We start from the raw sequence: 56109 nt of genomic DNA, 5'->3' as shown, positions 1-56109 counted from the left end.
CATCTTGCGGAACAGCTTGCGGATCTGCGCTCGCCCCTCCTCGCCGGTGATCCCGACGGGGAACGCGTCCACGATCACGGCTCCCACCATGCGGTCCGGGTGACGGTCGGCCCAATGCCAGGCCAGGATGCCGCCGTAGGACCAGCCGACCAGCAGCGGCCGGTCGACGCCCCGGGCGGTCAGGACGGCGTCCAGGTCCCGGACGGCTCCTTCGAAGGAGTAGTCCGCCGATCGCTTGGACTTGCCGCGGGCGCGCTCGTCGTACGCGATGTGCCGGTAGCCGTCGCCGAGGCCGGCGATGACGCGGCGCCAGTGCGACTGATCGGCGTACGCGCCGTTGAGGTAGACGATCGGCCGGCCGGGTCCGCCGGTGTCGGTCACGTGGAGGGCGGTGTCGTCGACCGGCACCAAGCCGGTGAAAGTGTTCTGGGACATGGCTTTCCCTTCCGGCGATCACTGGGGACGGCGGGGGATGTCCGGGAGCGTGCCTTCGGCGCGCAGCTTCTCGCGATGGGCGCGCCAGTCCGCTTCCAGTTGCGGCAGCCGCGTCACGAGGAAGTCTGCGAAGGCCTGCCACTCCAGCAGCGCCGCCTTGCGTTCGATGGGGGCGTTTTCGAGCAGCGCCAGTCCTTCGCGCGCCAGCGCCGCCTGCTCGTGGAACTCGGTCACGTCGAAACCGGTCGACCGGGGAGCGTCCAAATCGAGGCGGACACGGTCCATTCGCTCGCCCGCGGCTCGCGAGCGGTGGATGAGGCCGAGGGTCTCCAGCGTGCTGACCGCGCCGGTGATCGCGCTGCGACTGGCCAGTAGCGCGTCGGCCAGCTCCGCGATGCTCGGCTCGCTCGGATGCCGGATCACCAGGTAACCGAGCAGCCGGCCGACCATCGGCGCCATGCCGTAGCGGCGGGCGTAGAAGCGGCCGATGTGGTCGGCGAAGGTGATCTCAGCGTCGGTCGCCATACGATCGAAATTACAGTCACATCTGAGATAACACAAATTTATGTCATCTCAGCTGCCTACTGGGGGAAGCGCTCGACGAAGCGGCGCTGCCACGGCGTCTCGACCGCCCTTGGCGAGTAACGCTCGCGGACGAACGCGACGGCTTCCTTCCCGGGTACGCCGTCCAGCACGGCCAGGCAGGCCAAGGCGGTGCCGGTGCGACCGACGCCGCCACCGCAGGCGAGCTCGACGCGTTCGGTGGCGCTGCGGATCCAGGCTTCTCGCAGGGCTTCGCGAGCGTGGTCGCGATCGGAGGGGAGCCGGAAATCCGGCCAGCGGATCCATCGCTGGTGCCACGAGGTCGGCGGCGGCTCATGGCCGAGCAGGTAGAGCGCGAAGTCCGGCGGCGGCCCCGGCGGGAGTGGGCGGCGCAGCCCACGGCCGCGGATCAGCCTTCCCGAAGGCAGGCGCAGTACGCCGCCGGAGCTGGGCTCCCAGGTGTCGAGCACGCGGGCAGCGTACCGTTCGCAAAATATGCGGGTCACGCATCTTTGCGGGGGGCGCACTTTTGTGTACGCTGTTCGCATGGGCCTCCGCGAGCAGAAGAAGCAAGCGACCAGAGCCGCACTCAGCTGGGCGGCGATTCAGCTTGCGGTCAAGCGGGGCTTCGACAACGTCCTCGTGGAGGACATCGCCTCCGCGGCCGGGGTGTCCCCTCGTACCTTCAACAACTACTTCTCCAGCAAGGCCGAAGCGGTCGCCGCCCGGCATCTCGACCGCTCGGCGAAGATGGCCGACGAACTGCGCGAGCGACCCGCCGGCGAACCCTTGTGGACATCCATCCGACACGCGTTGCTGGCGCAGCTCGAACCCGGCCCGGAGGTCGTCGAGCATCCGGTCGGCGATCGTGACCGATGGGCGGCAGGCGTCACCGCGTTGATGACGACGCCGTCGATGCAGGCCGAGATTCTGCGCGCGGGAGCGCTCGCCGAGGCCGAGATCGCTGCCGCCATCGCCCAACGCACCGGCACCGTCGTCGGCCGTGACCTTTATCCGAGTCTTGTCGCGGCGGTCGTCAACGCCGCGAACAACGCGTGTCAGCAGCACTACATCCGCAACGACGCCAAGGTCGACGTCAAGCGCGTGATGATCGAGGCCCTCGACCTGGTCGAGGCAGGACTGCCCGACCCCAGCGCCTGATCGTCGCGCCCCACTAGGCATCACCCACCACCCGTCGCCGCGTCGACGGGCGATCCCTCCTACCCATGAACGGGAGATTTGTCATGGAAGATGTCATTATCGTGGGCGCCGGGCCCAACGGGCTCATGCTGGCCTGCGAGCTGGCCCTGGCCGGCGTACGCCCGGTCGTGGTGGAGAAGCTGACCGAGCAGCGCACCGAGCAGCGCGCCAACGGCATGGTCGGCCAGATCGTGCGCATGATGGACCGGCGCGGGCTCTTCGAGCGCCTGGCCGGCACCCCTGGACCGCCCCGCCCCGCGCCGCACTTCATGTTCGCCGCGTACCCGATGCCGTTCGGGGAGCTGCCCGACAGTCCGGTCTACGTCCAGCTGGTGCCGCAGGCCAAGGTCGAGCAGGTGCTCGCCGAGCGGGCCACCGAGCTGGGCGTCGAGATCCGCCGAGGGCTCGACCTGGTCGGACTGTCGCCATCGGACGATGCGGTGACGGCCCGGTTCGACGGTCCGGCCGGGCCGGTCGAGCTGACCGGGCGATATCTGGTCGGCGCGGACGGCGGTCACAGCGCGACCCGCAAACTCGCCGGCATCGGCTTCCCCGGGATCACCAACGACCGGACGGTCAGCCGGACCGCGCACGTCGGCGTACCGGCGGAGTTCCGCGACCCGGGCGGCGGGCTGAGGGTGCCGGGCTACGGGGTGATCCCGGCGTTCCTGCACACCCGGACCGAGCACGGCATGGTCTCGTTCGCGGCGTTCCCGGACGGCCGGGTGATGCTCAGCGTCTCCGAGCAGGCCGACGTCGACGAGTCCCGCCCGATGAGCTTCGCCGAGCTGACGGCCGCGTTCCACCGGGTGGTGGGCGCGGACGCGCCGGTCGAGGAACTGCCCGCGCCGGGCATGATGCGCCGGGTCGTCGGCGGCAACACCCGGCTCGCCGAGCGGTACCGGCAGGGGCGGGTGTTCCTGGTCGGCGACGCCGCGCACGTGCACTCCGCGATCGGCGGCAACGGGCTCAACCTCGGTCTGCAGGACTCGATCAACCTGGCCTGGAAACTGGCCGGCGAGCTGCACGGCTGGGCTCCGGCCGGGCTGCTGGACACCTACGAGTCCGAGCGTCGCCCGGCGGCGGAGAAGGTGACCACCCAGACCACCGCGCAGGGCGTACTCGTGAGCCCGGGACCGGAGATCACCGCGCTGCGTACGGTGTTCGGCGAGCTGTTGCGGGAGCCGAGTGTGCTGCAGCGCATCGCCGACCTCATCTCCGGCGCGGACATCCGGTACGCCGACATGGGCGCCTGGGCGCCGGACCTCACGGTCGACGGCCGCTGCCTGGCCGAGCTGACGCGGCAGGGCCGGCCGCTGCTGCTCGACCTGACCGCCGACGGCCACCTGGCCGCGGTCGCCGTACCGTGGCGCGACCGAGTCGACGTCGTCACCGGGACGAGCACCGACACCAAGGCGACCGGAGTGCTGCTCCGGCCGGACTGCTACGTGGCTTGGGAGTCGAGCGACGCTCAGCCGGATGTCGCGGCGTTGCAGGCCGCGTTGGCCCGGTGGTTCGGCCCCGGCGCCTGAGCCGTCCATGATCAGCGGAGTTCGAAGTGCCGTGCGCCCCGAACTCCGCTGGCCAGGAACCCGTGCCGGCGGATCTGTAACCAAGATCACGAATTGGCGGATGGGCTAGGGTGGCCGGACAGATCCACTGAAATGGGGAGTCACTCGTGCACGACCACAGCACCGCGTCCTTCCACTTCGTGCCCGGCGACGGCGAGGAGCTCGATCGAGTGCTGGCCCTGTCGTCGAACGAGCCGGTATGGCGGCTGCCCGCCGACCGCTACCGGGCCGAGGCCGCCGAACGCCAATACCGTCCGGAGTGGACCTGGGTGGCCGAGGACGGCGACGGCCGGCTGCTGGCGCGGGCGCTCTGGTGGGGGCAAGGCGACAGCGCCCAGCCACTGGCGCTGGACTGCCTGTCGGTCGCCGACGAAGTCCCGGCCGCCGAGCGCGCGACCCTCGCGGCTGCCCTGCTCAGCGCCGGGCACCAGGCGTTCCGGGACGCCGGGGCGGCGGCCCCGCCGCTGTACAACCTCATGCAACTGCCCGGCGGCTGGCGCGCCGACGACGCGTACGCGGCCGCGGTCGCCTGGCGGCGGGCGGCCGCACAGCTGGCCGGACTGACGGTCGAGGTGGAACGGCTCCAGTTCGAGTGGACGCCGGACGCCGGCCTGCCCGACGCGCCCGAACGACTGGAGTTCCGGCCGGAGCCGGACGACGAGGTGTTCCTGGCCGCGATGCTGCGCGTCGCCGAGGGCACGCTCGACGCGCATACCCTCGAAAGCGAGCAGTCTCAGGGCGCGGAATCCACCGCCCGGGAATCGCTCGCCTTCTATCTCGATCGGCCCGGCCTGCGGGAATGGTGGCGGCTCGCATACACCCCGGACGGCGCGCTGGCCGGGCTCGCCATCCCGTCGGCGACGCCCTACCACCGCAACGTCGGGTACCTGGGTGTCGTCCCGGAACTGCGCGGCCGCGGCTACGTCACGGAGATCCTGGCGGCGATCACCCGGTTCCACGCCGCCGCCGGAGCCGAGCGCGTCACCGCGACGACCGATCTGGCCAACCGCCCGATGGCCGCCGCGTTCGAGCGGGCGGGCTACCGCAACACCGAGGTACGCCTGATCTTCTCCGCCCCGATCGCCTGAGCCTCCGGCGCTCGGCTGCTGATTAGGAACTCGTTTGGGCCGCTTCGGCGAGGTCGACCAGCCGGCGGGTCGCCGTGACAGCGGCGGCCAGCTTTGGATCGGTCACCGAGGCGGCCATGGCGTGCAACCGCTCGGCCATCTCATCGAGCCGCAGTCCCGCGGTCTCGGGGATCTTCGCCGCCAGCTTCGTGGCGGCGGACCGCGCCAGGTATTTGGCCGCGACCGCCACGCGCAGCAGCACGGCCGCGTCCCCGGAAGCGCCGGGCGCGGTCGGGTCGCTGTGGGCGGTGATGAGCGGAATGAACTCCACCGGGCTGGCCGGTAGTCGCAGGTCGTCGTAGAGCGCCGTGGCATCGGTGGGGATCGCCGCCGTCTCGATCGGCCAGCGATACCAGTCCAGCCACAGCACGCCGTCGGCGATCTGCAGGCATACGCCGGCGTAGGAGCCGCCGATCGGAGCCTCGCGCGGGGCGTCGACGGTCGCCAGGACCTGGTCGCCGAACACGACGGCGAGGTCGAGCGTGGCTTCGGGGTCGCCGACCGCGATCAGGTCCAGGTCGGACCAGGCGTCACCGCCGCCCCGGCCCAGTGAGCCGATCAGCAGCAGCGCGCCCAGGTTCGCCCGCCGGGCTGCCGCGACGGTCTTGTCCAGTGCGGTCTGGCGGTCCTGGGTCATCCGCGACAGTCGCTCGGCGAGTTCGGGTGTCGGCATGCCCCTATCCTTCCCGGTCGCGATCATCGGAAGGTCCGAGGGCGGCCGGTGGCGTGGGTAGGGTGAGGGGCAGGTCGCGAGGAAGGGGCTTTGACGGTGACGGAGACGACGGTGGCCGAGGTGCTGGCCGACCTGGCCGCGCTGGAGGACCCCAAGGCCCGCGCGGTCAACGAGAAGCACGGCGACGATCACGGGGTCAACCTCAGCAAGCTGCGCGCGCTTGCGAAGGAGCTGAAGACCCAGCAGGACCTCGCTCGGCAGCTCTGGGCCACCGGGGACACCGCGGCGCGACTGGTGGCGCTGCTGATCTGCCGCCCGAAGGCGTTCGAGCGAGATGAGCTGGACACCATGCTGCGCGAGGCGCGTACGCCGAAAGTGCACGACTGGCTCGTGAACTACGTGGTGAAGAAGAGCCCGTACGCCGAGGAGCTGCGCCAGGCGTGGTTCGCCGACCCGGACCCGGTGGTGGCCAGCGCCGGCTGGGCGTTGACCACCGAACGGGTGGCCAAGCAGCCCGACGGACTCGACCTGCCCGGGCTGCTCGACACGATCGAGGCGCAGATGAAGGACGCGCCGGACCGGTTGCAGTGGGCGATGAACCACAGCCTGGCCCAGATCGGGATCGACCATCCGGCGTACCGGGCGCGGGCGATCGGCATCGGCGAACGCCTGGAAGTGCTCAAGGACTATCCGACCCCGCCGAACTGCACCTCCCCATACGCGCCGATCTGGATCGCGGAGATGGTGCGCCGCAACGGATAGCGGCGGGCGCGATGCACGCACCCGCCGCTGCCCGCGCCGATCAGCCGACCGGAACCGGCTCGGCGGCCTCGGCAGGCTCCACCGCCGGCGGCGTACGCCGGGCCTGACGGCGTTCCCGGCGACCCTCGACCATGGTGTAGAGGACGGGGATCAGGATCAGCGTCAGGACCGTCGAAGTGACCAGGCCGCCGATGACCACCACCGCCAGCGGCGTGGAGATGAAGCCGCCCTCGCCGGTGATGCCCAACGCCATCGGCAGCAGGGCGAAGATGGTCGCCAACGCCGTCATCAGGATGGGCCGCAACCGCCGCCGGCCGCCCTCGACGACGGCGTCCGCCACGCTCAGACCGCGCTCACGGTACTGGTTGACCAGATCCATGAGGACGATCGCGTTGGTGACGACGATGCCGATGAGCATCAGGATGCCGATCAGCGCGGCCACGCCGAGCGGCGTACCGGTGATCAGCAGGAGCGCGAACGCGCCGATGAACGCGAACGGGATGGACACCAGCAGGATCAGCGTCTGGCGGATGCTGCGGAACACCGCCACGAGCACCAGGAACACCAGCGCCACGGCGGCGACCATGGCCAGGATCAGCTGCGAGAACGCCTCGTTCTGGTCGGCGGTGACGCCGCCGATCTCGTAGCTCGCCCCGGCGGGCAGGGTCAGCGTGGCGAGCTTGTCGGTCACCGCCTGGCTGGCCGCCCCGGTGTTGTCCCCGACGGGGGTCGCGGAGACGGTGTTGGTGCGCTCGCCGTCGATGTGCGTACGCTGCACCGGCCCGTCCACCTGACGGACGGCGGCCACCTGCTCCAGGCGTACAAGTCCGGAGGAGGTGGGCAGGGTGAGTGCCTTGACCTCGGCCAGGCTGTCGGGCGCGGCCGCGGTGGTCTGCAGGACCACGTCGTGGGCGGCGCCGTCGAGGGTGACCTGAGTGACGGTCGTGCCGCTGACCGCCTGGCGTAGGGCCGACACGATGGTCATGGTGTTCAGCCCGTAGCGGGCCGCCGCCTCGCCGTCCGGCACGATGCTGATCTGCGGCGTGCTTTCACTCAGGTCGCTCTGCACGTCGGTGACCTGCGATACGCCGCTCAGCGCCTGCTGGACCTGCTGGGTGGCGTCGGTGAGGGTCTGGTCGTCGTCGCCGCGGACCGTCACCGAGATGGCGCTGCTGCCGGTGACGCCGCCGCTTTCGCCGACCTTCAGCTCGCCGGCGTCGGTGATCGTCGCGAGCTTGGCGCGGACGTCGTCGCTGACCGCCGCGCTGTCGGCGTCGTCGGCCAGCACCAGCGTGTAGGAGACGTTGTTGGCCGACTGCGAGCCGAAGAAGCCGCCGGTCGAGCCGAGTACTACCTGGTACGAGGCGATTCCGTCCACATCGGACAGAGCCTGTTCGACCTTCTGGGCGGCGGAGTCGGTGGTGGCCAGGTCGGTCCCGGCCGGCAGGGACTGCGTGACGCGGATGGAGTCCTGACCGGAGTCGCCGATGAACGTCGTCTTCAGCCCGCCGGCCATCGCGAAGGTGGCGATGAGCAGCACCACGGCACCGGCCAGGATGGTCTTACGGTGACCGACGGCCCACTTGATGATCGGCAGGTAGAGGCGGGGGAGCAGACCGTGCCGCTCGCGCTCCTCCACCCGGGCGCGATACACCTCGGCCGGTACGCCGACGGCGTCCTTGGGCGTCTTGAGGAACCAGTACGCCAGCACCGGCACCACGGTCAGCGACACCAGCAGCGAGGCGAGCATCGCGACGGAGACCGTGATGGCGAAGGAGCCGAACAGCTCCCCGACGAACCCGCTGACCAACGCGATCGGCAGGAACACGGCGACCGTGGTCAGCGTGGAAGAGGTGACCGCCGTGGCGACCTCGCGGACGGCGGTCAGCACCGCCGCGCGCCGGTCCTCGCCGTAGCCGAGATGGCGTTTGATGTTCTCCAGCACCACGATCGAGTCGTCGACGACCCGGCCGACGGCGATGGTCAGCCCGCCGAGGGTCAGGATGTTCAGCGAGTAGCCCTGCTGCCAGACCGCGATCAGCGCGATGAGCAGCGACAACGGGATGGACACGGCGGTCACGACGGTGGCGCGGGCGGACCGCAGGAACAGCACGATGACCAGGATCGCCATCGCCAAGCCGAGCGCGCCTTCCTCGACGAGGCCGTTGACGGAGCTCTTGACGCCGGGGCCGGAGTCCGACACGACGACGAGCTTCGCGCCGCCGCCCAGGGCTTCCTGGAGTTCGGGCAGCTGATCGCGTACGGCGTCGGAGATGGCCGGGCTGCTGCCGTTGCGGTCCATCGTGATGGACAGGCCGAGGCTCGGCTTGCCGTCGGTACGCGTGATCGAGGTGACCGCAGCGTCGGTCAGCGCCACGGTGGCGACGTTCTTGAGCTGCACAGGCTTTGTCTTGCCTGCGCCGTCGGTGCCGGTGCCACTGTCGGTGCCCGTCGGGCTGGTCGCTGAGGCGGCGCCGGGGGACAGCCAGAGGTTTTGAATCTGCTGCAACGAGGTGACCGGCTGCCCGACGGCGAGGCTGAGGTTGTGGCCGTCGGAGGTGATCTGCCCGGCCGACGAGGTCCCGCCCAGGGAGCTGAGCGCGCTGGTGATGGACTGCGTGGACAGCCCGGCCTTGGCCAGCGCCGCCGGGTTCGGGGCGATCGTCACCACCTGATCGCGTACGCCGGAGACGGAGACCTCGTTGACGCCGTCGACGGCCCGCAGCTCCGGGACGACCTTGTCCTGCAACGCGGCGGCGAAGGCCCGCTGATCGCCGTCGGAGGTGGCGGCCAGCACCATCGTCGGCATGTCGCCGGTGCTACCCGTGAGCACCTGCGATTGGACGCCCTGCGGCAGGGCGGCGGAGATCTTGGAGACCGCCTGCTCCACGTCGGCGGACGCCTCGTCGATGTCGGTGTCGAAGGAGAACGACACCATGACCTGCACCGAGCCCTGCTGGGAGGTCGACGTGGTGCTCTCCACCCCGTCGAGGCCCTCGACGGCCTTCTCGATCGGGGCGGTGACCTGCTCCTCGACGACTTCCGGCGCGGCGCCGGGATAGGTCGCCACCACGGTCACGGCGGGGAAGGACAGGTCGGGGAGCAGTTGTTGTCTCAGCGAGAGCGTCGCGTACACGCCGAAGGCGACGACGAGCGTGGTGAGCAGCGCCACCAGCTTGCGGTTCGCGAGACTGACCCGGGCCAGGAAAGACACCTGTGACCTCGTTTTCGTTTTCGAACTGGGCGATCTAGGGGCGCACTGGGCGCCATCTCGAGTCTCGGCAACGAAGGGCCTGGTTGACGTCGTCCCGAGGTGGTCGGACGACTACCGCGGATGTGGTACGCCGCGTACCGCGTACGTGGTCGCGGCCCCTACGGGTTCCGGTGGATGCCTGCTCACCACGCATGGCAAGATCGGCCGGATGAAGATCGGGCTGCTGGGGCCGTTCGAGGTACGCGGAGACGACGGAGTCGTCGCCGACGTGCCCGGCGCTCGCCTGCGCGGCCTGCTCACCGCCCTGGCGCTCGACCCCGGCCGGGTGCTGCCGAAGGCGACCCTCGTCGACTGGATCTGGGGCGAGAATCCGCCGGCCGACGCGACGAACGCCTTGCACCGCTTGGTTTCCCGGCTGCGGAAGGTGCTGCCGGAGGGTTCGATCGAGGGGCAGAGCGACGGCTATCGGCTGACGGTGGACCCCGACGCCGTCGACGCGGCCCGGTTCGAGCGTCTACTCGCGGCCGCCCGTCTTGGTCCCGCTCGTATTGGTCCCGGCGACTCCGCCGGCCGGCTCAGCCCCGCTCTTCTTGGTTTCGGCGACTCCGCCGGCCGGCTCAGCCCCGACGTCGGCCGGAACAGTGCCGACGATCCGCGTCGGGTGCGCCTGCTGCGGGAGGCGGTCGGGCTGTGGCGGGGTGCGGCGTTGCAGGACGTCGATCTGCCGGACAGCGCGGCCTTCGAGGCGGCGGTCACCCGGCTGGAACGGTTGCGCCTGACGGCTTTGGAGGACCGGTACGACGCGGAGGTCGAACTCGGCCACGGGGCGGACCTGGTGACCGAGTTGTCCGACTTGGTGGCCGCCCATCCGGTCCGGGAACGGCTGGCCGGAGCCCTGATGCGGGCGCTGGTCGCGTCCGGTCGCGACAGCGAGGCGCTGCTGGCGTACGAGCGGACGCGGGAGGCGCTGGCCGATTCGCTCGGCGTGGACCCGTCACCGGAACTGGCGGCGTTGCACGTCTCACTGTTGCGGGGCGAGGTCGGCCGGCAGCCGGAACGGCGCACGAATCTGCGGGCCGAGCTGACCAGCTTCGTCGGCCGGGACGAGGACGTCGCCGCGGTCCGTGGGCTGGTCGGCGACCACCGGCTCACCACTCTGATCGGGCCTGGCGGCTCGGGCAAGACCCGGCTGGCCATGGAGACCGCGCAGACGCTGCTCGGTGACCTGCCCGACGGTGCGTGGGTAGTGGAACTGGCGACCATCGGCACGGACGGCGACGTGGCGCAGGCGACCGTGGCAGCGCTGGGCCTGCGCGACGCGCTGTTCGGGCAGACACCGGGCGCGGAAGCCACCGATCGTGCCGTCGCCGCCCTGCGGGACCGGGCGATGCTGCTGATCCTGGACAACTGCGAGCACGTCATCGAGCCGGTGGCCGCCTTCGCCCATCGGGTCCTCGGCGACTGCCGGCGACTGCGGATCCTGGCCACCAGCCGGGAGCCGCTGGGCATCACCGGGGAGTCGTTGTGGCCGGTCACGCCGTTGATCCTGCCCGCGGTGGACGCCGATCCCGGCGAGATCGAGTCCGCTCCGGCCGTCCGGCTGTTGCGGGATCGGGCCGGCGCGGTCCGCCAGGATCTCGCGGCCGACCCGGCCCGCTCGGATCCGGCCACGTCGCAGACGATGGCGCGGGTCTGCCGGGCCTTGGACGGGATGCCGCTGGCGATCGAACTCGCGGCGGCCCGGCTGCGCTCGATGTCCCTCGACCAGCTCGCCCATCGGCTCGACGACCGGTTCCGGCTGCTGACCGGTGGCAGCCGGACCGCGCTGCCCCGGCACCGGACGTTGCGGGCGGTCATCGACTGGAGCTGGGGACTGCTCAGCGACGCCGAACGCGTGGTGCTGCACCGGCTGTCGGTGTTCGCCGGTGGGGCGAGCCTGGAGGCGGCCGAGCATGTCTGCGCCGCCGACGGGGTCGAGGCGTGGCAGGTCTTCGACCTGTTGACCGCGCTGACCGAGAAGTCGCTGGTGATCGTCGAGGGCGAGCAGGCGCCGCGCTACCGGATGCTGGGCACCATCAAGGAGTACGCCGGCCAGCGGCTGGCCGAGGCGGGGGAGGCGGAAGCGGCCCGCCAGGCGCATCTGGCGTACTTCACCGAAATGGTCGAGGCGGCGGAGCCGCATCTGTACCGCGCCGAGCAGCTGGAATGGCTGGCAACACTGGAGGCCGAGCACGACAACATCGGCGCGGCGATGCGGGGTGCGATCGCCGCTGCCGACGCCGCCGGGGCGATGCGGATGGCGGCCGCGGCCGGCTGGTACTGGTGGCTGGGCGGGCACAAGGCCGAGGGGAACGAGCTGATCACGGCGGCCACCGCGCTGCCAGGCGAGGTCGCCGACGCCAGCCGGGCCGTGGTGTACGCACGCGCCGTGCACGCGGGTGTGCACGCCGGCCGGTCGGTGCGGGATCTGGCGACCTGGGGACCGGGCGACCAACGGCAGGCCGACGAGTGGGTACGCAAGGCGTTGGAGATCAGTCAGCGGGTTCCCCGAGACCACCGGGCGCTGCGCTTCGTCGCCGCGCTGGAACGTCTACTGCACGCGCCGGCCGAGGCCGCGCCCGCGTTCGAGCAACTGCTCGGTGACCCCGATCCGTGGCTGCGGGCGTTGTCGCGACTGCACCTGGGCCGGCTGCGGATCATGCTCGGCGACGACGGCCCGGACGCCGAGGCGTACCTGGAGACCGCGCTGGCCGAGTTCCGCACGCTCGGCGACCGATGGGGGATCTCGTTCGCCTCGACCGAGCTGGCGAACCGGATCGCGATGCGGGGCGACTTCGCCGCCGCCTGCGCCTACTACGAGCAGGCGATCACGGTCGTGCTGGAGGTCGGCGCCGGTGAGGACGTGGTGCCCTTGCGGTCGCGGCAGGCGCAGCTGTACTGGCTGTCGGGTGACACCGAGGCGAGCGCGGCAGCCATGGCCGAGGCGCAGCGGTACGCCCAACGCGTGTCGTGGCCGAACGCGCTGGCGGAGTTGGCGCTGGCCAAGGCGGAACTCGCCCGGTGGAGCGGCGACGCGGAGCAGGCGTACCGGCAGCTGGAGATCGCGACCACGATGCTCGGTGACGACGCGAAGCGGGCGTTCGTCGGCTCGGTCGCCCATGACCTGCTCGGATATCTGGCGCCCGAGCTCGATTCGGCCCGGGAACATCGGATCGCGGCGTTCCGGACGGCGACCGAGACCGGGCATGCGCCGCTGATCGCGCAGGTGCTCGTCGGAGTGGCGGATCTGGCGCTGCGCGCGGATCAGCCGGAGCAGGCGGCTCGCCTGATCGGGGCGAGCATCGGCGTACGCGGGCTGCCGGACCGGTCGCAGCCCGACGCCACGCGGATCGAGCAGACGGCACGAAACCGCCTCGGCGAAACGATGTTCGCCGAGGCGGTTCGGGAGGGTTCCCGGACGAGCTGGAGTCAGCTCGCCGCGGTCACCCTCGCTTCGTAGCCGGTCACGCCGGTCGCTGTGACGGTCAGGCTCGCTTGGTGAAGGTCGACCGCGCCCACAGGTAGCCGATGAGGGCGATGACGACGCACCAGGCCAGGGCGGGGATGACGTCGCCGGCGGCCGGTGCGCCGTTGATCAGCCCGCGCAGGGTCTCGATGATCGGGGTGAAGGGCTGGTACTCGGCGAACTGGCGCAGGCCGGGACCCATCTTCTCGGCCGGCACGATCGCGCTGCTGAAGAACGGCAGCATCACCAGCGGCACCGCGGCCATGCCGGCCGTCTCCGGGGACTTGGCCGACAGGCCCAGCGCGACGGTGAACCAGCCGGCCGCGAAGGCGAGCAGGACGACCACGCCGACCACGCCGAACCACTGGGCGACGCTCGCGTGGGGGTCGAAGCCCAGCAGGAACGCCACTCCGACCAGCGCCGCGATGGCTACCAGGTTCGTCAGCACACTGGACACGACGTGGCCGGTCAGCACCGCGCCCCGGGAGACGTCCATGACCTTGAACCGGTTGATGACGCCCTTGGTCATGTCGGCGTTCACCGAGGTCGCGGTGGCGCCGAGGCCGTAGCAGACGGCCAGCAGCATCAGCCCGGGCGTCGCGTAGTCGATATAGTCCACTCCGACGTCGAACGCGTCTCCGAACATGTAGACGAACATCAACATGATGACGATCGGCATCAGGACCGCGTTGAACACCGAGGTCGGGTTCCGGGTGATGTGCTTGGTGTTGCGGCGGAGCATGACCAGCGAGTGGGACTTGGCGCTCATTTGGCGGCCTCCGTGGTGTGGCCCGTCAGGGCGAGGAAAACGTCGTCGAGGTCGGGGGTGTGCACCGAGCATTCCTCGGCGCTGAGGGAGTACTCGTCGAGCCGGTCCAGCAGGGCGCGCAGCGACTTGGTGCCGCCGTCGCTGGGCACGCGCAGGGCCAGGGCTTCCGGGTCCCGGGTGGCGTCGGTGAGGACCCTGGCGGCGGCGTCGAGTTCGGCGGCGGAGGTGAACCGCAGGCGGATGTGCGTGCCGGGGATCTGCCGCTTCAGCTCGTCGGGGGTGCCGTTGGCGACCAGGCGCCCGCCGTCGAGCACCGCGACGCGGTCGGCGAGCTGGTCGGCCTCCTCCAGGTACTGGGTGGTGAGGAAGATGGTCACGCCGTCGGCGACCAGGTCGCGGATGATCGCCCACATGGTGTGCCGGCTGCGCGGGTCCAGGCCGGTCGTCGGCTCGTCGAGGAAGATGATCCGGGGGTTGCCGACGAGCGTCATCGCCAGGTCGAGCTTGCGGCGCATGCCGCCGGAGTAGGTCGACGCGGGCTTGGCCGCCGACTCCGTCAGCTCGAACCGCTCCAGCAGCTCGGTGACCACGCGCTTGCCGTCCTTGGCGGGCACCCGGCTCAGGTCCACCATCAGCTGCAGGTTCTCCTGGCCGGTGAGCAGCTCGTCCACCGCTGCGAACTGGCCGGTGACGCCGATCGCCGCGCGTACCGCCTTGGCCTCGGTCGCGATGTCGTGACCGGCGACGCGGACGGTGCCGCCGTCGGCCTTCATCAACGTCGTCAGCACGTTCACCGTGGTGGTCTTGCCCGCGCCGTTCGGGCCGAGCAACGAGAACACCGATCCGGCCCGGACCTCGAAGTCGATGCCGTCGAGGACGACCTTGTCCTTGTACGCCTTTCGCAGTCCGGAGACCGTGATCGCAGAAGTTGTCATGCGGCAACTATGGGAACCGGGACTGTCACCCTCCTGTCACGGCTCTGACACGGCCGCTGACACCGTGACTGCGGTGATCTCAGCCGGTGTCGCCGGGCCGCACCAGCCCGGTCTGGTACGCGATGACCACCAGCTGAGCCCGGTCGCGTACGCCGAGTTTGGTCATCGCGCGGTTGACGTGTGTCTTGGCTGTCGACGGCGCCAGGAACAGCCGGGTGGCGATCTCCTCGTTCGACAGCCCCAGCGCCACCAGCGCGAGGACTTCGCGTTCGCGGTCGGTCAGCACGTCCAGCACGGTGGCGTTCGGCTGCGGCCCCGGGTCGGCGCTGGTGAGGAACCGGGCGATGAGCGTCTGCGTGGCCCGCGCCGACAGCAGCGCGTCGCCGTCGGCGACGGTGCGGATGCCCTCGATCAGCTCGGCCGGGGTGGCGCCCTTGCCGAGGAACCCGCTGGCCCCGGCCCGCAACGCCAGCAGCACGTACTCGTCCAGCTCGAACGTGGTCAGAATGAGCACGCGTACGCCGGCGAGGTCGTCGTCGGCGGTGATGAGCCGGGTGGCCTGCAGCCCGTCGAGGTCGGGCATGCGGATGTCCATCAGCACCACGTCGGCCCGCGCCGACCGGGCCAGCTGGACGGCTTCGCGGCCGGTGCCGGCCTCCCCGACGACCTCCAGGTCCGGCGCGGTTTCGATGATGCCCCGCAGCCCGGTGCGGATCAGCGCCTGATCGTCGGCGAGCAGTACGCGAATGGTCACGGCACCGCCTCGGGCCGGGCCGGGCTGGGCAGCACGGCGTGCACCTGGAACCGGCCGGTGCCGGTCGGTCCGGCGCTGAAGGAACCGCCGACGGCGACGGCGCGTTCGCGCATCCCGGTCAGACCGTGCCCCACATCCGCTATCGCTGACTCGGCTGACATCGTGTCGGCGGATGCCGGATCGGTGGCGGCTGGATTGGCGACGTCGACGACGACCGCGTCTCGCCGATATTCCACGGACAGCGTCGCGGCCCGCCCGCTGCCGTGCTTGTGGGCGTTGGTGAGCGCCTCCTGCACGATCCGGTACGCCGCCTGGTCGACCGCGGCGGGCAACGGCCGTACCGAGCCGAGCTGCCGATGCTCGACCCGTAAACCTGCCGCCGCAACCGAGGTCAGCAGCTCGTCGAGCTGGGCCAGGCCGCGTACGGGTTCGGTCGGCGCGGTGGCGTCGCCGTTCTGGCGCAACACCGCCAGGATCGTGGCCAGCTCCTCCAGCACCGTCTGCGCCGCCTGGCGTACGTGGCGCAGCGAGGTCTCGGCCTGCTCGGGCCGGGTGCGCACGCTGTGCTCGGCCAGCCCGGCGTGCACGTTGACGACCGCGATGTGATGGGCGACGACGTCGTGCAGATCCCGCGCGATGCGTACCCGTTCCTCGGCCACTCGGCGGCGGGCCTCCTCGTCGCGGTTCTGCTCCGCGCGGCGTGCCCGTTCCTCGACCGCCGCGACATACGCCCGGCGGCTGCGGGTCGCGTCGCCGACGGCGGTGGCCATGCCGATCCAGGCCATCACGCCCAGCGGCGGCCCCAGCCAACCTTGGTCGGTGAAGGTGCCGACGGCCGCGTACACGACGACGGCGGAGATTCCGCCCGCCAGCCAGGCCGTGCGCCGGTTGGTGTGCGTACCCACCGTGTATGCGGCGATGACCGTGGTCGCGACGAACGCCGCCGGTTCCTTCGCCGCCGCGACGGTCACGACGGCCGACGCCGTGGACAGCACCAGCACCGGCAACGGCCAGCGGCGGCGTACCAGGATCAGCCCGACGGCGACCAGCGCGCCGAGCCAGTCCAGCCAGGTCAGCGCGCGGCCATCGGTCGTGCCGGGCCGTCCGAAGGCCACCATGACGAGGACGGTCGCGACGACCGCGGCGGCAAGGGCCACGTCGAGCACGATCGGGGGCACGCGCCACCAAGGCCGCGGGCGAGTGCCCGGTTCGTCCATGAAGATCACTTTACCCGGCTGGTACGCCCACCGGCGTCTACCAGGCGTGGTACTCCCGCGTACCACAACCGTGGTAGCCGCCGCCCCTTCATCCCAACGTGAAGATGTCCTCCAGCCGGGTGGCGGTGAGCGCGACCTGATCGAACGTGGCCGGGCAGCCCGCCCCGACGGGGGACTGGACGCCGATGCCGACCCGGACCGGGGTGTCGCCGAGGTCGAACTGGCGGGCCAGCGACCACGTCGTGCCGTCCACGCCGGCGTGGAAGTAGAACGCGCCGTCGCGGCGGCTGACGCGCAGCCAGCCCAGCCTCAGCCGGTGGGCCGGCCGAACCACCGGGCGAGGTGGTCGTCGAGCGCCCGCTGATCGTCGCCGATCCAGGCGATGTGGCCGTCGGGGCGGAGCAGGAGGCCCGGAACGTCCAGTTCCGCAGTGGGATCCGCGAGGTGATCGACGCGGTCCGACCAGCCGCCGGCGGTCAACCGTCCGGTGCGGTCCAGGAGCAGGCCACGGCCGTGACGCAGCAGGTCGTAGAGGCGACCCTGGCGTACGCCGATGTCCCGCAGACGGCGGCCGACCAGGTCGGGGCCCTCGCCGAAGTCGTAGCGGATGTCGATCGCGGTGATCTTCTCGATCAGGTGGCGGTTCACCTCGTCGATGTCCATCAGGTCGGTGAGCAGCCGCCGGACGGCCTGCGCGCCCGGTTCTGCGGAGTGCAGCTCCATCTGGGCGCGGGTGTTGTCGAGCACGTCCGCGGCGACCGGATGCCGTTCGGCCTGATAGGTGTCCAGCAGCGGGTCCGGCGCCCAGCCGTGAATCTGCGCGGCCAGTTTCCAGCCGAGGTTCACGGCATCCTGTACGCCCAGGTTGAGGCCCTGCCCGCCGGTGGGCGGATGGATGTGCGCCGCGTCGCCGGCCAGCAGTACGCGTCCGACGCGATACCGTTCGGCCAGCCGCGTGGCGTCGCCGAAGCGGGACAACCAGCGCGGCGAGTGCACGCCGAAGTCGGTTCCGGCGATGGTGCGCAACTGTCGCTGGAAGTCCTCAAGGGTGGGCGGTTCTGCGCGGTCGCTGACGGTCGCGGCGGGGATCACGATGCGGTGGACCCCTTCGCCGAAGGCCTGGACGCTGAACCGCTTGTCGGTCCGGCGGATGTCGGCCGTCCTGGCGGCGATCTCCTCCGGCGGTACGCCGACCTCCATCTCGCCCATCAGCGTCTCGGTGCGGGCGGGCTCGCCGGGGAAGCCGACGCCGAGCAGTTTGCGTACCGTGCTGCGCCCGCCGTCACAGCCGACGAGATAGCGCGTACGCAGCTGCTGCCCGTCGGCCAGCTCGACGGTCACGGCATCGTCGTCCTGTTCGAAACCGGCCAGTGCGCAACCGCGCCGGATCTGCGCGCCGAGGCCGATCGCGTGCTCTTCGAGCAGGCGCACGACGACCGGCTGCGGGATGCCCAGCAGGTACGCGTGCGCGGAGTCCAGGGTGGGCGCGGGCTTGTCGATGGCGGCGAAGAAGCCGGCGGCCGGACGCCGTCGCCCGTGTTCGAGGAGGCGGTCCAGCAGGCCGCGCATCGCCATCAGCTCGAGGCTGCGCACGTGCAGGCCGACGATGCGGACGTACGACACGGGTTCGATGTCCTTTTCCAGGACGAGTACCCGCACATCGAGCAGCCGCAGTTCGGCGGCCAGCATCGCACCGGTCGGCCCGCAGCCGGCGATGACCACGTCGAACTGGGGAATCTGAGAGGGCATGGATGTTGCCTTTCGGGAGTGCCTTGTCGGCGCGGCGCTCCCGGCGACACCTACCTCAATCGCCCAGCCGTGGCACGAAGGGGAGCACCCACATCGAAACGTCGTTCATGGGTCTCACCTCCTCGGGCAGCGTCACGGCCAGAGAAAAGCTACCGCCCGGAGCATCCGCGCGTCCAGTTCTCTCCCGGCTGGGCGATCGCGACGACACCGATGCCTGTGCGGCACTCTTGCGACGCAGCATAGCAATCTGGCAAAGAATTATCGATATCTTGCGTTGATGTATCGACAAGGCTACCTTTCTCCCGACACGCCTGCCCGCGTCGCCGATCCCTTGGCCTCCCACCCAAAGGAGCCGCGAGATGTCCCCATCCCTTCGTACGCGCAACCGCAGAGCCGCGGTTCTCTCCGCAGGGGCGCTGGTCGCCGCCTGCTTCGTCGTGCTGTCCGCCGAACCGGCGGCGGCCGCCGCCACCGGCGGGGTCGGCGCGACGCTGCCCTATGTCGAGGTCCAGGCGGAGAACGCCACCACCAACGGGACCGTGATCGGCCCGAGCACGGCCTACGGCACGTTGCCCGCCGAGGCCTCCTATCGCAAAGCCGTGACGCTGCAAGGCACCGGCAAGTACGTCGAGTTCACGACGCCGGTCACGACGAACTCGATCGTGTTCCGGTACAGCATCCCCGACACCGGCAACGGGTCGGTCTACTCCACCCAGCTGTCGTTGTACGTCAACGGGACCAAGCAGACCAACTTCACCCTGACCAACGCGTACAGCTGGTACTACGGCGGATACCCGTTCACCAACACGCCTGGTAGCAACCCGCATCACTTCTACGACGAGGCGCACCGCCTGTTCACCACGACGTACGCCGCGGGCACCAAGTTCCGGCTGCAGGTCGACTCGGAGGACACCGCCGGGTCGTACACGATCGACTTCGCCGACTTCGAGAACGTCGCCGCAGCGCTGGCCCAGCCGTCCGGTTCTGTCTCGGTGACCAGCCACGGCGCCGACCCGACCGGCGTCAACGACTCGACCGCCGCCTTCAACGCGGCGATCTCCGCGGCCGGGGCCGGCGGCACCGTGTGGATTCCCGAAGGCACCTTCCGGATCCCGGGAAGCACCAGCGGCTGCGGGATGTCGTGCAGCCACCTCATTTTGAACAACGTCACCGTCAAGGGCGCCGGCATGTGGCGCTCGACGATCGTCGGCAACGCGCCCGGCTTCTACGGCGGCTGGGCGCCCAACGGCGGCAGCGGCGTCCACCTCGCGGACTTCGCGATCTTCGGCAACGTCCAGGAGCGCAACGACGGCGATCAGGTCAACGGCATCGGCGGCGCACTGAGCAATTCGACCGCGGACCGGCTGTGGATCGAGCACCTCAAGGTCGGCGCGTGGATGGACGGGCCGATGACCAACCTGGTCCTGTCCGGCATGCGCATCCGCAACGTGACCGCCGACGGCGTCAACTTCCACAACGGCGTCACGAATTCCAAGGTCACCAACAGCGACCTGCGCAACCTCGGTGACGACGGCCTGGCGACCTGGTCGGACACCAACGCCGACGCCAACGACTCGTTCGACCACAACACCGTGCAGTACCCGATCCTGGCCAACGGCATCGCGATCTACGGCGGGCACGACAACTTCGTCACCGACAACCGGGTCGTCGACGCCGGCCTGGCCCAGGGCGGCGGCATCCACGTCGCGCAACGGTTCGCCTCGACCCCGCTCGGCCGTACCGACGTGCTGCGTAACACGATCATCCGGTCCGGCAGCCTCGACCCGAACTGGAACTTCGGCGTCGGCGCGTTGTGGTTCGACGCCCGCGACGCGGCCATGTCCGGACTGACCAACGTGGACAACATCCTGATCCAGCAGAGCCCGTTCGAGGCGATCCAGTTCGTCTCCGGATCGAGCATCACCAACGTGAAGATCAACAACGCGACCATCCAGAACACCGGCACCTGGGTCGTGCAGGAACAGGTCGGCGGCTCGGCCACCATCACGAACAGCACGGCCACCGGCACCCAGGCTCCAGCAGCCGTCTACAACTGCGGAGTCGGGTTCACCCTCACCGACGGCGGCGGCAACTCCGGCATCTTCGGCTCCTCCGCCTGCCAGAACATCACCACCCCGGCGTTCCCGCCGTACCTGCCGGACAACGGGTCGCAGATCTCCGTCAGCCCGACCGCGCTCGGCTACGGCTCGGTGGCGACCGGCTCGTCCAGCGCCCCGCAGACGGTGACCGTCACCAACAGCGGGACCGCAGCCGCCCCGGTCAGTGCGATCACGACCGCCGGCGACTTCAGCCAGACCAACACCTGCGGCTCCTCGATCGCAGCCGGCGGCTCCTGCACCGTCAGCGTCGTTTTCGCCCCCACCGCATCCGGTACGCGTACCGGGACGTTGTCGATCACCGCGTCGGGCGTCGCGAACACCGTTCCCCTGTCGGGCACCGGGGTCGCACCTGGGCCGATTCTCAGCCTCAACCCGACCTCGCTGACCTTCGCCGGAACCATCGTCGGCAGCCCGGCCACCACCCAGACGGTCACCGTCACCAACACCGGCACCACCACGGCGACCGTCTCCGGCGTCACCGCCTCCGGCGACTTCAGCCAGACCAACAACTGCGCGACGCTGGCCGTCAACGCCTCGTGCACGGTGACCGTCGGGTTCACCCCGACCGCCGCCGGTACGCGTACCGGGACGGTGACGTTGTCCAGCAACGCCAACAACAACCCGGCCACGGTCGCGGTGAGCGGATCCGGCATCGGCACGACCACCAACCTCGCCCTGCAGAAGGCGGCCACCGCCAGCAGCCAGGCCAACGGGTCGCTGACCCCGGCGCTGGCGGTCGACGGCGACGCCAACTCCTACTGGGAGAGCGCCAACAACGCGTTCCCGCAATGGCTGCAGGTCGACCTCGGCAGCACCTACTCCGTCGGCAAGGTCACGCTGAAGCTGCCGCCCAGCAGCGCCTGGGGTACGCGTACGCAGACCTTGTCCGTCCAGACCAGCACCAACGGCTCCACGTTCACGACCGCCGTAGCGTCGGCCACCTACACCTTCACCTCACCTGCCAACGTCGTCAACATCACCGTCCCGGCGACCAATGCCCGCTACGTCCGGGTGAACGTCACCGCCAACAGCGGCTGGCCCGCGGGGCAGGTCTCGGAGTTCGAGGTCTACCCGACCGGCGGCGGCAGCAGCTCGCCGATGCTCAGCGCCGCCCCGGGCTCGCTCACCTTCGCCAGCCAGGCGCTCAACACGACCAGCACGGCGCAGGCCGTCACGGTCACCAACACCGGCACCGCCGCGGCGACCGTGTCCGGCGTGGCCACCACCGGCGACTACAGCCAGACCAACAACTGCACGTCGCTGGCGGTCGGTGCGTCCTGCACGGTCAACGTCAGCTTCCGCCCGACCGTCGCTGGTACGCGTACCGGCACGCTCACGGTCACCAGCAACGCGACCAACAGCCCGACGACGGTCTCGCTGACCGGGACCGGAGCCGGTGGCAGCACCGAACTGGCGACCGGCAAGCCGACCAGCGAATCCAGCCACAACGACGTCTACCCGGCGTCGAACGTGACGGACGGCAACCAGAACACCTACTGGGAGAGCGCCAACAACGCCTTCCCGCAATGGGTCCAGGTCGACCTCGGCTCGGCCCAGAGCGCCGGGCGCATCGTCCTGCAACTGCCCGCGACCTGGGGTGCGCGTACGCAGACCCTGTCGGTCCTGGGCAGCACCGACGGCACCACGTTCACCACGGTGAAGGCGTCGGCGGCGTACGCGTTCGACCCGGCGAGCAGCAATACCGTGACGATCACGTTCACCGCCACCAGCCAGCGCTACTGGCGGCTGACCTTCACCGCCAACTCCGGCTGGCCCGCCGGGCAGTGCTCCACGGTCCAAATCTGGACCAGCTGATCCGCACGCCGGATGATCGAACGCCGGCTCCCCTCAGTCGAATCCGAGGGGAGCCGGCGAGCCCATTGCATTGACCGAAAGCGATCAGTTGTTCTAGGGTGGGCGACTGGTCCGTCTTGGCTACGGGACATCGAGGTCCCATCCGGGTGATGCCGAGGTCCGACTTCTCGGTTCCGCATCCCTTCACCCGGGAGCCGCCATGTACAAACCGCTCATCGCTGCCCTGGCCAGCGTCGCCGCCGGTGCGGCCGGGGTCGCCGTCGCGATCCTCGGCCCCGTGCCGACCGCGTACGCCGCCGCCGCGTTCACCTCGACCGCCGCCAACGCCAACGGCGGCAACTGCATGGACGTGCCCAACGGCTCGACGGCCAACGGCACCCAGCTCATCCAGTGGAGCTGCAACAACGGCACGAACCAGACGTTCACCTTCACCCCGGTCAGTGGCACCGCCGACCAGTACACGATCGGCACCGCGGCCGCCGGCAAGTGCGTCGACGTCTACGGTGTGTCCACGGCGGACAACGCCACGATCATCCAATGGAGCTGCGGCACCGGCGCGAACCAGAAGTTCCAGCTCGTGCCGATCACCGTCAGCGGCCTGGACAAGACCTTCACCCTCAAAGCAATGCACTCGGGCAAGTGCGTCGTCCCGGCCGGCGGGTCGTCGGCGTCCAACACCGGACTGGTGCAGTTGGCCTGCAGCACCGCGACCTCCCGCGCCTGGCGACTGGCCGGCTACCCGGGCGGCGGCAGCAGCCCCAGCCCGACCAGCCCCACCCCGACCGCCACCAGCGGGCCGCCGCCGACCGGAACCGTGCGCGTCTTCTGGCTGCGGCCCTCCGACGTGGCCTACGACCAGCGCTACCCCGACGGGATCGCCGCCGTCATGCGCGAGGCCCAGCGGTACTACCAGCAGGAACTCGGCAAGACGTTCCGGCTCAACACCGTTGTCGTCGAAGTCGTCACCGGCGACCACGTGCGCAGCTGGTACGAGAACACCCCCAACGGCGGCGACAAGTACTGGTGGTCGGTCACCAACATGCAGAACGAACTCGCGCGCAAGTTCAGCCTGAACAACCCCGACAGCCGGTGGCTGTGCGTCGGCGAGATCAGCGCCGAAGGCGACGGCGCGGGCGGCGGGGCCAGCCCCGGCTGGGTGGTGCTCAGCGGCCACGACGCCGACGGCGCGGCCGGGGTCAGCGGCGAGTCGATGAACCGCTGGTACGGCGGCATGGTCCACGAACTCGGCCACGCCTTCGGGCTGCCGGACTCGTCGTCCACCGACGGCACCCCGATGTCCGCGTCCTTCTACAGCTACCCGAACACCCACTTCAGCCAGGACCAGAAGAACAAGATCCTCGCGGGCCCCTACGGCTCGTTCCTTTACTAGCACCAACGTGTACGCGGTCCCGCCGTCATCGGGCGGGACCGCGTCCGGTCAGCCGACGCTGGTCAGCCGAGCGCGGTCAGCCGACGCTCGGGATGGCGGTGCTGGGGTCGACGCCCTTGCCGTAGAGGCTGACCACGAATCCGGCGGCCTCCTCCAGCTGCCGGGCGCGGTCCAGCCCGCCGACCGCGACCGGCGTACCGCCGAGGTCGGTGACCAGCTGCCCGACGACGTCCAGTGCGGCCTCGTCGTCGCCGCAGATCGCGACGACGCGTGGCCGCTCCTGCGAGGTCAGCCACATCTGGCCGGCGTACATGTGGAGGGCTTTGACGACGGATGCCCCGGGCGCCTGCGCGGCGATCGTCTCCGCCGCCGAACCGGCCGCCAGCCGATGCGCGCCGGTGGCGAAGTCGACGGGGTTCGTGCAGTCGAGCACCGGCACGCCCCGCAATGCCCCGCGCGAGCCGCCCGCCAGTTCGATCATGTCCGGTACGCCGTCCCACAACACGGCCACCACGACCGCGTCCGCGCCCGCCGCCGCCTCACTCGGCGCCGCGGCGTACGCCCCGAGCCGCCCGGCCAGCTCAGCAGCCTTGTCCGCCGAGCGTCCCGCGATCGTGACGGTATGCCCAGCGCCGATCCAGGCCTGTGCCAGAGCCGCCGCCATGTTTCCCGTTCCCAAGATGGAGATCTTCATGTCGTCGACGCTAGGCAGCCGGTTCCTACCGATCGGTGGGAACCGGCCTGGCAGGATCGAGGCATGGGGCGCGACGACTGCTACAACTTCGTCTCCGACTGCCGGATCCGGCTCGTCACCGATCTGCTGTCGCACAGCTGGGATCCGATCGTGCTCGTCGCGCTGCGGATCGGTCCGCAGCGTCGCAGCGCGCTGATCATCGCGATCGGTGATGTCAGCGACAAGGCGCTCACCGAATCGCTGCGGCGGCTGACCGCGCGCGGGCTCGTGACGCGTACCAGTGAGTCGACCGTGCGCAACGTCGAATATGCCCTCACGGCCGTGGGCGCGTCACTGGTGCACGGACCGCTCGCGAGCCTCGGGCAGTGGGCGCTGGACCACGGCGACGAGCTGATGGAGCCCGTCGCCGTGTAGCCGCTGTCAGGCGGCCATCCGCAGCGTGGTGTCCAGGAGTCGGTTGGCGAAGCCGGTCTCGTTGTCGTACCAGCCGTAGATCTTGGCCTGGGTGCCGCCGACGACCTTGGTGAGGCTGGCGTCGAAGACGCACGAGGCCGGGCTGCCGACGATGTCGCTGGAGACGATCGGCTCCTCGGTGTATTCCAGGATGCCGCGGAGCGGGCCGTCGGCGGCCGCCCGGAACGCGGCGTTGATCTCGTCCGGCGTCGTTTCGCGGCCGAGTTCGGCGGTCAGATCGGTGAGCGAGCCGACGGGCACCGGCACGCGGATCGAGTAGCCGTCCAGCTTGCCGCTCAGGCGCGGCAGGACCAGGCCGATCGCCTTCGCGGCGCCCGTCGTGGTCGGGATCAGGTTCACCGCCGCCGCGCGCGCTCGCCGCGGGTCGCGATGCGGTCCGTCCTGCAGATTCTGATCCTGCGTGTACGCGTGAATGGTGGTCATCGCGCCGCGTTCGATGCCGAAGGAGTCGTCGAGGACCTTCGCCATCGGGGCGAGACAGTTCGTCGTGCAGGACGCGTTCGAGACGATCGTGTGGCGCTCGGGATCGTACAGATCGTCGTTGATGCCGATCGCGAGCGTCAGGTCCTCGTTCTTGGCGGGTGCGGAGATCAGCACCCGCTTCGCGCCCGCGTCGAGGTGCGCGCGGGCCTGGTGCGCGTCGGTGAACCGGCCGGTCGACTCGACGACGAGGTCCACCCCCAGTTCCTGCCAGGGCAGCCGGGCGGGATCCCGTTCGGCCAGCACGGCGATCTTCGTGCCGTCCACGTCGATCGCGTCGTCGCCGCCGGTGACGACAGCGGGCAAGGTGCCGGCGGTCGAGTCGTACTTCAGCAGGTGCGCGAGCGTCCGCGCATCGGTCAGGTCGTTCACGGCGACGAACTCGACGTCCTCCCGGCGGCGCAGTTGGGCCCGGAGCAGGGCGCGGCCGATGCGGCCGAAACCGTTGACACCCACACGCACGGTCATGGTGAAACAACCCCCATCGTGTAACCAGTTCGTAGGGTTACATGATGGGCGGCCGGATGAAACCAGTCAAGGTGGTTACGAAGCTGGTTACCATGACGTCGTGGAGTTCAACTTCTTCGGCGGAGACCTCGCCCTCGACCTGACCGGCACGCTCGGCCGGCGGTACGGCGGCACCCCCGTGGAGTTCCTCCACACCCCGGCCGACCTGCATCGCTGGCTCACCGAGGTCGGCATCGCCGATCCCTCGGCCGCCGTGGACGATCAGGATCTCGCCGTCGCCAGGGAACTGCGGGAAGCCATATATCGCCTCGCGTACGCGGCGATGACGGCGTACTCCAGCCATCGGACTGTGGCCGACGACACCGCTGCCGCCGCCTCGGACCGCGCTGTCACGGCTGACGGCCTCGCTGCGTTCGACCCGGCCGACCGGGCCATCGTCAACCAGGCGGCCGAGGTCACGCCCCCGCTCGTACGCATCGACGACACCGGCGCGCTGATCCGCACCGGCAGCGTGCAGGCGTCCCTGTCACTGGTCGCCCGAGCGGCGATCGCGCTCGTCACCGGCCCGTCGGCGGCCCAGCTACACGAATGCGAAGGGCCCGCCTGCACCCGGATGTTCCTCGACAACTCCGCCCGCGGAACCCGGCGGTGGTGCGACATGAGCCGCTGCGGCAACCGGGCCAAGGTCGCGAAGTTCCGCGCTCGTCAGACCACATAGGACTGACTGCTACGGGTTCGGGCTCCGCGTCGTGTCCTTGCACTCGGCCATGGTGGCGCACGCGAACACCACCCGCGCGACCCCGGCCTTGGCCTCCAGGTCCGCGGTGAATGAACTGTCCCGGATCTTCCGGTACGCCGTGAGATCCTTGGCGGTGACCACGAACGACGACGGCAGGTTGTCCGCCGTGATGGCCGGGTCGAACCTCGGGTCGTCCCTCATCAGCAGCCGATACTTCTCGTACGCCTGCTCCGAGGACTCGAAGACGACGGCGTCGACGCCGTCCACCGCCCGGATCGCCCGCTCGACGGCCGCCTGTTCCTCGGGCGCGACCTCCTGCTTCAGGAAGACCGAGATCCGCGGCTTGTCCACCGGGTCGATGTCGTCGTCGCTCCACAACGAACACCCCGACACCGCGATCAGCGCGGCCACCAGAATTGTGCTCAGCAGAAGTCGTCGCACGCCGGTGAGCGTACAAGAATCTCCCAGCCGGCGATGACCGTCAGCTGAGCTGCTCGGCCAGGCCGATGATGGTGCCCTCCGGCCCACGCAGGTAGCACAGCAGGTAGGAGTCCTCGAACCGGGAGATCTCGCCGACGAGTTCGCCGCCGTGCTTACGCAGCCGGGCGACGGTGTCCTCGATGTCGTCGACGGCGAACATCACGCGATGCAGGCCGACCGTGTTGGGCGGCAGGATCGCCGGCTCGGTGACGATCGCGTCCGGCGAGTGATACCGCGCCAACTCCAGCCGCCCATGGCCGTCCGGCGTACGCATCATCGCGATCTCGCTGCGCATCCCGTCGAGCCCGACGACGTTCGCCGCCCAGACCCCTTCGATCTGCGCGCGGCCTTCCAGCTCCAGGCCCAGCTCGGTGTAGAACGCGATGGCCGCGTCGAGATCGGTCACCACGATGCCGACGTTGTCCATTCGCTGAATCGTCATGAGCCCGAGCATATCGGTCGGGCCGGACATCCACCGGAATCCGGAGCAAGGCTGGTCGTGGGGGAGCGGTCGGCCGTGACAGGATCCGCAGCATGGCTGATCGGAAGCACGGGCACGCGCCACCACCCACCGAGTCGACGCTGCGCGGGCTCGACTGGTACGGCGAGGACCTCACCGGCCAGACCCATACGCGGGTGGCGTTCGTCGAGGTCGATCTGACCGAGGCCATCGGGCAGAACGCGACTTTCACCGAGTGCACGTTCCGCGGCGTGAAGTTCAACGCCTCGGTCCACACCGACGCCGCTTTCATCAACTGCACGTTCACGCAGTGCGGGTTCTTCGACGTCAGCTTCACCGGCTGCAAGCTGGTCGGGAGCATGTTCGACGGGTGCGCGTACGACCTGATGACGGTGACCGGGGGCGACTGGTCGTTCGTCGGACTGCCCGGCGCCGACCTGCGACGCACGAAGTTCGAGGGCGTGCGGATGCGGGAGGCGGACCTCACCGGGGCACGGCTGGACGGCGGCAGCTTCCGCCGGGTGGACCTGTCTGGCGCCTGGCTGGCCAAGTCGAGCATGATCGGCAGCGACCTGCGGGGGAGCGACCTGACCGCACTCGATCCGCTGACCGTCCAGCTCGCCGGGGCGATCATCGACGTGGATCAGGCCTGCGTCGTCGCGGCCCGCCTCGGGCTGGACGTACGCGCCGACTAGCCGGCCCGTCGCATGATCCACAGCCCGATCTGTGTCGCGAACCGGCCGGATCCCGACACGTATCAGGCTGTGGATCATGATCCATCCACTCTGGACGTCCTCAGTGGTTCGGCATGGCCGAGCTGATGTCGGCCAGGGCGGAGTGCGGATCTCGTTCGAGCGCCATGTCGCCGAGCGAGACGACGCCCACGAGCCGGCCGCCCTCGGTCACCGGCAAGCGCCGGATCTTCCGGCCGCGCATCAGTTCCACGACGCGCTGGGCGCTGTCGTCGGGTTTGACCGTCACCAGTTCCTGGCTGCAGATCTCGCCGACCGTCGTGGTCAGGTCCCGGCCCTCGGCGATCGCGCGGACGATGATGTCCCGATCGGTCACGATGCCGACCGCGCGTTCGCCGTCGGTCACGATGACGTCGCCGATGTCGTAGTCCCGCATCATCGTCGCCGCGCCGATCAGCGTCTCGCGCATGCCGATGGTCACCGGCTCCCGGGTCATCACCTCATGAACCTTCTGTCCGTTCATGCTGGCTTCCTTCCTCGTCTCGGGTGCGACTCGGGTACCCGGGTCTGGCAGACCTACTCATCGCCGGTTTGATCGTGCTGGGCGGTGACGGGTTTCGACTGCGGGGAGCCGTGCTGGCGCAGCACGATCGACAGCAGAACCAGCGCGCCGACGGAGAAGAACTCGCTCTGCCAGTTCTGCATCGACTGGAACCAGAAGTCGGCCGTCTGCGCGAACTGCCATACGCCGATCGCTGCCGCTCCGGTCTGGAGCTTCTGCTCCTCGTTGTACGCGGCCGTGCCTGCGATCAGACGGGCTGAGCTAGGAAGCCTGGCGGACGGGCATGTCGGCAAGCCAGACGGCAGCCAGCTCGCTGAGCGGGATGTCGAGGGCCTGGCTGAGGCAGACCACGGTGCCGAAGGCCGGGGCCGGTAGACGGCCCGCCTCGATCTTGCGGAGCGTCTCGGGGGAGATGCCGGCCGCCAGCGCCACCTCGACCAGGCTGCGGTCGGCCCGCGCGGCGCGGAGGCAGACTCCGAGGCGCTGGCCCGCGGCGATCTGTTCGGCGGTCAGTGGGTGGCGAACCATGGCAGCAGGATATCCCTTTCCCGGCGTCCCGACCTTGCGTGGTATAAAAATACCGTACGGGATGAGGGAGGGTGTCGTGATCGAGTTCAAGTCCGCCGAGGAGATCGGCCGCATGGCGGTGGCCGGTCAGTTCGTCGGCGAGTTGCTCGCCGAGCTGAGCGAGATCGCCGCGGTGGGCGTGAACCTGATGGACATCGAACACCATGCCCGCCGCCGGATCTCCGAGCGCGGCGCGGTGTCCTGCTACTGGGACTATTCGCCGTCGTTCGGGCGGGGACCGTTCCGCAACGTGCTGTGCCTGTCGGTCAACGACGCGGTGCTGCACGGTCTGCCGCATGACTACGTGCTGCGTGACGGCGACCTGCTCAGCATCGACATGGCCGTCGGCGTCGACGGCTGGGTCGCCGACTCCGCGGTCTCCGTGGTCGTCGGTGTACCCGATCCGGCTGATCTGAAGCTGATCGAGGCCACCGAGGTCGCGCTCGCGGCCGGGATCGCCGCCGCCCAGCCCGGCGGCCGCCTCGGTGACATCTCGGCCGCGATCGCCGAGGTCGGGCACTCCTACGGTTACGAGGTCAACGCCGAGTTCGGCGGGCACGGCATCGGCCGCACGATGCACGAGGCCCCGCACGTGCCCAACATCGGCCGCGCCCGCCGCGGCATGCGGCTCGACCCCGGTCTCACCATCGCCATCGAGCCCTGGTTCTGCCGCACGACCGACAAGATCAAGTACGACAAGGACGGCTGGACGATCCGCTCCGCCGACGGCTCGCGTACGGCGCATTCCGAGCACACCGTCGCGGTCACGCCGGCCGGGCCTCAGGTGCTGACGCGCCGGCCGGCTCGGAAAGAGCCAGCCGGCACCGAGTCCGCCGCCGGCTCCTGAGCTGACGGTTTCGGAGCGAGGCGGTTACTGGGCGGTGTAGCCGCCGTCGGTCAGGTAGTAGGACCCGGTGGTGTTCGACGCCCGGTCGGAGGCCAGGAACGCAACGACCTCGGCGACCTCCTCCGAGGTGCCCAGGCGCTTGGTCGGGTGCAGCCCGGCGACGGCCGTCGCGATCTCGTCGGTCAGCAGTGGGGTCTGGATGAAGCCCGGTCCCACGCTGTTGACCCGGATGCCGCGCTCGGCGTACTCCAGGGCGGTGGCCTTCGACAGGCCGACAACGCCGTGCTTCGCCGACACGTATGCCACGGACTGGGCGAAGCCGACCGAGCCGAGAATGGAGGCGACGTTGACGATCGAGCCCCCGCCGGCGGTGAGCATCGCCGGGATCTCGGATCGCATGCAGTAGAAGACTCCGGTCAGGTTGACGCCGATCACGGCGGCCCAGCCGTCGACCGGATACTCGCCGGTCAGCGCCTGCGGGCCGCCGATGCCCGCGTTGTTGACGGCGACGTCGAGCCGGCCGAACGCCTCGACCGCCTTGGCGACCATCGCCTCACACGACGACAGATCGCTCACGTCGGCCTGATGGGCGAGGGCGGCCGCGCCGATGCCCTCCGCCACCTTGGTGGCCGCCGGCAGGTCGCGGTCGGCCACCAGCACCTTGGCGCCGCGCTGGGCGAGCAGCACCGCACAGGCCTCGCCGATGCCGGAACCGCCACCGGTTACGACTGCAACTTTGCCCGCAAAGTCCGGTTCTGTCATAGGGCCGATGCTGCCATCGGATATGGGCGCGGCGAGCGTACATTCCCACATCCGCACAGATCAGCGGCCCTGCTCACGCCCCGCGCTGGTACTTCACCTCGCCACCGACGACGGTCGACAGCACCTGCGTACGGAGGACGGCGGCTGGCGAGTCGGCATAGGGGTCGACGTCGACGGCGATGAAGTCGGCCAGCTGCCCGGGTGCGAGCCGCCCCTTGCGGTCTTCCTCGCCGGCCGCGTACGCCGCGCCGTAGGTGTGCGCCCGGATCGCCTCGGCCATGGTGATGCGCTGCTCGGGCTGCCAGCCGCCGATCGGGCTGCCGTCCGGCCGCGTCCGGGTCACCGCCGCGTACAGGGCCGCGAACGGGTTCGGGTCCTCGACCGGGGCGTCCGAGCCGAAGGCGAGGACCGCGCCGGCGTCCAGCAGGCCGCGCCACGCGTACGAGGCGAGGTCATGCCCGGACAGCAGCGAGTCCACCAGGTCCATGTCGCTGGTGCAGTGGACCGGCTGCATCGACGCCATCACGCCGAGCCGCGCCATGCGCGTCACGTCGCCCGGCTGCAGGTGCTGCGCGTGCTCGATCCGGTGGCGCAGCCCCGGCGTCGGCCCGATCTGCTCGTACGCGTCCAGCACGAGATGGTTGGCCTGGTCGCCGATGGCGTGGGTCGCCACCGCGATGCCAGCCTCGGCCGCCGTACGGAACAGTCGCACCAGCTCGTCGTAGGGCTGGACGGCGATGCCCTGATCGCCGCCGGTCATCGGCCGGCTCGTGTGACAGGTGTGCGAGCCGAGCGCGCCGTCGCTGAAGACCTTCAGCGGGCCGATGCGGTACCAGTCGTCGCCTTGGCCGGTCCGGCGTCCTTCGGCGAGCGCCTTCTCGAAGTGCGGCAGCCGGGTCGCCTTGTGAACCCGCAGCTTCAGGTCCCCGGCCGCCTTCAACTCCAGGTACGCCTGATGGCAGTCCTCGCCGTCGATGTCGTGGACGCTGGTGAGGCCGAGCGCGAGCAGGTTGTCCTGGCCGATACGCAGCAGCCGGCCGAGGTCGGTGGCCGCCATGAACGGGTTCAGCGGATGCATGGCGGTCTCGCGGAGGATCCCGGTCGGTTCACCGGAGGCGTCCTTGACGATGTGCCCGCCGATCGGGTCCGGGGTCGACGCGTCGATCCCGGCCAGCCGCAGCGCGGCCGAGTTCGCCCAGCACGTGTGGCCGTCGACGGTCGGCAGCGCCACCGGGTTGTCCGGGCACACCGAGTCCAGTGCGTACCGGTCGGGCTGCGCGGGCTGGTCCCACACGTTGCTGTTCCAGCGCCCGCCCAGCAGCCACTCACCCGGGCGCAGCCCGGCCGCGCGCTCGGCGACCTTCGCCAGGGCCTCGGCGAGCGACCGCGTTCCGGCCAGGTCGACCGTGGTGAGACCGTGGGCGTACTGGGCGGTGTGGATGTGCGCGTCGTTGAGGCCGGGGATCACCGCCGCCCCGTCGAGGTCGACCAGTTCCGCGGCGGGACCGGCGGCGGCGCGTACGTCGGCTTCGGAGCCGACCGCCAGGATCAGCCCGTCCTCGACCGCGATCGCCTGGGCGGATGGCCGGTCGTCGCCGGTGTGCACGGCGGCATTGCGAAAGACCCGGATGCTCATGCGACGACACCGTACGCTTTTCGCCGCGATGTGATCACCCGGCCGGCCGGTCGGCCGCCGCTGCGGCTGGAGGGTTACTCCGCCGAGCCGAGTTGCAGTTCACCGCCGAGGATGGTCACGGTCGCGGGCAGCGGGCCGACCTTCTCGGCGAGTTCTTCCAGGACGACGAGGATCTGGTCGACCTTCTCCGCGAGCACCTTCTGCTCCGCCTGGATCTCGGCGACCATGGCCAGGGTGCTCTTGGCGTCGCGGGACTGCGATCCGACCGGCCGGGTGGGCAGATCGTTGGTGAACATCGCGTAGTGCAGATCCCTGATCTGCTTGTCGGCCTCTGCGGACATGTCGTCAACTCCCCACTGGCCGTAGTCGGCCTGGTTGGCTCGGTTGAGGTCGACCGTGCCGCCGCCCAGCGACACGCCGTTTCGGTACTGCTCGATGTGGTTGCCGGCGTACCACTGGCCGCTGGACCACGCGTAGGTCTGCCAGAACCAACGGGCTCGGCCGTTCCCGGCGAGGTGCCGGACGATCGAGTACTCGCCGTAGACACCGGTACGGGCGCGGCCGATCACCGAGGCGATGCCGTCGAACGCGGCGTCCAAGGTGGCCCAGTCGCCCGAGGTGGTGTCGAAGTCGACGGAGAAGTAGATCGGCCGATCCGCGGGCATGCCCAGGAGGCGGAAATGGTCGGCGGCCGAGGTCGCCCACGCGACACCGGCGGACCGGCCGCCCAGCAGCCCGTCGGCCGTGCCTTCGGCGTTGGCGACGATCGCGATGCCGGCTGCGGTGAGCTGGCGTACCTCGGTCAGATCGAGGTGCTTCCACGCGCCGCCGGGGCCGCCGTACCGGCACGCGAACACTTTCCCGGCTGCTACGAGCGCCGCGACGCTGGGCCGCTCGGGGGTGGTGTAGTCGACTCCTTCAACGCTCATGATCGGAGATCCCATCCAGGCGATGACCGGCTCGTCGGTGCCGTAGCCGCCGTTCCGGGCCGCCCGCGACTGCCGGTTGCCCGCCCCCGCGTCATCGGCACCGTAACCGACCCACGCCGGGTCCGCACGGCTACGCCGCGCCGATGTTCAGGACCCGACAGTGGCCGGTGGGTCAGCGACCTGATGTGCGATAGCGGTGGAAGATCCGCGCGCCGACGGCGACCGTGCCGAGCCAGGCCAGGGCGAGCAGCCAGCCGCCGATGACGTCGCTCGGATAGTGCACGCCGAGGTACACCCGGGACAGCCCGACGAGGACAGCGGCGATGATCGCCACGGCCCAGGCGGCGACGCGGATCGAGGCACGCTTGGTCAGCAGGCAGAGCAGCCAGGCGAGCAGGCAGAAGCCGACCAGCGACCCGGTGGTGTGCCCGGACGGGAAGGAGTAGCCGACCACGGTGACAGCCTGGTCGGGCGGGCTGGGCCGGGGCCGGGCGACCAGCACTTTGATCGCGTTCGTGAGCAGGTGTACGCCACCGAGCCCGACCAGCGTCAGCACGATCGGATACCAGGACCGCAGCCGCCACGCCACCGCGATGGCGGCCAGCGACACGAGCGGGACGAGCACCTTCGCGTCGCCCAGGGTGGTGATCGCGATCTCCACGGTGGTCAGCGTGGGCGTACGGTGGTCGGCCAGCCAGGCCACGGTCGGGCGGTCGATGACGGTCAGGTCGTCGGCGTCGCCGACCGCGTCCAGCACCTCGACGAACAGCCCGGCCAGGGCCAGCACCGCGAAGACCCCGGCGACGAGCACCAGGGCCTCCGCGGACGCCCACCGGGTCACGCGTTTCCACCAGATCACGGATATCCAGGCCACCACCGCCAAGGATCACATGCGTATCCGTGATCTGCCGCTAAAAGGGGGCGTTACGTGGCGGCGAGGGCCTCGGTGGGGGAGAGCCGGGCGGCCCGCCAGGCGGGGTAGATCCCGGCGCACACCCCGATGATCAGCGTCGCGGCCAGTCCACCGGCCGAGGCCCACGGCGGCACGACCGCTGGCCAGTCCTGATAGGACGCGTACGCCGTGGTCACCCCGATGCCGAGCACCGCACCGCCGGTGCCGCCGAGTCCGGACAGCAGCAGTGACTCGGCCAGGAACTGCAGCCGGATGTGCCGCCGTGTCGCGCCGAGGGACCGCCGCAACCCGATCTCGGCCCGCCGTTCGAGGACCGAGATGACCATCGTGTTGGCCACGCCGACCCCGCCGACCAGCAACGCCACCGCGCCGAGGCCCAGCAGCAGCGCGGTCAGCGTCGCATCGGCGGCCTGCTTGGCGGTCAGCGCGTCCGACGGCCTCGACACCTGCACCTCGTTCGGGTGCTCCGGGTTCGCCGTCCGTGCCAGCACTCCCTTGACGGCGAGCACCGACTCGTCCCGCGTACGCGTGTAGATCGTCACCGGGAAGCCGTCGAACCGCAGTTGGGCCACGGCGACCGGCCAGCCGACCAGCGCTCCGTAATCCAGTTCGGGGGTGAGCGGCACGGGGTGCAGGATGCCGATAACCGTGAACCACTGACCGCCTAGCCACACCTTCACCTCCGGCGTCGCCCGGGGGACGCCGAGCCGTTGGGCGGCAGCCGCGCCGAGTACCACGGCCGGGAACTTCTCGATGGCCGGGTTGAGCCACGCGCCGCTGGCGAGCGAGCCGCCGACGGTGTCGAGCAGATCGTCGCGAGCGGCGAACACGGTGAGGTTCCCGGTCTCGCCTTGTCCCACCTTGTCGCTGCGGAACACGTGGATGTCGGGCAGCCGGGCGGTGGCGCTGGCCGACTCGACCGGGCCGATGCGGCGGACCATGTCGACCGCCGCGGCCGGCAGGTGGGAGGCGTCGCCGTGGATCGTCTGGCCGGGTTCGACCCGCAGCAGGTTGGTGCCGAGTGCGGCGAGCTGCCGGTCGAGTCCGGCCCGGCTGGAGCTGGCGATGCCGACCACGCACACCATCGCGGCGATGCCGATCGCGATGCCCAGCGCGGACAGGAAGACCCGCAGCGGGCGGGTGCGCAATCCGGCCGCGCCCACGCGCAGCACGTCGCGGGGCAGCAGACGCGATGAAGCGGTCATGACAGCACCTGCCCGTCGCGTACCTTGATCTGCCGGTCGAGCCCGGCGGCCACGTCCTGGTCGTGGGTGATCACGACGACCGTGGTGCCGTCCGCGTTCAGCTCCCGCAACAGGCGCATCACCTCCGCGCCCGCCGCCGAGTCCAGGTTGCCGGTCGGCTCGTCGGCCAGCAGCACCTCCGGCCAGCCGACCACGGCCCGCGCGATCGCGACCCGTTGCCGTTCGCCGCCGGACAGCTGATGCGGCTGATGCTCCAGCCGATGCGCCAGGCCCACGCGGTCCAGTGCCTCAGCGGCCCGCCGCCGTCGTTCGCGCTGCCCGACCCCGGCATACAGCAGACCGTCGGCCACGTTCTCCACCGCTGGTACGCCCAACGCGAGGTGGAACTGCTGGAAGACGAAGCCGATGACGCGACCCCGCAACGCCGACAGGTCGGTGTCGGACAGCCGGGCGACGTCGGCGCCCTTGATGCGTACGGTGCCGGTGCTCGGCGTGTCCAGCGCGCCGAGCAGGTGCAGCAGAGTGGACTTGCCCGAGCCCGACGGGCCGACCACCGACACCAGCTCCCCGGCGTCGATGGTCAGCGTCACGTCGCGCAACGCCGTCACGCCGCCGGGATAGGTCTTGCCGACCTGATCGAGGACGATCACGACGGCACCCCCACCTGGGTCTGCTCCGAGAGACCGTCGCCGGTGATCTCGACGCGTCCGTCGGCGAACATGCCCAACCGCACGCTCACGTAGTGGCTGCCGGCCGTGTCGACGATCTGGACGCCGTAGCCGCCCTCGGCCAGGGCGACCAGCGCGGCGACCGGCACGGTGAGCACGTTCTCCGCCTTGGCGGAGGTGATCGAGACGACGACCGGGGCCTCGTCGAGCCCGCCGAGTTTCGACTGGTCGGCGACGGTGACGGTCAATGCGATCGTCGCCGGGTGGTTGGCGTCCGCGCCCGGGGTGGCGACCGTGCCGACCGTGGCCAGTACGCCGTCGACGAGTTGCCCACCGGGCAGCGTGATCTTCGCCGGGTTACCGGTCTTGACGAGGTTCTGCAGAGCGACGTCGAGCGAAACGCTGACGACCCGCGTCGTTCCGTTGTAGGACAGGACCGGGCCGTTGGCGTGGTCGCCGGGATGGGCTTGGACGGCCGCGATCCGGATCGCGCCCGGTGCGACGACGACCGTCGCCGGGTCGAGCACGCCGGTTCGGCTCAGCCCCAGCGCCTTCTGCCACTTCTTCACCGCGGCCGCGGTCGCCGCCGTGTAGCGGGTGTCCACAGTGATCCCGGAGTAGCCGAGCGCGGCGAGGTTGCGTTCGATCTCCTTCACGTCGGCGCCGGTGTCGCCCACGTGCAGCGGCCGGTACAGCGGCAGCGTGCCGTAGAACAGCACGACCGGCAGGTTGTCCGCGCGGTAGACGGCCCGGCCCCGGCTGATCGTCGCGCCCGGTGCAGGCAGCCAGGTCAGCACCGCCCCCGTGGCGGTGCTGACCGGCGTCGGGGGACCGTAGCCGAGCGTTCCGTTGACCTCTTCGGACTGCACCAGGGTCGTCCGGGTGACGGGCGTGGTCGCCTGCTGAGGCGTGTTCCCCTGCGGTGTCTCGGTGCCGCCGCCGATGCCCAGGGCGGCGGCGGCCACGGCGGCGGTGGCCAGCGCGGCCGATCCGGTCACCAGCCCGGTACGCAGCGGCCGCTTCATTTCTTCTTCCCGTCGTCGACGGGCAGCAGGTGCTTGCAGGCGTCCTCGGCCGCCCGGAACTGCGGGTCGGCGTTGAGCTGCGTACGGTTGAGCTGTCCCAGCCGGCCGTTGATCTTCATGTTGCCGTCGGGCAGCGGATCGGTCATCTCGATGCCGTGCTCGCGCATGCAGACCGCGAACGCGCGCAGCTTCTCCATCTCCTCCGGAGACGGGGGCTGGCCGAGGATGCTTTCGCCGAGGAAGCTCTGGCAGGCGTTCGCGGCCGCCTCGAACTGCTCGCGGGTCACGTTTTTCGGCTTGTCCAGTCGCCATTCCTGGCCCGCTACCGGATCGGGGATGTTGACGTGGTGCTCGCGCATGCATCTGGCGAACCCCGCCCGGTCCGGCTCGAACGAGGCTGTCGGGGTCGGCGACGCCGTGCCCTGCACGGTCGCGATGCCGTCGTCGTCGCTGCTCTTGCACGCGGCCAAGGCGAGTGTGGCGAGCGCCGCCGCTGTGGCGATGAGGAGGATTCGTCTCATGCATCGGTGTCTACGCGTACGTCGATGACACGGGCGCTACCGGCGATGTCGGGCGGATGTCATCTCGCGCGGCGCACAATTGCCCGCATGCGGGTGCTGGTCGCCGAGGATCACGTGACATTGGCCGTCCGCGTCGCCGAGGGGCTGCGCGACGCCGGGATGGCCGTCGACCTGGTCCATGACGGGGCGAGCGCACTGGCCGAGGCGGGGCTCACGGCGTATGACGTGATCATTCTGGATCGCGACCTGCCCGCGGTGCACGGCGACGCGGTGTGCCGCACGCTCGCGGGCGGCCCCGCGCGGATCCTGATGCTGACCGCGGCGGCCGAGGTGGACGATCGGGTCGACGGCCTGGAGCTGGGCGCGGACGACTACCTGGGCAAGCCGTTCGCGTTCCACGAACTGGTGGCCCGGGTACGCGCGCTGGCCCGCCGGGCGCCGTCCGCCCCGCCACTGGTGCGTCGCGGGGATCTGGTGGTGGACCGGGCCCGGCATCGCGCGAGCCGGGGGACGCGAGCGTTGTCGTTGACCCGCAAGGAGTTCGGCGTCCTGGAGATGCTGGCGGCGGCCGACGGGGGAGTGGTCAGCGCCGAGGATCTGCTGGAGCATGTGTGGGACGCGCACGCGGATCCGTTCAGCAACATCGTGTCGGTGACGATGACCCGGCTGCGCCGCAAGCTCGGCGATCCGCCGCTGATCGAGACGGTCGTCGGACGGGGGTATCGGTTGTGAACCGGCTGTCGATCCGAGTACGCCTGACCCTGCTGTACTCGGCGGTGTTCTTCGTCTTCGGCGCGATCGTCGTGGGCGTCAGTTACGCGCTGGTCGCGAGCCTGTCGACGGTGGTGCCGCCGTCGTCGACGTCCCCGGGTGCAGTGGGGGCGCGGGAGGGCTCCGAGCGGGACATGTTCTTCATGGAGCATCCCGAGGCGTTCATCGACTACTGCCGGCAGATCGTCGATACCACGACGGACGAGAATCTGCGGCGTAAGTGCGAGTCGGCCTTCCGGGAGGGCGTACGCGCGGGGGCGCAGTCGCAGCGGGACATCACGCTGTCGCACCTGTTGCAGTACTCGGTGATCACGCTGGTGGTGGTGACGTTGCTCGCGGCGCTGGCCGGGTGGCTCGTCGCCGGGCGGGTGCTGCGGCCGGTGCATCAGATAACGGCGGCGGCGCAGGCGGCGTCGGAGCACAACCTGTCGGCCCGGGTCGGGCTGGCCGGGCCGCATGACGAGCTGCGGGAGCTGGCCGACACGTTCGACGCGATGCTGGCCCGGTTGGAGGCGTCCTTCGTCAGTCAGCGGCGGTTCATCGCCAACGCCTCGCACGAACTGCGTACGCCGCTGGCGGTGATGGGCGCGTCCGTCGACGTCGTGCTGGCCAAACCGGCGCCGACGGCCGACGAGCTGCTGGCCATGGGGCGGGATGTGCGTATGGGGGTGGACCAGGCCGAGGCGGTCGTCGGTGCGCTGCTCACGTTGGCCCGCAACGATCACGGCCTGACCGTACGCGATCAGGTGGATCTCGCCACGGCGACCGAGGACGCCCTCGACGGCGTCGACCGCGGCGACCGCGTCGTGCACGCCGACTTCGAACCGGCCGTCACCACCGGCGATCCGGTGTTGCTGGAACGACTAGCGGCGAACCTGATCGACAACGCGGTGCGCTACAACGTGCCCGGCGGCCAGGTGTGGATCAGCACCCGGGTCGACGACGACCAGGCGGTGCTGGAGGTGGCCAACACCGGCGCGGTCGTGCAGCCGGAGCGGGCCGGCGATCTGTTCAAGCCGTTCCAGCGGCTGCACGACGGCACCACCCGGGACGGGCTCGGACTGGGGCTGGCGATCGTCGCCTCGATCGCGTCCGTCCATGGTGGAACCGTCGCGGCGGAGCCACGGCCTGACGGTGGGCTGCTGATTACGGTGTCGCTGCCGGCTTCGCGTTCGGCGCTCGGCGCGCCATGAACATGGTCAATTCTGCGTTGCCATAACGACAGCGAATTGACCATGATCATCGACCGGGAGTGTCACCACGACGGTGAGGCCGCCGCCGTCGTTGGGCATCGCCGTGATCGTCCCGCCGTGCGCCCGCACGATGGACCGCACGATGGCCAGGCCGAGCCCGGTCGAGCGCACCGGCGCCGGTCGCGTCGAAGGCTGGGCGGGCAGCCGCTGGAACGGTTCGAACAGCCGGTCGACGTCGGCCGCCGGGACGATCGCGCCGCTGTTGCTCACCGTGAGCGACACTACGGCCTCGTCGTGGGTGGTGGTGACCGCTACCCAGCCGCCGTCGTGGTTATGGCGTACGGCGTTGTGGACCAGGTTCGCCGCCAGCCGGTCCAGCAGCGCCGGGTCGCCGACGACCGGTGCCGGCCGCAGATCACTGGTGACCGTGAGCGCGGCCTGTTCGGCTTCGTCGTCGGCGTCGGCGAGCGCGGTGGCCGCCGCGACGGCCAGGTCGTGCGGTTCGGCGGCGAGCACGCCGCTGTCGCTGCGGGCCAGGGCGAGCAGCCCGTCGAGGAGCCGTTCGGCGCGCCCGGCCGCCGACAGCACCCGCCGGGCCGACGCCTCCCACTCGGCGGGCGTGCTGTCGCGTCGCGCCAGCTGAACCTCGGCCCCGGTACGCACGATGGCCAGCGGCGTACGCAGCTCGTGCGCGGCGTCGGCGACGAACCGCCGCTGGCTGGTGAACGACGATTCCAGCCGGGTCACCATCTCGTCGAAGGTGTCGGCCAGCTCCTTCAGCTCGTCGCGCGGACCGGTGAGGGCGATGCGTTCGTGCAGCCGGTCCTGCGAGATGCGCCGGGTGGCGGCGGTGAGCGTACGCAGTGGGCGCAGCATCCGGCCGGCGACCAGCCAGCAGATGCCCAGCCCGAGCAGCGCGGCGACGGCCAGCGCGGCCGCTGACGGTCCGGCCGCACTACGGAGGGCGCCGGCACGCAGTTGGGCCGAGAGCGCCTGCTGCACCTCTAACGCGTGCGCCTTCTGTGCGTCCTTGCCGGCCAGGTCGTCGCTGTAATCGTTCTGCGACAACGAGGTCGGCTGCGACTGTTCCGGGTTCGGGCTGCTGATCTGCGCGTACAAGCTGTTGTAAAGCAGGGCGTCGTTGACGGCCAGGACCGTGGCGCAGGTGCCCAGTAGCAGGACGGCGAAGGCGAGCGTGAGCCGCAGGCGGATGGTGGGTTTCACAGCCGGTATCCCGCGCCGACGACGGTTTCGATCAGCGGCGGGTCGCCGAGCTTGCGGCGCAGGCGGGCCACGGTGACCCGCACCGTGGCCGTGAACGGGTCGGCGTGTTCGTCCCAGGCCCGTTCCAGGAGATCCTCGGAGCTGACCACGGCGCCGTCGGCGCTCATCAGGATCTCCAGCACGGCCAGCTCCTTGGTGGTCAGCGGCAGGACCCGGCCGTCACGGGTGACGATCCGGCGGGCGGTGTCGAACGTCAACCCGGCTCGGTGCAGCGTGCGCGGCGCGTTGGCCGACCGCCGCGCCAGCGCCCGCAGCCGCAACACCAGCTCGTCGAAGACGAACGGCTTGGGCAGGTAGTCGTCGGCGCCCAGGCGTAGCCCGGCGACCCGGTCGGCGGCCTCGCCGGACGCGGTGAGCATCAGGATGCGGGCCTCGGCCTCGCCGGCGGCCAACGCGGTGCAGACCTGGTCGCCATGGACACCGGGCAGGTCGCGATCCAGGACGATCACGTCGTAGCGGTTGGCGGCGGCCTTGTGCAACCCGTCCAGCCCGTCCCCGGCCAGGTCGACGGCCATGCCGTGGTCGCGCAGACCCTCCGCGATCTGCTCGGCGAGCAGTTGCTCGTCCTCGATCAGCAGTACGCGCACCGGACCTCCCTCCCCGCCAGTCTCGCCGCCGACGGGTTACACCGGCGTTACAGCCGCTGTGACCGTGGTGTTGCCGCCGCCTTGCTCCACTGAGCCGCACATAGCTCGCCTTTCGCTACCGAGCTGCTGACGGCTCGACTTCGAGGAGGACGGATGCGTACGAGGATATGGGGGATCGTGCTGGTCTCGCTGCTGCTCGCAACTGCGGGCTGCACCGATGACGGGCGACCGTCGGTGGCCAGCGGGGGCACCGCGACGACCACCCCGGCGCCGTCGAGCACGCTGAGCCACTACGACCAGCTGATCGCGTACACGACGTGTATGCGTCAGCACGGCGTGCCGATGGACGACCCGATCGGCACCGGCGACGACGCCGACGAGGGCCACGTCCAGCCCGGCTTCGACAAGGGCAAGGCCGACGCCGCCCTCGCGGCCTGCCAGAGTCTGCGACCGCCCCGGGTCGGCCCCGAGATCGACCTGAAGACCGAGCTGAGCCGCCGGTACGCGCGTTGCATGCGCGAACACGGCGTCGAGCAGTATCCGGACCCCGACGCGCAGGGGCAGACCCGGGTGTCGCAGCAGGTCGGCGAGGACCCCGACTACCCGGCGGCGAAGAACGTGTGCGACCAGCTCACCGACCAGTGGTACGCGTCGGCGGCGGCGACGTTGCGGCCCAGCTCGTGAACCGCCGTACGCGTACCGCGGTGGCGACCGGGGCGATCGCGCTCGTCGCCGGGGCTGCTACCGCCGCCGCCGTCGGCATCGGCGATTCCGGGCCGACCGAGCGCACGGCCGGCGACCTGCCGCCGCAGACGGCCCAGGTGACCCGGCAGACGTTGCAGGACAGCATCGAGGTCATCGGCGACCTGGGGTACGGCGTCGCCGACACCGCGCCGGGCTGGATCGGCGGGGTGGTCACCCGGGTGCCGGCCGCCGGTGCGGTGATCAGCCGGGGGCAGGCCGTCTACCGGGTCGACGATCGGCCCGTCGTGCTGCTGTACGGGACGGTCGCGGCGTACCGGACGGTGGGGCAGGGGGCCGTCGGCAAGGATGTGCGGCAACTGGAGATCAACCTGAAAGCCTTGGGATATCAGGGATTCGACGTCGACGACCGCTTCTCGGCGAGCACTGCGGCGGCTGTACGCCGTTGGCAGCGGGCGCTCGGCCTGACCCAGACCGGCCGAGTGGAGCTGGGCCAGGTGCTGTACGCGGCCGGTCCGATCCGGATCGACACGGTCACGGCCGGCGTGAACCAGCCGACTGGCGGGGGACAGCCGGTGCTCACCTACACCGGGACCGGCCGGACGATCACCGTACGCCTGGAGGTGACCGAGCAGCGGCTGGCGCGGGTCGGCGTACCGGTGAGTGTGCGGATGCCGGACGGCACGCAGACGCCCGGCCGGGTCGACCGGGTGGCCACCGTGGTCGACCAGCCGACCACCGGCGACGCCGCCCCGACGACGATGATCGAAGTCGTCGTCTCACTGCGCGACGCGACCGCCGCCCGGGGCGTCGAGGCCGCGGTCGTCACGGTCGGCTTCACCGCCGCAGAGCACCCGAACGTGCTCACCGTCCCGATCGCGGCCCTGGTGGCGCTGGCCGAAGGCGGCTACGGCGTCGAGGTCGTCGACGGCTCGGCCACCCGATACCTGCCAGTGCGACCCGGCCTGTTCGCGCACGGCCAAGTCGAGGTCACCGGCGACGGGCTGACCGCCGGGATGACCGTCGGGATGCCCGGATGATCGCGCTCACCGAGGTGACCAAGCAGTACGCGGGCGGCGTACGCGCGCTCGACGGGGCGAGCCTGACGATCGAGGCGGGCGAGTTCGTGGCCATCGTCGGACCGTCCGGCTCCGGTAAGTCCACATTGCTGCATCTGGCCGGGACGCTCGACCGGCCCAGCGCCGGTCGCGTGGTGATCGACGGACACGACGTCGCCCGGCTGTCCGACCGGCAGCTGTCGGCGTTGCGAGCGAGCCGCATCGGCTTCGTGTTCCAGCAGTTCCACCTCGCGGCGGGTGTCCCGGCGGTCGACAACGTGGCCGACGGCCTCCTGTACGCCGGAGTACCCGCCCGGTCCCGGCGCGCGCGGGCGCGTACCGCGTTGGAACGGGTCGGCTTGGGACATCGGCTGAACCATGAGCCGCATGCCCTGTCCGGTGGTGAACGGCAGCGGGTGGCGATCGCGCGTGCCGTCGTCGGCGAGCCGGCGCTGCTGCTGGCCGACGAACCCACCGGCAACCTCGACTCCGGCTCCGGCGCAGAGGTGATGGCGTTGCTGCGCAGCCTGCACGCCGACGGGACGACGGTCGTGGTGATCACCCACGATCGCGATGTCGCCGCCGCCACCGACCGACGCGTACGCGTCCACGACGGGCGGGTGATCGCATGAGCACCCTCGCCCCGAGCCGGTTGGCACCCGCCGACGTCGTTCGGGTCGGCGCGGCCGGACTGCGTACGCGCCCGGTCCGGGCCTGGCTGTCGGCGCTGGGCATCGCGATCGGCATCGCCGCGATGGTCGCCGTGGTCGGCATCTCCTCCTCGTCTCGCGAACAGGTGAACCGGGAGCTCGCGGCGCTGGGCACCAACCTGCTGACCGTCTCCACCGGACGGACCGCGACCGGCCAGGACGCCGCGCTGCCGGCCGAGGCCGAGGCGATGATCGGCCGGATCGGCCCGGTGACCCGGGTCTCGGCGATCGGGCGCGTGCCCGGCCTGCGGGTCTACCGCTCCGACAAGATCCCAACGGTGGAGACCAACGCGCTCAGCGTGCTGGCCGCCCGGACCAGCCTGCCGGGCGCCGTGAGCGCCACCGTCCGCCGGGGCGCCTGGCTCAACGACGCCACCGGCCGCTACCCGGCGGCTGTGCTCGGCGCGTCGGCGGCGACCCGGCTCGGCATCGGCCGGCCCAGCCCGGCGGCGGAGATCCTCGTCGGCGGCGTGCGCTTCACCGTGATCGGAGTGCTGTCGCCGGTGCGGCTGGCTCCCGAACTCGACACCGCCGTCCTGATCGGCTGGGACCAGGCCGCGACCGCGTTCCACTTCGACGGGCGGGCCACCACCGTGTACGCACGAGTCGACGACCGCGACATCGAAGCCGTGCACGCGGTCCTCGCCCCGACGGCGAACCCGCGTGCGCCGGGCAACGTCACCGTCTCCCGACCCTCGGAAATCCTCGCCGCACGCCGAGCCACCGACTCTGCGCTCAACGGGCTGCTCCTCGGGCTGGGCGCGGTTGCCCTGCTGGTCGGCGGAGTAGGCGTGGCCAACACGATGGTCATCTCGGTGCTCGAACGGCGGGCCGAGATCGGGTTACGCCGCGCACTAGGCGCGACCCGGGGTCAGATCCGGATGCAGTTCCTCGCCGAGTCACTGCTGCTGTCCGCGCTCGGCGGACTCGGCGGGGTCGCGCTCGGCGTCGCGGTCACCACGGCGTACGCGGCGTACCAGCACTGGCCGTCGGTCGTCCCGGCCTGGGCGAGCGGCGGCGGTCTGGCCGCCACGGTCCTGATCGGCGGCCTGGCCGGCCTGTACCCGGCGATCCGCGCCGCGCGGCTCTCGCCCACCGAGGCACTCGCCGCCCCCTAACAACTGACGCTCCGCGCGTCGCTTTCGCGCCGGCCGGCTGACGCTCCTGACGCTCCGCAGGTCGCTTTCGCGCTGGTCGGCTGCCGCTCCGCGCGTCGCTTTCGCGCTGGATCAGGGTTCCGGGTCGAATCCTGCGCCAAGATTCGACAGAGAACCCTGATCCAGCGAAGCGTGCTCGAGTGGTGCTCGAGTGGTGCTCGAGTGGGCCGGCTGCGCTGCGGGGGCCGACGCTTGTCAGCCTCCTTCGACCCACCACCAGCCGTTGCCGAGATACCGATCGGGCCCGCTGACGCCGCCGGGTGCTGTCACGATGATGGTGTCGCTGTCAGGCGGTTCGGTCAGGTGAACCAGGCCTCCGCCGGCCTCGCCCCGCCAGTTCTCCCACATGGGCAGGTACAGCGCATCCGTAGTCGAACCCATCTGATGATGTGCGTGGCCGTCGATGGACAGGTACCTGAGCTGCCACGGCAACGACGCATTTGTGGGCAGAGTGCCCGTCTGGTGGGCACCGGCCAGTTTGCTCAGACTGTCCTGGTGTAGCCAGAGCTGGCTCTTGAGGTAGATGTCCAGCCAATCGGCATTCCAGACGGCGACAGCGGCCACGATCGCCAGGATCCCCGTGACGGCTGCCCTGGCGTACGCCTTGCGCCCGATGAGCGCCGCCATCGCGAGCACGGTGGTGACAACGGCCAGGATCCAGAACCCCGCGAGAGCCAGCCAGCCGAGCAACCCCAGTACGCCGAAGATCGGCAACGTCAGGTAGTAGAACGCTGCCAATGCGGCCCAGCCGCCGACCGCGGCGAGGAGCCATCTGCCGGTTCGCCGAGCAGGTGGGGCTGCGGAATCTGTCACCACTGCATTCTGGCCCAACGCGCCCGTTGGTAACGAAGGGATCGGTCGCCTGTTACCTGCTCGGCGGGCTGGACCTGATCATGTGCCCGCGGTCTGCGTTTCGGGCCCGCCCTTGATGATCAAGTTGCCGCGGCGGTGCGGGTGAGGCCCAACGTCGCGATGAGGTCTTCGTGCAGCTCGAACCAGACTCGGTGGCAGGAGTCGACGTCGGTGCGGTCGACCCAGCCGCCGTCGCCTGCCACGGCTCGCTGCCGGGCGTTGGCGAAGCGCGAGCCGTAGCCGCGCAACCGCGTCAGGACGTCGCCGAGCCGCTGGGCGAGCGGCCTGAGGGCGAGGTCGATGGCGGCCAGTTCGGCGTGCACGGCAGCGTCCCACGCGGAATCGCTGTGGTCGTTGGCGGCGAGGGGATCGGTGTCGGTCGGCCGTAGCTGCCAATGCGTACAGGCCCGCTGCAAGCGGGTGTTCAGTGGCAGGAACTGCCGGTAGACCTCGCCCACCTCGGATGCACCGCCGACTTGGTCGAGTTCGGCGGCCAGCCGGCGCTCGTTCTCCGTCCGGCCGCGGTCGGTTAGCGACCAACCACCTAGACCGGCGAATTCGGTGTGCGTCACCCAGCCGTACGCTTCGGCGTCGCCGAGCAACTCCTGGGTCAGCGCTTCGTCGAGGGCGTACCGGGCGGCGATCGCTGGGGCGTCGGCGTAGCCGAGGATGCGTACGGCGTGCAGGACCAGCAGATCGGTTGCGGAGTCGTGGCTCACGACTCGGCGTCCTGCCGGGCGGCCAGCCGATGGAAGTGCTGCTGGCAGGCCTGCGGAGAGTTGAACCCCATGGCCTCGGCGATCTGCGCCCACGTCAGTCCCGCGCTGCGGGCCGCGAACAGCAGGCCGCTCTCCAGTGCTTCGACTTCGGCTCGGGCGGCGGGTAGCAGGGTGAGTGCGCTCAGCACGGCGTCGGTGTCCAGGTCCGCCGATCGGTGCAAGGCGAAGTGGACCAGGTCGACGGCCGAGGGCGGCACTGGGGCACGCCGCCAGGGCCGGTCGGCGAGTTGGTCGGCGCCCAGGCTCATCAGCCGCACGGTCGCCGCCCGCTCGTCGCGGGCTTGGCTTTGATCAGCCTGACTGGTACGCGCGGCGTCCTGCTTGCGGGGCATGACGCCGATCCTGCAGAATCAACAAGTTGTTGTCAACATTATGTTGAAGGTGTCTCGATGATCGTCCCGTTGGCGCAGGCCACCGTGTCGAGCTGCGGAGCGAAGGCGGCCGCGCTCGGCGTACTGCTGCATGCTGGTCTGCCGGTGCCGGACGGCTTCGTCGTGCCGTTCGACGCGTACCGCCGGGCAGAGGGGAAGGCCGACGCAGCGCTGCCCGCCGATCTGGTCGAGGCGCTCCGGCGTGGGCTGGACGAGCTCGGTGATCCACCGGTCGCGGTTCGGTCCTCGGCCGCGCACGAGGACTCCCCAACTGCGTCGGCCGCCGGGCAATACGACAGCGTCCTCGGCGTACGCGGTGTCGGCGCGGTGGCGCAAGCGATCCGGGCTTGCTGGGCTTCGCTGCACTCCGCTCGGGCGGTCGCGTACCAGGAGGTGGCCGACTCCGAACCGGCGATGGCGGTGCTCATCCAGCGGCTGGTCGACGCAGATGTCGCCGGGGTCATGTTCACCGGCGGTCCGGACGGCTCGACCGCCATCGAGGCGTCGTGGGGGCTCGGCCCGAGCGTGGTCGGCGGCGTCGTCACGCCCGATGCGTACCAGGTGATGGACGGCGTGGTCAGCGTGACCGTCGGCGACAAGCGGTTCCGGCTGGACCGGCGGGCCGATGGGTTGGTTCGTGACATCGTGCCGGGGTCGGACCGGGATCGGCCGTGTCTGGACGACGCGACCGCCGTCCGGCTCGCCCGGCTGGGCGACGTCGTCGCGGGACTGTCCGGTGCACCGCAGGACATCGAGTGGGCGATCACCGGCGAAACGATCTGGCTGCTGCAATCCCGGCCGATCACCGTCGCGCCACCGGCGGCGCTGTTGTCGACTTCAGACCCGGCGGGCGCGTTCACCGGCACACCGGCCAGCCGGGGTTCGGCGACCGGCGTCGCGCGTGTCGTCCATGGCCCGGCCGACTTCGGCCGCCTGCATCCGGGCGACATCCTCGTGTGCCGGTACACCGATCCCGCGTGGACGCCGTTGTTCCGCCTTGCCGCTGGGGTCGTCACCGAGACCGGTGGCGTGCTGTCTCATGCGGCGATCGTCGCCCGGGAGTTCCGGATCCCGGCTGTGCTCGGCCTGCCGCAGGCCATGACCGTGCTCCGCGACGGAACCCTCATCACCGTCGACGGAACCACCGGAACCGTCACGGCGCACTAATCCACCCACCTGAGAGGACTGGCGCGTATGCGAACGCGGCATCTCTACCTCGCCCGCCACGGCCATGCCGACGCCCTCGGCGACCTCACCGAGGACGGCCGGGCGCAAGCGAGCCTGCTCGGCCGACGCCTGGCGGCCGTCCCCGCCGCGGTCATCTGGCACTCCCCGGTGCCACGGGCCGTCGCGACCGCGCGGCACATCGCGGAGCACCTGCCCGATGCGATCGTGGCCGAAGCAGACGAACTCGCCGATCACGTGCCCTACATCCCCATCGCCGACGAGACGCCGTCGGCCTGGCGTGGCCGATTCGACGGCTCGAGTGCCGAGGACGTCGCCGATGCCTCCCGTCGGGCTACCGCGCTGCTTGCTCGGTTCGCCACCGCCGAGCCGGTGCCGGGCATTCCAGCGGCGGACACTCACGAGATTCTGATCAGCCACGCCCCGCCGATCGCCTGGCTGGTCCGGGACGCGCTGGGCGCGCCACCGTCGCGATGGCTCGGCCTGGACAGTGCGAACACGGCCCTGACCATCGTCCGCTACCGGACCGGAGAACCTCCCGCGCTCGTCGTCTTCAACGACCAGAGCCACCTGCCGCCCGAGCTGCGCTGGACCGGCTTTCCTCGGACGGTGGTGCAATGAGGAGGGTCCGGCCGCCTGTGGCGACCGGACCCGGGATCACTGGGTGAATCAGGCGTGGCGAATGAAGGAATTGGCCAAGGTCAGGTCCTCCATGATCGAGACCACGTCGGGCAGGCCCTCGATGTACGTACCGTCGGCCAGTTCCCGTGAGTGCGCCTCGTAGCGGGTGGCGAGCACGTTGGTGCGGTGCTGGCCGATGCCCAGCAGGCAGTCGCCGACCGGGTCGCCGCTGGCGCCGGGAGCCCCGTTGGCGGTGCAGCCGTTCCAGACCGTCGTCTGGTTCGCCATCGGGTCGACGAGCTGCGCGCCCTCGGCGCACGCCCCGCCCGGCCCGGTCAGCGAGCAGCCGGCGTAGTTGGTCTGCGCCCGGAGGAACGCCTGGCTCATCGTGTTGATGCCGTCCAGGTCGGACGGCAGCCGCTCGCCGCCGACGGTGAGCAGGCTGAGCAGTTCGTCCTGGCTCATCGCCTTGGCGAAGCCCACCTGCGTGTACGCCCGGAGCATCGCCACCGCCCGGGTGAGGCGGGTGTTGGCGGCGAACAGGGGGACGTTGGGCGACCCGAGCGCGGTGACGACGGCGTTGTAGTACGCCTTCTGCCGCCCGGTCAGGTACTCGTTCATCCGGTTGCGGGCATAGGTCGCGGGGGTCTCGTCGGTCTGGGCCGTCGCCCCAGCGGTGAACCCGGCGAGGTACGACGCGTCCCACTTGTTCAGGTAGTAGGTGAGGTTGTTGCAGAAGCCGCCGGGCGCGCCGGTGACGTAGCTGCGGCAGATCTCACCGAGGTACCACGACGAGTGCCAGCTGCGGTAGTCCCACTCCTGGCCGCCCCAGGTGACCTTGATCTTGAAGGTCATGTCCAGGTCGGCGTACGTGTGGTTGAACTTGTAGTCCTCGGCCGTCTCCACGTTGGCGAAACTGGCCGTGTAGCAGAGCCGCACCACGGGCTGCTGCGGGTGGGCGTACTTGGCGAACTGCAACGCGCTGGGCGCCTGGGTGATCGACATCGTGGACGGCCGGGTCAGCGACGGCGTCGCGCCCGTGCACGGTCCGACCTTCGCCGGATCGGTCAGCTGGGCCGCCGAGTTCAGCGACTGGTCGGCGTTGCGGAACATGTCGTAGATCTTGTTGTCGGGGTTGGCGCCCCGGATCGCGCCCAGCTCGGCCGAGAACGACTGCAACGCGGTGCGGTACTCGGCCATCGCGTTGGTGAACAGGGCGTTGGTCCGGTTGCCCTGAGCGTCCGGTGTGGAGCGGGGTGCGCTGAACCGCCGGGCGGCGGCCAGAATGCCCTGACCCTTGGCGAGGATCCCGTTGGTCTGGCTCTCGCTGACCTGGACGGCGTAGTTCGGGTTCTCCGCCACCATCCGGGCGTACGCCCGAGCCGACATCGTCCACGGCGCGATCGCGGCGGGCTTCTGGTCCGACGACCGGGTTCCGCCGTAGTACCTGGCCGCGTACCAGTCGAGGTAGTCGATGGCGGTGGCCGGGCCGGTGTCGCCGTCGTCGAAGGCCCGCGTCATCGTCACCGGGTCTTGACCCTCGTACTGGGACTCGACGAACGGGAAGAAGGGCGTGTCGTAGGCCTTGTACGTGGTGGCCATGACGTCCAGCTCGTTCACGGTGTTCTGGTATTCGAGATAGGTCTGGATCGGTTCGTTGTAGGTGTACTTGTGACCCACATACTGGTTGATCGCGACGATGGCGTCATGCATCTCGGCCTTCGCCAGGGCCCGGACGATGGCCGTGCCCCAGTTGTCGACCTTGACGTTGAGCGCGTAAAGCTCCTGCTCCAGGTAGGTCAGCTCGGCGAGCGTCGCGTGCTGGAGCCCGATGACCTGGTCGAACCGGTCCAGCATCGACCCGTACATGACGGTCAGCGCGTGGTCGACGCGGTCGAATCGGGAGGTCATCGTGGTGGCCAGCTGACCGACCTGGTCGCGCAGCTTGTGGATCTCGTCCATGAGTAACTGATCGGGGGTCGGCCCGTCGGCGAAGACCGGCAGCAGCGCACCGATCGCGCCGAGGATGTTGCCGGTCAGCGCCACCGTGCTCATCGAGGTCAGCGCCTGGGCCAGGCTCAGACCGGCGATCGACGGGATGTACTTGTTGATCGCGGTCGCCACCTGCATCAGCGACTTGCCGACCCCGCCGACGATCCGCCCGGCGGTCGGGTCGGCGAAGCCGAGTGCCGTGGCGAGCGCCTGGATCGCCATGCCGGCGGCGTCGATGTCTTTCTGCCGGTTGACGGCGGCTTCCCGCTGTGTGCTGAAGGTGGCCGGACTCGGAGGCGTCGTCGTGGAGGTCACGGGGAACTGCTGCCCGAGTTGGCCCACCTGGCCGATGAGCTGGGCGTTCTGAGACTCCAGCCGGGTGATCGCGGAGACGATCTGCGCTCGCGCCTCGGTGATGTAGTTCTCGGTGTTGTTGGCGTGCTCCAGCAAGGCGTTGACGTTCATCCAGGTGGCGATCGCGGGATCGGCGGCGAGCTGCTCCTCCGACGCGGTCGACAGCACGCCGAGGCGCGCACCGAAGTTGCTGTCCCAGGCGGTGGCGAAGGTCGGATCACCCTGCGCCTGCGTCGTGATCCGGCGCCAGATCATGTCCTGCACCGGGTAGAACCGCTCGAACTGGTCGTAGGAGAACTGCGCCGTCGCGACCTGGTTGATCCGTTCGCTGTAGTCCTTGCTCACCGGCCCGACCGTCATCTCGAGCAGTTCCTTCATGATCGGCGCGCCGACCGCCGCCTGCGGCCAGGCCGACATCATGGTCAGCACGTGCGGCAACGCCTCATAGGTCTGCAAGGCGAAGTCGGTGCCGTCCAGGTGGCCGTCATACCACTGGCTCATCAGCGCCGCGTGCGCCAGGATCTCGTCCTTGGTCTTGGCCGGGAACCGCTGGTGGTAGCCGAGCATCTCGGCGCTCAGCACCAGATCCTTCAGTCCTTGCGCGCCCTGGGTGCGGGAGTGCACCGATGCGACGAACAAATCGTCGCGCAACTGCTGTCCCTCGATCTCCACCGGGTCGGCGTACGCGGCTGTGCTGACCGCGAACACCGCGGCGACCGCGACAGTGGTCGCGATGGCGACCCTTCGCAGGTTGGCCGTGAGTCTCACGTTACGTCCCTTCTAGATGGCGAGGCACGGTCGTGCTCGCTTCGCCAGGACAGCGGACGCGACTTGGGAACGACTTGGGCCAGACATCGACGACTGTGCGCTCACCTGGGGGCCGTGACGTAGGCCACGCTCGGGTTGTCGATTTCTCGACGAAGCAACGAAAGCGATGGAACCAACCGGGGGAGAGGCCGTACTTTGCGTTCCCATGTCCACAGTTGAGATTCGAGTCCTCGGCAGTCTCAGCGTCCTCGTCGACGGCGCCGAGGCGCCGCTGGGCGGTCCCAAACAGCGGGCGGTCCTGGCCAGCCTGCTGCTGGCCCGGCCGCGCTCGGTCTCGACCGCCCGGGTCGTCGATGACGTGTGGGACGGTGAGGCCGCGCCGTCGCCGACCACCCTGCACGCGTACATCGCCGAGTTGCGGCGTGTGCTGGAACCCGGCCGGCGCGTACGCACGGCGGCCCGGGTGCTGACCACCGAAGGCAACGGGTACGCCCTGCGCGTGGACGCCGCCCAGGTCGACAGCGCCGAGTTCGCCCGGCTGGCCGCCGACGGAGCGCGGCTGGTGCGCGACGGCGACTGCGCGGCCGCCCTCACCGCGCTCGACGCCGCCATCGCGTTGTGGCGCGGGCCGGCGTACGGGGATCTGGACGGCTTCGCCTTCCTGGCCGCGGAGATCCGCCGCCTCGAGCAGTTGCACGACACCGTCACGCTCGACCGCTTCGAGGCGATGACCGGTCTGGGCCGGCACGGCGAACTGCTCGGCGACCTGGACGCGTACACGGCCGAGCATCCGCTGGCCGAGCGCGGCTGGCGGCTGTACTCCTTGGCGCTCTACCGAGCCGGTCGGCAGACCGACGCGCTCGACGTGCTGCGTACCGCCGAGGATCAGCTGGCCGACAGCTTCGGGCTGGACGCCAGTCCGGTGCTGCGGGATCTGCGTACGGCGATCCTGCGGCACGACCCGCAGTTGACGCTCGCTTCCGTCACGCAGTCGGAAACGATTCCGAACCTGCCGCATCCGGTGTCGTCGTTCATCGGCCGCGACAGCGAACTGACCCTGGTGGCCCACGCGCTTTCCGGGTCCCGGCTCGTCACCGTCACCGGCCCGGCCGGCATCGGCAAGACGCGCCTGGCGATCGAAGCCGCCCATCGCCTGCCCGGCCCGGACGGCCCCTGGTTCGTCGACCTCGCCGACCTGCGTCAGCCCGAACTGGTCCCCACCCAGATCGGTCAGGCGCTGGGCGTACCGGCCGAAGCGCTGACCCACGTGCTCGCCGCCCGGCAGACGGTCATCGTCGTCGACAACTGCGAGCACCTCGTCGACGCCGTCCGGGACTGGTGCGACCAGATCCTCAGCCGCTGCCCCGGCGTGCGCGTCCTGGCCACCAGCCGCGAAGCGCTCGGCATCACCGGCGAGGTCATCGCCGACCTGCCGCCGATGACCACCGAGGCCGCGCGGCTGTTCACCGACCGGGCGGCCAACGCCCTGCCGGGCTGGACACCGGACGCCGACGAGTCACGGCTCATCGACCAGATCTGCGTCCAGCTCGACGGGCTCCCGCTGGCGATCGAACTGACCGCCGCCCAGTGCCGCGTGCTGTCGCTGAGCCAGCTCGCCGCCGGGCTGCCAGGCCCCGTGGCGCCGGCCGAACCCGACCGCGCCGCCCGCCACCGCGACCTCAACCTGGCCATCGCCGTGAGCTACGACCTGCTGCGACCCGCCGAGCGCGCGCTGTTCGAGCGGCTCAGCACGTTCGCGGGCCGCTTCGATCTCGATGCCGCAGCGCAGGTCACGGGCACGTCCGACGCCCTGCCCTCGGTGGCCGAGCTGGTGCGCAAGTCACTGCTGCGCGTCGAATACGGCCCCGGACCCCGCCGCTACCGCATGCTCACCGCGCTACGCGCGTTCGCAGCCGCCAGACTGTCCACCAGCGACACCGCCGAACTCGCGGCCCGGCATCGGGTCTGGGTCACCGGCTGGGTCGAGGCCGCGGAATCCGGCCTGCGAGGATTTGAAGCGTACGCGGAGATCCGCCGACTGGAAGCCGATCAAGCCGAAGCCCGAGCGGCGCTCACCTCGGCCCTGCTCGACGGCGATGGACACACCGCACTGCGCATCGCGGCCGCCCTGCACTGGTTCTGGTATCGGCGCGGCCACATCACCGAAGGCCTCACCTGGCTGCAGTCGGCGCTGGACCTGGCCCGCGACGCGCCCGACTCGCTGCGCGCGCGGGCGCTGCTCGCCGTCGCCGGACTGAGCTATCTGCGTGGCGACGCGGCCACTGCGATCGCCGCCGCCGAACAGGCGCACGAGGCCGCCCAGCGCGCCCACGACCGGCTCACCACCACGTACGCGGTGATGCACCTGGGGCATTTCCGTTCCCTGCTCGGCGACCTCGACACCGCGTACGCCCACGCCGTCCTGGCCGAACGACACGCTCGGGCGTTGCGCGTACCGTGGCTGCACACCGAGAGCCTGATGGTCCTCGGCAGTGTTCACCGCCTGCGCGGCGACACCGCGCGAGCCCGCACCGACCTCGCGGCCGCGATCAGGACCGGGCAACGCTGCGGCCATCAATGGGCGACCGGTTCCGCGGCGTGGACCGCGATGAAGTCGGCGATCGACGCGGGCGAGCCGGAAGCGGCTCTGGCGATGGCCGCGGACATCGTCGCCCCGTTGGAGGCGGACCTGGATCTCACCGCGTGGCTGGTCCTGGCGCACACCACGGCCGCGGCCTTCGCCCACAGCGGCCGGCCCGAATCGGGCGCGTTGCTGCTGGGCGCGATCCAGGCGCTCGGCGGCCACGTCGGGTTCTCGCCGGAGCTGATGGACCCGGTCGACGGTCCACGTGAAGCCGCCGCCGTACGCAGCTCGCTGTCCCCCGATGTGCTCGCCGACCTCGTGGCGCAGGGCGCGCAGCTGAGCCGGGCGCAGGCCAGTGAGATCATCGCGGGCGTCGGCGCAGCGGTGTGACGGAGGCGGAACGTGTCGGAGCATCTGATCGAGGACCTCGTGGCCGACTCGGTGCGGATCGAGTAATCCCGGACGGCGCTACACGGTCATCGTCACGCCGTCCCACGTGTTCGTCGCGCTGTCGTAGCCGGACAACGAGCACCCGTAGCCGACGCGGGCCTGCCCGTCCGGGGTGGCGTCGCCGCGTACCCACGCCGCGTATCGGCCGGATTCGTCCGTGCCCACGAGGTAGCTGTCCGCGAAGCCAATCTGAACGGCATGCCCGGCGCGGCGGACCAACTCTCGCTCCACCACGGTGCGGCACTTGGCCTGCGCCGCCGGGCCGGCGCCGTCCGGTGGCGTAGGAACGCCATATCGCCGTGCCGCGTACCAGCCGAGCGACCCGGCCGCCGCCGCCGTCACGATGATGGCGAGTGTGATGGCGAACCACCGGCGTCGCGGTCGCTTCGGCTCGGCCTTCGCCGTCTGTGCGCGCACAGTCAGACAGTAGTGAGGAACCGCAAGATCTGTCGCAGCCCGCTACGGGCCGGGCCACTGCCAACTGATGCCGTACGCCCCGGGAGCGGGGTCGAGCGTGACGTACTGGAACGCCTGGATCTGTTCGTACGGGCCGGTTTCGGAGGCGGTGAGCAGCGGCGCGTCGACCGTCGGCTGGAAGTGGCCGACGCACCGCACCGGTACGCGCCTCGGGTCGAACACGACGCGCAGCGCCACATCTCGGCAGGCCCGGCCGATCTCCACCCGGACGTAGGTGTCGAGCTGACCGGGCGGGTAGCGCAGGCCGAACTCGACCATCGCCGTCTCGCCCGCCCGCAACGGCCGATCGAGCAGGAACTCGAAGACGCAGGTG

54 protein-coding genes (2 of these 54 running past the window's edge) are annotated in these 56109 nt (G+C 70.5%); 20 read left to right on the top strand and 34 right to left on the bottom strand.

Annotated elements, in window-relative coordinates; translation table 11 throughout:
• The 3 genes in view from AB0M47_RS02105 to AB0M47_RS02095 are tightly spaced (at most 56 nt apart) and all read right to left on the bottom strand, a layout consistent with a single transcriptional unit that may run on beyond the window.
• Positions 1–435, bottom strand: the 5' portion of a protein-coding gene (locus AB0M47_RS02105; protein ID WP_363406874.1) for an alpha/beta fold hydrolase. Its footprint begins 342 nt before the window's first position; 435 of the gene's 777 nt are visible here — the first part of the coding sequence; its start codon is at positions 433–435; the stop codon falls past the left edge of the window.
• Positions 436–453: 18 nt separating this feature from the next.
• Positions 454–960, bottom strand: coding sequence for a MarR family transcriptional regulator (locus AB0M47_RS02100; protein WP_363406871.1), 507 nt, complete (start codon positions 958–960; stop codon positions 454–456).
• 56 nt (positions 961–1016) lie between these two features.
• Positions 1017–1448 (bottom strand): protein-tyrosine phosphatase family protein, encoded by a 432-nt coding sequence (locus tag AB0M47_RS02095; protein WP_363406868.1) that lies wholly within the window; start codon positions 1446–1448, stop codon positions 1017–1019.
• 76 nt (positions 1449–1524) lie between these two features.
• Here AB0M47_RS02095 and AB0M47_RS02090 point away from each other — a divergent pair, with 76 nt between their 5' ends.
• The 3 genes from AB0M47_RS02090 (at position 1525) to AB0M47_RS02080 (ending at position 4837) form a co-directional block, all read left to right on the top strand.
• Positions 1525–2139, top strand: coding sequence for a TetR family transcriptional regulator (locus AB0M47_RS02090; protein ID WP_363406865.1), 615 nt, complete (start codon positions 1525–1527; stop codon positions 2137–2139).
• Positions 2140–2222: 83 nt separating this feature from the next.
• Positions 2223–3710 carry an FAD-dependent monooxygenase gene (locus AB0M47_RS02085; RefSeq protein ID WP_363406862.1) on the top strand — a complete coding sequence of 496 codons (1488 nt, stop codon included), beginning with the start codon at positions 2223–2225 and terminating at the stop codon, positions 3708–3710.
• 146 nt (positions 3711–3856) lie between these two features.
• Positions 3857–4837: a GNAT family N-acetyltransferase gene (locus tag AB0M47_RS02080; RefSeq protein ID WP_363406859.1), complete on the top strand. Its 981-nt coding sequence runs from the start codon at positions 3857–3859 to the stop codon at positions 4835–4837.
• A 22-nt stretch (positions 4838–4859) separates the two neighbouring features.
• On the opposite strand, the gene AB0M47_RS02075 is transcribed toward AB0M47_RS02080, so the two are convergent.
• On the bottom strand, positions 4860–5549 hold the full coding sequence (locus AB0M47_RS02075) for a hypothetical protein (RefSeq protein WP_363406856.1): 690 nt from the start codon (positions 5547–5549) through the stop codon (positions 4860–4862).
• Between the two features lie 96 nt (positions 5550–5645).
• On the opposite strand from AB0M47_RS02075, the gene AB0M47_RS02070 reads away from it, so the two are divergent.
• Positions 5646–6311, top strand: coding sequence for a DNA alkylation repair protein (locus AB0M47_RS02070; protein ID WP_363406853.1), 666 nt, complete (start codon positions 5646–5648; stop codon positions 6309–6311).
• A 40-nt stretch (positions 6312–6351) separates the two neighbouring features.
• On the opposite strand, the gene AB0M47_RS02065 is transcribed toward AB0M47_RS02070, so the two are convergent.
• The gene (locus tag AB0M47_RS02065; RefSeq protein ID WP_363406850.1) at positions 6352–9525 is read right to left on the bottom strand and encodes an efflux RND transporter permease subunit; all 3174 of its coding nucleotides are present in this window, start codon (positions 9523–9525) and stop codon (positions 6352–6354) included.
• 208 nt (positions 9526–9733) lie between these two features.
• Between AB0M47_RS02065 and AB0M47_RS02060 the strand changes: the two genes are divergently transcribed.
• Entirely contained in the window at positions 9734–13024 is a 3291-nt protein-coding gene (locus AB0M47_RS02060; RefSeq protein WP_363406847.1) for a BTAD domain-containing putative transcriptional regulator, read from the top strand.
• Between the two features lie 25 nt (positions 13025–13049).
• On the opposite strand, the gene AB0M47_RS02055 is transcribed toward AB0M47_RS02060, so the two are convergent.
• From AB0M47_RS02055 to rox, 6 genes are all read right to left on the bottom strand, one after another.
• Positions 13050–13799 carry an ABC transporter permease gene (locus AB0M47_RS02055; RefSeq protein WP_363406844.1) on the bottom strand — a complete coding sequence of 250 codons (750 nt, stop codon included), beginning with the start codon at positions 13797–13799 and terminating at the stop codon, positions 13050–13052.
• Positions 13796–14734, bottom strand: coding sequence for an ATP-binding cassette domain-containing protein (locus AB0M47_RS02050; RefSeq protein ID WP_253761908.1), 939 nt, complete (start codon positions 14732–14734; stop codon positions 13796–13798). The genes AB0M47_RS02055 and AB0M47_RS02050 overlap by 4 nt, the downstream gene beginning before the upstream one ends.
• 79 nt (positions 14735–14813) lie before the next feature.
• Positions 14814–15488, bottom strand: a complete 675-nt coding sequence (locus tag AB0M47_RS02045) for a response regulator transcription factor (RefSeq protein ID WP_363406841.1) — start codon at positions 15486–15488, stop codon at positions 14814–14816.
• Positions 15485–16705 carry a histidine kinase gene (locus AB0M47_RS02040; RefSeq protein ID WP_363406838.1) on the bottom strand — a complete coding sequence of 407 codons (1221 nt, stop codon included), beginning with the start codon at positions 16703–16705 and terminating at the stop codon, positions 15485–15487. Before AB0M47_RS02040 ends, AB0M47_RS02045 begins: the two co-directional genes overlap by 4 nt.
• Before the next feature lie 88 nt (positions 16706–16793).
• Positions 16794–17039: a DUF1349 domain-containing protein gene (locus tag AB0M47_RS02035; protein ID WP_363406835.1), complete on the bottom strand. Its 246-nt coding sequence runs from the start codon at positions 17037–17039 to the stop codon at positions 16794–16796.
• The gene (gene rox / locus AB0M47_RS02030) at positions 17015–18454 is read right to left on the bottom strand and encodes a rifampin monooxygenase (protein ID WP_363406832.1); all 1440 of its coding nucleotides are present in this window, start codon (positions 18452–18454) and stop codon (positions 17015–17017) included. Before rox ends, AB0M47_RS02035 begins: the two co-directional genes overlap by 25 nt.
• A gap of 359 nt (positions 18455–18813) precedes the next feature.
• On the opposite strand from rox, the gene AB0M47_RS02025 reads away from it, so the two are divergent.
• Positions 18814–22389: a choice-of-anchor D domain-containing protein gene (locus AB0M47_RS02025; RefSeq protein ID WP_363406829.1), complete on the top strand. Its 3576-nt coding sequence runs from the start codon at positions 18814–18816 to the stop codon at positions 22387–22389.
• Between the two features lie 199 nt (positions 22390–22588).
• A complete protein-coding gene (locus AB0M47_RS02020; RefSeq protein WP_363406826.1) occupies positions 22589–23779 on the top strand; it encodes an RICIN domain-containing protein in 1191 nt (396 codons plus the stop codon).
• Positions 23780–23855: 76 nt separating this feature from the next.
• On the opposite strand, the gene AB0M47_RS02015 is transcribed toward AB0M47_RS02020, so the two are convergent.
• Positions 23856–24608: an NAD(P)-binding domain-containing protein gene (locus AB0M47_RS02015; RefSeq protein WP_363406823.1), complete on the bottom strand. Its 753-nt coding sequence runs from the start codon at positions 24606–24608 to the stop codon at positions 23856–23858.
• Between AB0M47_RS02015 and AB0M47_RS02010 the strand changes: the two genes are divergently transcribed.
• On the top strand, positions 24537–24887 hold the full coding sequence (locus AB0M47_RS02010) for a helix-turn-helix domain-containing protein (RefSeq protein ID WP_363406821.1): 351 nt from the start codon (positions 24537–24539) through the stop codon (positions 24885–24887). The two genes, AB0M47_RS02015 and AB0M47_RS02010, sit on opposite strands and share 72 nt — an antisense overlap.
• A gap of 6 nt (positions 24888–24893) precedes the next feature.
• Here AB0M47_RS02010 and gap read toward each other — a convergent pair whose 3' ends face one another.
• Positions 24894–25895: a type I glyceraldehyde-3-phosphate dehydrogenase gene (gap, locus tag AB0M47_RS02005; protein ID WP_363406818.1), complete on the bottom strand. Its 1002-nt coding sequence runs from the start codon at positions 25893–25895 to the stop codon at positions 24894–24896.
• A 100-nt stretch (positions 25896–25995) separates the two neighbouring features.
• Here gap and AB0M47_RS02000 point away from each other — a divergent pair, with 100 nt between their 5' ends.
• Positions 25996–26613 carry an ABATE domain-containing protein gene (locus AB0M47_RS02000; RefSeq protein ID WP_363406815.1) on the top strand — a complete coding sequence of 206 codons (618 nt, stop codon included), beginning with the start codon at positions 25996–25998 and terminating at the stop codon, positions 26611–26613.
• A 9-nt stretch (positions 26614–26622) separates the two neighbouring features.
• Here AB0M47_RS02000 and AB0M47_RS01995 read toward each other — a convergent pair whose 3' ends face one another.
• Entirely contained in the window at positions 26623–27075 is a 453-nt protein-coding gene (locus tag AB0M47_RS01995) for a permease-like cell division protein FtsX (RefSeq protein WP_363406812.1), read from the bottom strand.
• Between the two features lie 40 nt (positions 27076–27115).
• A complete protein-coding gene (locus tag AB0M47_RS01990) occupies positions 27116–27556 on the bottom strand; it encodes a VOC family protein (RefSeq protein WP_363406809.1) in 441 nt (146 codons plus the stop codon).
• Between the two features lie 92 nt (positions 27557–27648).
• Between AB0M47_RS01990 and AB0M47_RS01985 the strand changes: the two genes are divergently transcribed.
• Positions 27649–28269 (top strand): pentapeptide repeat-containing protein, encoded by a 621-nt coding sequence (locus AB0M47_RS01985; protein WP_363406806.1) that lies wholly within the window; start codon positions 27649–27651, stop codon positions 28267–28269.
• 100 nt (positions 28270–28369) lie between these two features.
• On the opposite strand, the gene AB0M47_RS01980 is transcribed toward AB0M47_RS01985, so the two are convergent.
• The 3 genes from AB0M47_RS01980 to AB0M47_RS01970 are packed head-to-tail and all read right to left on the bottom strand — an operon-like array spanning position 28370 to position 29356.
• Positions 28370–28789: a CBS domain-containing protein gene (locus tag AB0M47_RS01980; RefSeq protein WP_363406803.1), complete on the bottom strand. Its 420-nt coding sequence runs from the start codon at positions 28787–28789 to the stop codon at positions 28370–28372.
• Between the two features lie 53 nt (positions 28790–28842).
• Entirely contained in the window at positions 28843–29121 is a 279-nt protein-coding gene (locus tag AB0M47_RS01975; protein ID WP_363406800.1) for a DUF6766 family protein, read from the bottom strand.
• Positions 29090–29356, bottom strand: coding sequence for a helix-turn-helix transcriptional regulator (locus tag AB0M47_RS01970; RefSeq protein ID WP_363406797.1), 267 nt, complete (start codon positions 29354–29356; stop codon positions 29090–29092). The genes AB0M47_RS01975 and AB0M47_RS01970 overlap by 32 nt, the downstream gene beginning before the upstream one ends.
• 76 nt (positions 29357–29432) lie before the next feature.
• On the opposite strand from AB0M47_RS01970, the gene map reads away from it, so the two are divergent.
• A complete protein-coding gene (gene map / locus AB0M47_RS01965) occupies positions 29433–30242 on the top strand; it encodes a type I methionyl aminopeptidase (RefSeq protein WP_363406794.1) in 810 nt (269 codons plus the stop codon).
• Between the two features lie 24 nt (positions 30243–30266).
• On the opposite strand, the gene AB0M47_RS01960 is transcribed toward map, so the two are convergent.
• The 8 genes from AB0M47_RS01960 to AB0M47_RS01925 all read right to left on the bottom strand — a co-directional run bounded on the left by AB0M47_RS01960 (position 30267) and on the right by AB0M47_RS01925 (position 37901).
• A complete protein-coding gene (locus AB0M47_RS01960; protein WP_363406791.1) occupies positions 30267–31004 on the bottom strand; it encodes an SDR family NAD(P)-dependent oxidoreductase in 738 nt (245 codons plus the stop codon).
• 73 nt (positions 31005–31077) lie between these two features.
• Entirely contained in the window at positions 31078–32640 is a 1563-nt protein-coding gene (locus AB0M47_RS01955; protein WP_363406788.1) for an amidohydrolase, read from the bottom strand.
• Positions 32641–32714: 74 nt separating this feature from the next.
• Positions 32715–33569, bottom strand: a complete 855-nt coding sequence (locus tag AB0M47_RS01950) for a glycoside hydrolase domain-containing protein (RefSeq protein WP_363406785.1) — start codon at positions 33567–33569, stop codon at positions 32715–32717.
• A gap of 172 nt (positions 33570–33741) precedes the next feature.
• On the bottom strand, positions 33742–34410 hold the full coding sequence (locus AB0M47_RS01945) for a phosphatase PAP2 family protein (protein ID WP_363406782.1): 669 nt from the start codon (positions 34408–34410) through the stop codon (positions 33742–33744).
• An 83-nt stretch (positions 34411–34493) separates the two neighbouring features.
• Positions 34494–35687, bottom strand: a complete 1194-nt coding sequence (locus AB0M47_RS01940; RefSeq protein WP_363406779.1) for an ABC transporter permease — start codon at positions 35685–35687, stop codon at positions 34494–34496.
• The gene (locus AB0M47_RS01935; protein WP_363406776.1) at positions 35684–36337 is read right to left on the bottom strand and encodes an ABC transporter ATP-binding protein; all 654 of its coding nucleotides are present in this window, start codon (positions 36335–36337) and stop codon (positions 35684–35686) included. Before AB0M47_RS01935 ends, AB0M47_RS01940 begins: the two co-directional genes overlap by 4 nt.
• A complete protein-coding gene (locus AB0M47_RS01930; protein WP_363406773.1) occupies positions 36334–37380 on the bottom strand; it encodes a peptidoglycan-binding domain-containing protein in 1047 nt (348 codons plus the stop codon). The genes AB0M47_RS01935 and AB0M47_RS01930 overlap by 4 nt, the downstream gene beginning before the upstream one ends.
• On the bottom strand, positions 37377–37901 hold the full coding sequence (locus AB0M47_RS01925) for a hypothetical protein (RefSeq protein WP_363406770.1): 525 nt from the start codon (positions 37899–37901) through the stop codon (positions 37377–37379). The genes AB0M47_RS01930 and AB0M47_RS01925 overlap by 4 nt, the downstream gene beginning before the upstream one ends.
• A gap of 87 nt (positions 37902–37988) precedes the next feature.
• Between AB0M47_RS01925 and AB0M47_RS01920 the strand changes: the two genes are divergently transcribed.
• Positions 37989–38633: a response regulator transcription factor gene (locus AB0M47_RS01920; RefSeq protein WP_363406767.1), complete on the top strand. Its 645-nt coding sequence runs from the start codon at positions 37989–37991 to the stop codon at positions 38631–38633.
• Positions 38630–39865: a HAMP domain-containing sensor histidine kinase gene (locus AB0M47_RS01915; RefSeq protein ID WP_363406764.1), complete on the top strand. Its 1236-nt coding sequence runs from the start codon at positions 38630–38632 to the stop codon at positions 39863–39865. The genes AB0M47_RS01920 and AB0M47_RS01915 overlap by 4 nt, the downstream gene beginning before the upstream one ends.
• 6 nt (positions 39866–39871) lie before the next feature.
• On the opposite strand, the gene AB0M47_RS01910 is transcribed toward AB0M47_RS01915, so the two are convergent.
• Positions 39872–41089: a HAMP domain-containing sensor histidine kinase gene (locus AB0M47_RS01910; protein ID WP_363406761.1), complete on the bottom strand. Its 1218-nt coding sequence runs from the start codon at positions 41087–41089 to the stop codon at positions 39872–39874.
• Positions 41086–41736, bottom strand: a complete 651-nt coding sequence (locus AB0M47_RS01905) for a response regulator transcription factor (RefSeq protein WP_253761937.1) — start codon at positions 41734–41736, stop codon at positions 41086–41088. Before AB0M47_RS01905 ends, AB0M47_RS01910 begins: the two co-directional genes overlap by 4 nt.
• A 153-nt stretch (positions 41737–41889) precedes the next feature.
• Here AB0M47_RS01905 and AB0M47_RS01900 point away from each other — a divergent pair, with 153 nt between their 5' ends.
• From AB0M47_RS01900 to AB0M47_RS01885, 4 genes are read left to right on the top strand one after another with little or no spacing between them, the layout of a single operon-like run.
• Positions 41890–42420 carry a hypothetical protein gene (locus AB0M47_RS01900; protein ID WP_363406757.1) on the top strand — a complete coding sequence of 177 codons (531 nt, stop codon included), beginning with the start codon at positions 41890–41892 and terminating at the stop codon, positions 42418–42420.
• Positions 42357–43478 carry a peptidoglycan-binding domain-containing protein gene (locus AB0M47_RS01895; protein ID WP_363406754.1) on the top strand — a complete coding sequence of 374 codons (1122 nt, stop codon included), beginning with the start codon at positions 42357–42359 and terminating at the stop codon, positions 43476–43478. The genes AB0M47_RS01900 and AB0M47_RS01895 overlap by 64 nt, the downstream gene beginning before the upstream one ends.
• Positions 43475–44128, top strand: coding sequence for an ABC transporter ATP-binding protein (locus AB0M47_RS01890; protein WP_363406751.1), 654 nt, complete (start codon positions 43475–43477; stop codon positions 44126–44128). Before AB0M47_RS01895 ends, AB0M47_RS01890 begins: the two co-directional genes overlap by 4 nt.
• The gene (locus AB0M47_RS01885; RefSeq protein WP_363406748.1) at positions 44125–45324 is read left to right on the top strand and encodes an ABC transporter permease; all 1200 of its coding nucleotides are present in this window, start codon (positions 44125–44127) and stop codon (positions 45322–45324) included. The genes AB0M47_RS01890 and AB0M47_RS01885 overlap by 4 nt, the downstream gene beginning before the upstream one ends.
• A 234-nt stretch (positions 45325–45558) precedes the next feature.
• On the opposite strand, the gene AB0M47_RS01880 is transcribed toward AB0M47_RS01885, so the two are convergent.
• From AB0M47_RS01880 to AB0M47_RS01870, 3 genes are all read right to left on the bottom strand, one after another.
• Positions 45559–46176, bottom strand: a complete 618-nt coding sequence (locus AB0M47_RS01880) for a hypothetical protein (RefSeq protein WP_363406745.1) — start codon at positions 46174–46176, stop codon at positions 45559–45561.
• A 119-nt stretch (positions 46177–46295) separates the two neighbouring features.
• On the bottom strand, positions 46296–46934 hold the full coding sequence (locus AB0M47_RS01875) for a transcriptional regulator (protein WP_363406742.1): 639 nt from the start codon (positions 46932–46934) through the stop codon (positions 46296–46298).
• A complete protein-coding gene (locus tag AB0M47_RS01870) occupies positions 46931–47326 on the bottom strand; it encodes a DNA-binding protein (RefSeq protein WP_363406739.1) in 396 nt (131 codons plus the stop codon). The genes AB0M47_RS01875 and AB0M47_RS01870 overlap by 4 nt, the downstream gene beginning before the upstream one ends.
• 57 nt (positions 47327–47383) lie before the next feature.
• On the opposite strand from AB0M47_RS01870, the gene AB0M47_RS01865 reads away from it, so the two are divergent.
• Positions 47384–48532 (top strand): PEP/pyruvate-binding domain-containing protein, encoded by a 1149-nt coding sequence (locus AB0M47_RS01865; protein WP_363406736.1) that lies wholly within the window; start codon positions 47384–47386, stop codon positions 48530–48532.
• A gap of 27 nt (positions 48533–48559) precedes the next feature.
• Positions 48560–49171: a histidine phosphatase family protein gene (locus AB0M47_RS01860; protein ID WP_363406733.1), complete on the top strand. Its 612-nt coding sequence runs from the start codon at positions 48560–48562 to the stop codon at positions 49169–49171.
• Between the two features lie 48 nt (positions 49172–49219).
• Here AB0M47_RS01860 and AB0M47_RS01855 read toward each other — a convergent pair whose 3' ends face one another.
• Complete coding sequence (locus tag AB0M47_RS01855; protein ID WP_363406730.1) at positions 49220–52285, bottom strand: hypothetical protein; 3066 nt, start codon at positions 52283–52285, stop codon at positions 49220–49222.
• 205 nt (positions 52286–52490) lie between these two features.
• On the opposite strand from AB0M47_RS01855, the gene AB0M47_RS01850 reads away from it, so the two are divergent.
• Positions 52491–55259 (top strand): BTAD domain-containing putative transcriptional regulator, encoded by a 2769-nt coding sequence (locus tag AB0M47_RS01850; RefSeq protein WP_363406727.1) that lies wholly within the window; start codon positions 52491–52493, stop codon positions 55257–55259.
• 78 nt (positions 55260–55337) lie between these two features.
• Here the strand turns inward: AB0M47_RS01850 and AB0M47_RS01845 are convergent, their stop codons facing one another.
• Together AB0M47_RS01845 and AB0M47_RS01840 are read right to left on the bottom strand one after the other, a co-directional pair.
• The gene (locus AB0M47_RS01845; RefSeq protein ID WP_363406724.1) at positions 55338–55736 is read right to left on the bottom strand and encodes a hypothetical protein; all 399 of its coding nucleotides are present in this window, start codon (positions 55734–55736) and stop codon (positions 55338–55340) included.
• Positions 55737–55778: 42 nt separating this feature from the next.
• On the bottom strand, positions 55779–56109 hold the 3' end of the coding sequence (locus AB0M47_RS01840; protein ID WP_363406721.1) for a hypothetical protein. 572 nt of this gene lie beyond the right edge of the window; 331 of the gene's 903 nt are visible here — the last part of the coding sequence; the start codon falls outside the window, past its right edge — the gene reads right to left on this strand; its stop codon occupies positions 55779–55781.

Origin of the sequence: Hamadaea sp. NPDC051192 (genome assembly GCF_040682475.1) — a bacterium.
In the GTDB taxonomy this organism is placed as follows: domain Bacteria; phylum Actinomycetota; class Actinomycetes; order Mycobacteriales; family Micromonosporaceae; genus Hamadaea; species Hamadaea flava.
The sequence above is the reverse complement of the archived record's forward strand: the minus strand, read 5'-3'. Positions and strand labels throughout refer to the sequence as shown.

Bases quoted from the DNA above. Each gene is read 5' to 3' on its own strand.
- AB0M47_RS02100 (WP_363406871.1), bottom strand. From the start codon at position 960: ATGGCGACCGACGCTGAGATCACCTTCGCCGACCACATCGGCCGCTTC.
- AB0M47_RS02090 (WP_363406865.1), top strand. From the start codon at position 1,525: ATGGGCCTCCGCGAGCAGAAGAAGCAAGCGACCAGAGCCGCACTCAGC.
- AB0M47_RS02085 (WP_363406862.1), top strand. From the start codon at position 2,223: ATGGAAGATGTCATTATCGTGGGCGCCGGGCCCAACGGGCTCATGCTG.
- AB0M47_RS02075 (WP_363406856.1), bottom strand. From the start codon at position 5,549: ATGCCGACACCCGAACTCGCCGAGCGACTGTCGCGGATGACCCAGGAC.
- AB0M47_RS02060 (WP_363406847.1), top strand. From the start codon at position 9,734: ATGAAGATCGGGCTGCTGGGGCCGTTCGAGGTACGCGGAGACGACGGA.
- AB0M47_RS02055 (WP_363406844.1), bottom strand. From the start codon at position 13,799: ATGAGCGCCAAGTCCCACTCGCTGGTCATGCTCCGCCGCAACACCAAG.
- AB0M47_RS02050 (WP_253761908.1), bottom strand. From the start codon at position 14,734: ATGACAACTTCTGCGATCACGGTCTCCGGACTGCGAAAGGCGTACAAG.
- AB0M47_RS02040 (WP_363406838.1), bottom strand. From the start codon at position 16,705: ATGGACGAACCGGGCACTCGCCCGCGGCCTTGGTGGCGCGTGCCCCCG.
- rox (WP_363406832.1), bottom strand. From the start codon at position 18,454: ATGCCCTCTCAGATTCCCCAGTTCGACGTGGTCATCGCCGGCTGCGGG.
- AB0M47_RS02025 (WP_363406829.1), top strand. From the start codon at position 18,814: ATGTCCCCATCCCTTCGTACGCGCAACCGCAGAGCCGCGGTTCTCTCC.
- AB0M47_RS02020 (WP_363406826.1), top strand. From the start codon at position 22,589: ATGTACAAACCGCTCATCGCTGCCCTGGCCAGCGTCGCCGCCGGTGCG.
- AB0M47_RS02010 (WP_363406821.1), top strand. From the start codon at position 24,537: ATGGGGCGCGACGACTGCTACAACTTCGTCTCCGACTGCCGGATCCGG.
- gap (WP_363406818.1), bottom strand. From the start codon at position 25,895: ATGACCGTGCGTGTGGGTGTCAACGGTTTCGGCCGCATCGGCCGCGCC.
- AB0M47_RS01990 (WP_363406809.1), bottom strand. From the start codon at position 27,556: ATGACGATTCAGCGAATGGACAACGTCGGCATCGTGGTGACCGATCTC.
- AB0M47_RS01985 (WP_363406806.1), top strand. From the start codon at position 27,649: ATGGCTGATCGGAAGCACGGGCACGCGCCACCACCCACCGAGTCGACG.
- AB0M47_RS01980 (WP_363406803.1), bottom strand. From the start codon at position 28,789: ATGAACGGACAGAAGGTTCATGAGGTGATGACCCGGGAGCCGGTGACC.
- AB0M47_RS01970 (WP_363406797.1), bottom strand. From the start codon at position 29,356: ATGGTTCGCCACCCACTGACCGCCGAACAGATCGCCGCGGGCCAGCGC.
- AB0M47_RS01960 (WP_363406791.1), bottom strand. From the start codon at position 31,004: ATGACAGAACCGGACTTTGCGGGCAAAGTTGCAGTCGTAACCGGTGGC.
- AB0M47_RS01955 (WP_363406788.1), bottom strand. From the start codon at position 32,640: ATGAGCATCCGGGTCTTTCGCAATGCCGCCGTGCACACCGGCGACGAC.
- AB0M47_RS01950 (WP_363406785.1), bottom strand. From the start codon at position 33,569: ATGAGCGTTGAAGGAGTCGACTACACCACCCCCGAGCGGCCCAGCGTC.
- AB0M47_RS01940 (WP_363406779.1), bottom strand. From the start codon at position 35,687: ATGACCGCTTCATCGCGTCTGCTGCCCCGCGACGTGCTGCGCGTGGGC.
- AB0M47_RS01930 (WP_363406773.1), bottom strand. From the start codon at position 37,380: ATGAAGCGGCCGCTGCGTACCGGGCTGGTGACCGGATCGGCCGCGCTG.
- AB0M47_RS01925 (WP_363406770.1), bottom strand. From the start codon at position 37,901: ATGAGACGAATCCTCCTCATCGCCACAGCGGCGGCGCTCGCCACACTC.
- AB0M47_RS01920 (WP_363406767.1), top strand. From the start codon at position 37,989: ATGCGGGTGCTGGTCGCCGAGGATCACGTGACATTGGCCGTCCGCGTC.
- AB0M47_RS01900 (WP_363406757.1), top strand. From the start codon at position 41,890: ATGCGTACGAGGATATGGGGGATCGTGCTGGTCTCGCTGCTGCTCGCA.
- AB0M47_RS01890 (WP_363406751.1), top strand. From the start codon at position 43,475: ATGATCGCGCTCACCGAGGTGACCAAGCAGTACGCGGGCGGCGTACGC.
- AB0M47_RS01885 (WP_363406748.1), top strand. From the start codon at position 44,125: ATGAGCACCCTCGCCCCGAGCCGGTTGGCACCCGCCGACGTCGTTCGG.
- AB0M47_RS01870 (WP_363406739.1), bottom strand. From the start codon at position 47,326: ATGCCCCGCAAGCAGGACGCCGCGCGTACCAGTCAGGCTGATCAAAGC.
- AB0M47_RS01865 (WP_363406736.1), top strand. From the start codon at position 47,384: ATGATCGTCCCGTTGGCGCAGGCCACCGTGTCGAGCTGCGGAGCGAAG.
- AB0M47_RS01860 (WP_363406733.1), top strand. From the start codon at position 48,560: ATGCGAACGCGGCATCTCTACCTCGCCCGCCACGGCCATGCCGACGCC.
- AB0M47_RS01850 (WP_363406727.1), top strand. From the start codon at position 52,491: ATGTCCACAGTTGAGATTCGAGTCCTCGGCAGTCTCAGCGTCCTCGTC.